At 40.2% G+C, this 42,560-nt stretch carries 42 protein-coding genes, 2 tRNA genes, 1 other RNA gene and 1 pseudogene; 26 read left to right on the top strand and 20 right to left on the bottom strand.

The genetic code is table 11. From position 1 onward, the window contains the following. Window positions 1-168: 168 nt before the first annotated feature. The 6 genes from miaB to HMPREF3279_RS08455 form a co-directional block, all read right to left on the bottom strand. Window positions 169-1,593 carry a tRNA (N6-isopentenyl adenosine(37)-C2)-methylthiotransferase MiaB gene (gene miaB, locus HMPREF3279_RS08480; RefSeq protein ID WP_049370138.1) on the bottom strand — a complete coding sequence of 475 codons (1,425 nt, stop codon included), beginning with the start codon at window positions 1,591-1,593 and terminating at the stop codon, window positions 169-171. Window positions 1,594-1,743: 150 nt separating this feature from the next. Further along, on the bottom strand, window positions 1,744-2,568 hold the full coding sequence (gene cpdA / locus HMPREF3279_RS08475; RefSeq protein ID WP_070868863.1) for a 3',5'-cyclic-AMP phosphodiesterase: 825 nt from the start codon (window positions 2,566-2,568) through the stop codon (window positions 1,744-1,746). A 7-nt stretch (window positions 2,569-2,575) separates the two neighbouring features. Then, window positions 2,576-3,199: an ADP-ribose diphosphatase gene (gene nudF, locus HMPREF3279_RS08470; RefSeq protein WP_070868862.1), complete on the bottom strand. Its 624-nt coding sequence runs from the start codon at window positions 3,197-3,199 to the stop codon at window positions 2,576-2,578. Window positions 3,200-3,359: 160 nt separating this feature from the next. Further along, on the bottom strand, window positions 3,360-4,679 hold the full coding sequence (xseA, locus tag HMPREF3279_RS08465; protein ID WP_070868861.1) for an exodeoxyribonuclease VII large subunit: 1,320 nt from the start codon (window positions 4,677-4,679) through the stop codon (window positions 3,360-3,362). Beyond that, window positions 4,679-5,890 carry a ribosomal protein uL16 3-hydroxylase gene (locus tag HMPREF3279_RS08460; protein ID WP_070868860.1) on the bottom strand — a complete coding sequence of 404 codons (1,212 nt, stop codon included), beginning with the start codon at window positions 5,888-5,890 and terminating at the stop codon, window positions 4,679-4,681. Before HMPREF3279_RS08460 ends, xseA begins: the two co-directional genes overlap by 1 nt. 3 nt (window positions 5,891-5,893) lie before the next feature. Beyond that, window positions 5,894-6,220 carry an RnfH family protein gene (locus HMPREF3279_RS08455; protein WP_070868859.1) on the bottom strand — a complete coding sequence of 109 codons (327 nt, stop codon included), beginning with the start codon at window positions 6,218-6,220 and terminating at the stop codon, window positions 5,894-5,896. Between the two features lie 80 nt (window positions 6,221-6,300). On the opposite strand from HMPREF3279_RS08455, the gene HMPREF3279_RS08450 reads away from it, so the two are divergent. The 4 genes from HMPREF3279_RS08450 (at window position 6,301) to tesB (ending at window position 9,436) form a co-directional block, all read left to right on the top strand. Next, window positions 6,301-6,717 (top strand): EamA family transporter, encoded by a 417-nt coding sequence (locus HMPREF3279_RS08450; protein WP_049381608.1) that lies wholly within the window; start codon window positions 6,301-6,303, stop codon window positions 6,715-6,717. A 60-nt stretch (window positions 6,718-6,777) separates the two neighbouring features. After that, complete coding sequence (gene pth, locus HMPREF3279_RS08445; protein ID WP_014065080.1) at window positions 6,778-7,362, top strand: aminoacyl-tRNA hydrolase; 585 nt, start codon at window positions 6,778-6,780, stop codon at window positions 7,360-7,362. A gap of 65 nt (window positions 7,363-7,427) precedes the next feature. Continuing rightward, the gene (ychF, locus tag HMPREF3279_RS08440) at window positions 7,428-8,519 is read left to right on the top strand and encodes a redox-regulated ATPase YchF (protein WP_049355809.1); all 1,092 of its coding nucleotides are present in this window, start codon (window positions 7,428-7,430) and stop codon (window positions 8,517-8,519) included. A 56-nt stretch (window positions 8,520-8,575) separates the two neighbouring features. Further along, window positions 8,576-9,436 carry an acyl-CoA thioesterase II gene (gene tesB / locus HMPREF3279_RS08435; protein ID WP_070868858.1) on the top strand — a complete coding sequence of 287 codons (861 nt, stop codon included), beginning with the start codon at window positions 8,576-8,578 and terminating at the stop codon, window positions 9,434-9,436. A gap of 24 nt (window positions 9,437-9,460) precedes the next feature. Here tesB and rnhA read toward each other — a convergent pair whose 3' ends face one another. After that, on the bottom strand, window positions 9,461-9,922 hold the full coding sequence (rnhA, locus tag HMPREF3279_RS08430; protein ID WP_070868857.1) for a ribonuclease HI: 462 nt from the start codon (window positions 9,920-9,922) through the stop codon (window positions 9,461-9,463). Between the two features lie 59 nt (window positions 9,923-9,981). Here rnhA and dnaQ point away from each other — a divergent pair, with 59 nt between their 5' ends. From dnaQ to der, 4 genes are all read left to right on the top strand, one after another. Then, a complete protein-coding gene (dnaQ, locus tag HMPREF3279_RS08425) occupies window positions 9,982-10,743 on the top strand; it encodes a DNA polymerase III subunit epsilon (protein WP_070868856.1) in 762 nt (253 codons plus the stop codon). 87 nt (window positions 10,744-10,830) lie between these two features. After that, window positions 10,831-10,907, top strand: a tRNA-Asp gene (locus HMPREF3279_RS08420). Between the two features lie 27 nt (window positions 10,908-10,934). Next, a tRNA-Asp gene (locus tag HMPREF3279_RS08415) sits at window positions 10,935-11,011 on the top strand. Window positions 11,012-11,123: 112 nt separating this feature from the next. Continuing rightward, the gene (gene der / locus HMPREF3279_RS08410) at window positions 11,124-12,644 is read left to right on the top strand and encodes a ribosome biogenesis GTPase Der (RefSeq protein WP_070868855.1); all 1,521 of its coding nucleotides are present in this window, start codon (window positions 11,124-11,126) and stop codon (window positions 12,642-12,644) included. Between the two features lie 67 nt (window positions 12,645-12,711). On the opposite strand, the gene hpt is transcribed toward der, so the two are convergent. Further along, the gene (hpt, locus tag HMPREF3279_RS08405) at window positions 12,712-13,251 is read right to left on the bottom strand and encodes a hypoxanthine phosphoribosyltransferase (RefSeq protein WP_005696465.1); all 540 of its coding nucleotides are present in this window, start codon (window positions 13,249-13,251) and stop codon (window positions 12,712-12,714) included. 202 nt (window positions 13,252-13,453) lie between these two features. Further along, complete coding sequence (gene pmbA, locus HMPREF3279_RS08400; RefSeq protein ID WP_070868854.1) at window positions 13,454-14,809, bottom strand: metalloprotease PmbA; 1,356 nt, start codon at window positions 14,807-14,809, stop codon at window positions 13,454-13,456. An 88-nt stretch (window positions 14,810-14,897) separates the two neighbouring features. On the opposite strand from pmbA, the gene yjgA reads away from it, so the two are divergent. The 6 genes from yjgA (at window position 14,898) to rapZ (ending at window position 18,763) form a co-directional block, all read left to right on the top strand. Continuing rightward, window positions 14,898-15,434 carry a ribosome biogenesis factor YjgA gene (gene yjgA, locus HMPREF3279_RS08395; RefSeq protein ID WP_070868853.1) on the top strand — a complete coding sequence of 179 codons (537 nt, stop codon included), beginning with the start codon at window positions 14,898-14,900 and terminating at the stop codon, window positions 15,432-15,434. 81 nt (window positions 15,435-15,515) lie between these two features. Beyond that, window positions 15,516-16,124, top strand: a complete 609-nt coding sequence (lptC, locus tag HMPREF3279_RS08390; protein WP_070868852.1) for an LPS export ABC transporter periplasmic protein LptC — start codon at window positions 15,516-15,518, stop codon at window positions 16,122-16,124. Then, complete coding sequence (lptA, locus tag HMPREF3279_RS08385) at window positions 16,105-16,623, top strand: lipopolysaccharide transport periplasmic protein LptA (protein ID WP_005696469.1); 519 nt, start codon at window positions 16,105-16,107, stop codon at window positions 16,621-16,623. The genes lptC and lptA overlap by 20 nt, the downstream gene beginning before the upstream one ends. Before the next feature lie 3 nt (window positions 16,624-16,626). Then, window positions 16,627-17,352: an LPS export ABC transporter ATP-binding protein gene (gene lptB, locus HMPREF3279_RS08380; protein WP_005696470.1), complete on the top strand. Its 726-nt coding sequence runs from the start codon at window positions 16,627-16,629 to the stop codon at window positions 17,350-17,352. A gap of 3 nt (window positions 17,353-17,355) precedes the next feature. Next, complete coding sequence (gene ptsN, locus HMPREF3279_RS08375) at window positions 17,356-17,874, top strand: PTS IIA-like nitrogen regulatory protein PtsN (RefSeq protein WP_070868851.1); 519 nt, start codon at window positions 17,356-17,358, stop codon at window positions 17,872-17,874. 31 nt (window positions 17,875-17,905) lie between these two features. Next, window positions 17,906-18,763, top strand: coding sequence for an RNase adapter RapZ (gene rapZ / locus HMPREF3279_RS08370; RefSeq protein WP_014065069.1), 858 nt, complete (start codon window positions 17,906-17,908; stop codon window positions 18,761-18,763). Window positions 18,764-18,802: 39 nt separating this feature from the next. Here the strand turns inward: rapZ and HMPREF3279_RS08365 are convergent, their stop codons facing one another. The 8 genes from HMPREF3279_RS08365 to HMPREF3279_RS08330 all read right to left on the bottom strand — a co-directional run bounded on the left by HMPREF3279_RS08365 (window position 18,803) and on the right by HMPREF3279_RS08330 (window position 26,264). Beyond that, entirely contained in the window at window positions 18,803-19,483 is a 681-nt protein-coding gene (locus HMPREF3279_RS08365) for a M15 family metallopeptidase (protein WP_070868850.1), read from the bottom strand. A gap of 1 nt (window position 19,484) precedes the next feature. Continuing rightward, complete coding sequence (dapE, locus tag HMPREF3279_RS08360) at window positions 19,485-20,618, bottom strand: succinyl-diaminopimelate desuccinylase (protein ID WP_070868849.1); 1,134 nt, start codon at window positions 20,616-20,618, stop codon at window positions 19,485-19,487. Window positions 20,619-20,644: 26 nt separating this feature from the next. Then, on the bottom strand, window positions 20,645-20,989 hold the full coding sequence (locus tag HMPREF3279_RS08355) for an ArsC family reductase (RefSeq protein ID WP_070868848.1): 345 nt from the start codon (window positions 20,987-20,989) through the stop codon (window positions 20,645-20,647). A gap of 154 nt (window positions 20,990-21,143) precedes the next feature. Further along, window positions 21,144-21,662 (bottom strand): opacity family porin, encoded by a 519-nt coding sequence (locus tag HMPREF3279_RS08350; protein WP_070868847.1) that lies wholly within the window; start codon window positions 21,660-21,662, stop codon window positions 21,144-21,146. 50 nt (window positions 21,663-21,712) lie between these two features. Then, the gene (locus HMPREF3279_RS08345) at window positions 21,713-22,228 is read right to left on the bottom strand and encodes a SprT family zinc-dependent metalloprotease (protein WP_070868846.1); all 516 of its coding nucleotides are present in this window, start codon (window positions 22,226-22,228) and stop codon (window positions 21,713-21,715) included. 56 nt (window positions 22,229-22,284) lie between these two features. Then, the gene (gene metK, locus HMPREF3279_RS08340) at window positions 22,285-23,439 is read right to left on the bottom strand and encodes a methionine adenosyltransferase (RefSeq protein WP_070868845.1); all 1,155 of its coding nucleotides are present in this window, start codon (window positions 23,437-23,439) and stop codon (window positions 22,285-22,287) included. 179 nt (window positions 23,440-23,618) lie between these two features. Continuing rightward, entirely contained in the window at window positions 23,619-25,295 is a 1,677-nt protein-coding gene (recN, locus tag HMPREF3279_RS08335; RefSeq protein WP_070868844.1) for a DNA repair protein RecN, read from the bottom strand. Between the two features lie 78 nt (window positions 25,296-25,373). Beyond that, a complete protein-coding gene (locus HMPREF3279_RS08330; protein WP_005696488.1) occupies window positions 25,374-26,264 on the bottom strand; it encodes an NAD(+) kinase in 891 nt (296 codons plus the stop codon). Window positions 26,265-26,394: 130 nt separating this feature from the next. On the opposite strand from HMPREF3279_RS08330, the gene grpE reads away from it, so the two are divergent. The 9 genes from grpE (at window position 26,395) to cydC (ending at window position 38,683) form a co-directional block, all read left to right on the top strand. Then, complete coding sequence (gene grpE, locus HMPREF3279_RS08325) at window positions 26,395-26,970, top strand: nucleotide exchange factor GrpE (RefSeq protein ID WP_143422665.1); 576 nt, start codon at window positions 26,395-26,397, stop codon at window positions 26,968-26,970. A gap of 270 nt (window positions 26,971-27,240) precedes the next feature. Further along, window positions 27,241-29,367: an anaerobic ribonucleoside-triphosphate reductase gene (nrdD, locus tag HMPREF3279_RS08320; protein ID WP_070868842.1), complete on the top strand. Its 2,127-nt coding sequence runs from the start codon at window positions 27,241-27,243 to the stop codon at window positions 29,365-29,367. A 74-nt stretch (window positions 29,368-29,441) separates the two neighbouring features. Next, window positions 29,442-30,023: a uracil-DNA glycosylase family protein gene (locus HMPREF3279_RS08315; protein ID WP_070868841.1), complete on the top strand. Its 582-nt coding sequence runs from the start codon at window positions 29,442-29,444 to the stop codon at window positions 30,021-30,023. 159 nt (window positions 30,024-30,182) lie between these two features. Next, window positions 30,183-31,580, top strand: coding sequence for a DASS family sodium-coupled anion symporter (locus HMPREF3279_RS08310; protein ID WP_070868840.1), 1,398 nt, complete (start codon window positions 30,183-30,185; stop codon window positions 31,578-31,580). A gap of 135 nt (window positions 31,581-31,715) precedes the next feature. Beyond that, entirely contained in the window at window positions 31,716-33,026 is a 1,311-nt protein-coding gene (locus HMPREF3279_RS08305) for a nucleobase:cation symporter-2 family protein (RefSeq protein ID WP_005696495.1), read from the top strand. Window positions 33,027-33,145: 119 nt separating this feature from the next. Further along, a complete protein-coding gene (locus tag HMPREF3279_RS08300; protein ID WP_070868839.1) occupies window positions 33,146-34,003 on the top strand; it encodes a co-chaperone YbbN in 858 nt (285 codons plus the stop codon). A gap of 89 nt (window positions 34,004-34,092) precedes the next feature. After that, window positions 34,093-35,046, top strand: coding sequence for a thioredoxin-disulfide reductase (gene trxB / locus HMPREF3279_RS08295; protein WP_070868838.1), 954 nt, complete (start codon window positions 34,093-34,095; stop codon window positions 35,044-35,046). Between the two features lie 146 nt (window positions 35,047-35,192). Further along, window positions 35,193-36,953 (top strand): heme ABC transporter permease/ATP-binding protein CydD, encoded by a 1,761-nt coding sequence (gene cydD, locus HMPREF3279_RS08290; RefSeq protein ID WP_070868837.1) that lies wholly within the window; start codon window positions 35,193-35,195, stop codon window positions 36,951-36,953. Then, on the top strand, window positions 36,953-38,683 hold the full coding sequence (gene cydC, locus HMPREF3279_RS08285; RefSeq protein ID WP_070868836.1) for a heme ABC transporter ATP-binding protein/permease CydC: 1,731 nt from the start codon (window positions 36,953-36,955) through the stop codon (window positions 38,681-38,683). Before cydD ends, cydC begins: the two co-directional genes overlap by 1 nt. A gap of 26 nt (window positions 38,684-38,709) precedes the next feature. On the opposite strand, the gene ffs is transcribed toward cydC, so the two are convergent. After that, an RNA gene (gene ffs, locus HMPREF3279_RS08280) (signal recognition particle sRNA small type) lies at window positions 38,710-38,808 on the bottom strand. A gap of 127 nt (window positions 38,809-38,935) precedes the next feature. On the opposite strand from ffs, the gene nrdG reads away from it, so the two are divergent. Further along, a complete protein-coding gene (nrdG, locus tag HMPREF3279_RS08275; protein WP_005696501.1) occupies window positions 38,936-39,403 on the top strand; it encodes an anaerobic ribonucleoside-triphosphate reductase-activating protein in 468 nt (155 codons plus the stop codon). On the opposite strand, the gene HMPREF3279_RS08270 is transcribed toward nrdG, so the two are convergent. Both HMPREF3279_RS08270 and HMPREF3279_RS08265 read right to left on the bottom strand, forming a co-directional pair. Further along, window positions 39,400-40,188 carry a TatD family hydrolase gene (locus HMPREF3279_RS08270; RefSeq protein ID WP_049366231.1) on the bottom strand — a complete coding sequence of 263 codons (789 nt, stop codon included), beginning with the start codon at window positions 40,186-40,188 and terminating at the stop codon, window positions 39,400-39,402. The two genes, nrdG and HMPREF3279_RS08270, sit on opposite strands and share 4 nt — an antisense overlap. A gap of 58 nt (window positions 40,189-40,246) precedes the next feature. Next, a complete protein-coding gene (locus tag HMPREF3279_RS08265) occupies window positions 40,247-40,756 on the bottom strand; it encodes a peptidylprolyl isomerase (protein WP_005699853.1) in 510 nt (169 codons plus the stop codon). A gap of 111 nt (window positions 40,757-40,867) precedes the next feature. On the opposite strand from HMPREF3279_RS08265, the gene cysS reads away from it, so the two are divergent. Both cysS and HMPREF3279_RS10240 read left to right on the top strand, forming a co-directional pair. Next, window positions 40,868-42,247, top strand: a complete 1,380-nt coding sequence (gene cysS, locus HMPREF3279_RS08260; RefSeq protein ID WP_065244317.1) for a cysteine--tRNA ligase — start codon at window positions 40,868-40,870, stop codon at window positions 42,245-42,247. A 71-nt stretch (window positions 42,248-42,318) separates the two neighbouring features. Further along, window positions 42,319-42,560, top strand: a pseudogene (locus HMPREF3279_RS10240) (DALR domain-containing protein); the annotation flags it as partial.

Here is a 42,560-nt window from a genome sequence, read left to right as displayed (position 1 = left end):
TCGAAGGTTCGAATCCTTCACGACCCACCACTTTAAATCAGCACCTTAACGGGTGTTTTTTTATGCCTAAAATTTAGGATAAACACTTTCCTACTCTCTTTTCTAAAAAACACATAAAAAAATAACCGCACTTTCGTACGGTTACTTATCCATATTCATTTTAAATGATTAGCCGTGATAACGTCCTACGCCTAATTCATCCTCTTTACGAGTGCGGTTCATCACTTCTTGCGGAGATTGTGCAATACGTAATCCCATTTGGTCTTCAGTACGCACCACTTCACCACGTAGAGAGTTAGTATAAACATCGGTAATCTTGATATCGACAAACTTACCGATCATATCTGGTGAGCCTTGGAAATTCACAATACGGTTGTTTTCAGTACGTCCTGTTAATTCCATAATATCTTTCTTAGATGGCCCTTCTACCAATACACGTTGCTCTGTGCCAAGCATACGACGGCTATATTGTGCTGCTTGTTGGTTAATACGCTCTTGTAAAAGATAGAGACGTTGTTTTTTCTCTTCTTCAGTGACATCATCTGGCATATCTGCTGCAGGTGTGCCTGGGCGCGCGGAATAGATAAAGCTGAAGCTCATATCAAAGTTCACTTGCGCGATGAGATTCATTGTTTGTTCAAACTCTTCCTTGGTTTCCCCCGGGAAGCCAACAATGAAATCTGAGCTGATTTGAATATTTGGACGAACTGCACGTAATTTACGAATGATCGATTTATATTCTAACGCGGTATGACCTCGTTTCATCATGGTTAAAATACGGTCAGAACCAGCTTGTACCGGCAAGTGTACGAAGTCCACCAACTCAGGCGTGTCGCGATACACGTCAATAATATCGTCAGTAAATTCGATGGGGTGGCTGGTGGTAAAACGTAAACGGTCGATACCGTCAATAGATGCCACTAAGCGCAATAATTCCGCAAATGTACAGATACCGCCATCAAATGTCGGACCACGATACGCATTTACATTTTGGCCTAATAAATTGATTTCACGTACACCTTGATCAGCCAACTGTGCAATTTCAAATAACACATCATCAACAGGACGGCTGACTTCTTCACCACGGGTATAAGGCACCACGCAGTAAGTACAATATTTATTACAGCCCTCCATAATAGACACAAATGCAGTTGGACCTTCTGCGCGAGGCTCTGGTAAGCGGTCAAATTTCTCAATTTCAGGGAAACTGACATCCACCACCGAACTTTTACCGCCACGAATTTGGTTAATCATTTCTGGTAGGCGATGTAAAGTTTGCGGACCAAATACGATATCCACGTAAGGTGCACGATGACGAATATGTTCACCTTCTTGTGAAGCCACACAACCGCCCACACCGATAACTAGGTTTGGATTTTGTTTTTTTAATTCTTTCCAACGACCTAACTGATGGAACACTTTTTCTTGTGCTTTTTCACGGATAGAACAGGTGTTAAGAAGTAACACATCTGCTTCTTCAGGAATATCTGTCAATTCCAAACCATGTGTATTTAAGAGAAGATCGGCCATTTTTGATGAATCGTATTCATTCATCTGACAGCCCCATGTTTTAATATGTAATTTTTGCGTCATATTGCTTAAAAATAAAGATTAGTAAAAAGATAAAATCGGTCGGCTATTGTACAGATTTGTGGGAATTCTGGCTAGTGTAAAATGGACTTTTACCCATTTCGGTATAGAAAAAGTGCGGTTAAAATCACCTGAATTTTAACCGCACTTTGTTTAGTATCCTTCTTCCTCCATATTCGGTAGGAATGTTTTTTGTTTGATTCGTTTTACTCTCGTTTCAATTCGTCCATCTGGGTGTAGTTCAATTTCACGCCAGCCTGGTTGTAAGGTATCTAACGCAAAATGATTGCTATCCGGCTTAAATTGAATACAAGTCGCTGGCGTTGCCATGGTTTGATAACCCTGCCAATAGCCATCAACCTGTTGATGAATATGCCCGTATAAAATCCCTTTTACATTGTTGAATTGAGCAAGAACGGCTGAGAAGCTATGTGCATTACGCAAGTTATGCTGATCAAGCCATGCTGAATTCGTTGGTAATAAATGATGATGCAATACGACTAAGCTATGACGCGCTGGATTTTCAGCTAATTTTGTTTTTAACCAATCTAACTGATAAGCGCTCAATTCACCATGAGGCACACCAGATACTTGGCTATCTAACAAAATCACTTGCCAATGTTTACCTAGAAGTAAATGTTTTGACGCGTTAATCGGCGGTTGGCTTAAATGTTCGACCATTTTGGGTTGGAAATCATGATTACCCGGAAGCCAAAATACCCATTTATTTAACGGTTTAACCATTTCAACAAATCGCAGATAGCCTTCGTCGCTACTATCTTGTACCAAATCCCCCGTTGCAAGCACGACATCATACTCAAAAGACTCCAACTGAATTTCTTTTAACACCTGAGAAAAACTTTCGTGCGTGTTGATACCTAATAATTCTTTGTTTGTATCTTTAAACAAATGAGGATCGGTAATTTGTAATAATTTGACGATTTCATTTGCGGGTTCGTATTCAAATCTATTGTTCATGGGACTCCTATTGCCAGCGTTGCTGCAATTTGGCGTAATTTAATTGAAGCCATTGCAAGCCCATTACTGCAATGCCATTATCAATTTTGCCATCACACATCCATTGATAGGCTTGCTCACGTTTCACCACATGAACACGAATGTCTTCATTCTCTTCAGCTAAACCATGAAGTCCCTTAGCTTGCGAGCTATCTACTCGACCGACAAACAAATGAATACGTTCGACGACACCGCCCGGGCTATCCCACACGCTTAAACAATGTGTGAGATCTTGAACGGATACGCCTGCTTCCTCTTCACTTTCACGCAAAGCGACTTCTTCAGGTTGTTCCCCCTCTTCTACCATCCCGGCGATCAATTCTAATAACCAAGGGGAACGAGCTGATTCAGGTTGATATGCACCAATACGTACTTGCTCAACTAAAACCACTGCATCTTCTTCCGGATCGTAAGCAATCACTGCAGAAGCGGCACCTTTGACCAATAATTCACGCGTCACTACACCACTTTCGCCACCGGCAAAAAGCTTATGTTTAAACTGTACTTTCTTAAGTGTAAAAAAACCTTTATAAACAGTTTCTTCATTAAGAACTTCTATATCATGCTGACTAAACTGTTGAATTTCTGACATCATTACTCTCCTAGTATCGAGGTCGCATAATACTCCCATAAAAAAATAAAAAAAACTGAACCCTCTATTTTTTTGTCGAAACTTTGAAGCCGGTCACAAAAAAAGAAAACCTATGATGATTTCTTATTCATCATAGGTTTACATTAAAAATTTATTTAAATTAACAAACGCGGCTGGTAATTTCCCCATCAGCCACCTTAGTTTTAATCGTATCGCCTGTTTTGACTTGTTTCACACTCACAATGGCATGTCCTTTGGCATCTTCCGCGATGGAATATCCTCGAGCTAATACTTTTAATGGGCTTAATCCATCTAACTTGCCACACAATGTCGCCAATTTATTTTGACGCTCCGTGACTTGACGATTCGCCCCTAAATTTAACCGCACTTGTAACTGAGCTAAATATTGGGATTGTTTTTGCAATCGATAAGGCAACGGATTTTGTTTTAAGCGCGCTGAAAGTGCGGTTAATTTTTGCTGCGTTTTATCCATTTGACGCTGCATCGCTAACAAGAGACGATGATGTAATTGCTCCGTTTTGGCTTTTTGCATCAATAATTGATTTTGCGGATGTTGGTTTTGCAGGCGTAAACGTAACTGTTGTAAGCGCTGTTGTTGATGACTAAAAATACGATCCAACGCCATCTCCAAGCGCTGTTGCTTATAAGCTAACTGTTGAAGTAACTCCTGCTGATTACGACTCACTAACTCCGCCGCCGCAGAGGGTGTCGGCGCACGTAAATCAGCCACAAAATCGGCGATAGTGACATCCGTTTCGTGACCGACTGCACTGATAATGGGTAAATTAGAACGAAAAATCGCACGTGCCACTTCTTCTTCATTAAAGCACCAAAGATCTTCTAAAGAACCACCACCACGGCCGACAATCAATACATCCACTTCTTGACGTGCATTAGCGAGTTCAATCATTTGGACGATTTCAGCCGTTGCTTCTTTGCCTTGCACTGCCGTTGGATAAATCACCACTTTTAAACTGGGATCTCGGCGAGCCAAAATATGCAGAATATCTTGTAAAGCAGCGCCAGTCGAAGAGGTAACAATGCCCACTGCTTTAGCAAAATCCGGCAAGCTTTTCTTCAAGTTTTGTGCAAACAACCCTTCAGCCGCCAATTTCATTTTTAGCGCTTCAAATTGCTGTTGCAACAATCCTTCGCCAGCAGGGTGCATGGATTCAATAATCAGCTGATAATCACCACGAGGCTCATATAAACTGACATTCGCCCGCACCAAGACCTGCATACCATTTTGCGGACGAAATCCCACCCGCAAATTTTTCATGCGGAACATCGCACCGCGAACTTGGGCATTTTCATCTTTCAGAGTTAAATACCAATGCCCAGACACTGGTTGAGTGAAATTAGAAATCTCCCCTGTAAGCCAAATCTGTGAAAAATTCCCTTCTAGCATTTGGCGGGCTGCGCTGTTAAGCTGGGAAACGGAGTAAATGTTTTCAGACATTATTCAATCAACACCCAACCGTCATCTAACCAGTTACAAATCGAATCGAGCAATAATTCGATTGTACTTTCAGGATCTTCTGTATCATTCACTAAATTATTTAAGAATGCCCAATCTAGCGCTTCACCATCGGAAAGACGTTTCAATACTTCTGCTTCAATAACATTCACTTCATCCAACCATTCGCCATTAGCATAAATGCGGAGCGGATTTTCGGTGTAAAGTAATTTGCAGTTATTGTCCTGCATTAACACACCTTGTTCCTCTTCTAAAATTGACCGCACCTCGTCAGGATCGGACATTTCATCGGATACCAACATTTCATAGCGACGTGAACTCACTGTACTGGCTACGGCTTGTTTGAACAAGGCATCAAAGGCTTCTGACTCAGCCAAATTCGCTAAGAATTGTTTTTTCATTGCCTGGATATTTTCATCTGCCAACTTGCCCGTGCTCTGCTCCGCTTGCGTTAAGCGTAACGGTAATTGGAATTCGCTTAAATTCAATTCAGGATCTTGATGACAAAACGCTTTATTCACGTTATCGAGAATGTCCGATAAATTCGGGTAGCGCAAACCAAAAGAGAAGGTCAAACAATCATCTTCAGCCACACCATAATGCGACATGCGAGCTGGAATATAAAGAATATCTCCCGGGTTCATCACTTCATCAATCACCAATTCACCCATATCGTCAAAAATACGAATCGGCTGATTCGGTTTAAATTCAGTGGATGAATCACACCATTTACCTAACTGCCAACGGCGATGACCATAGCCTTGTACCAAGAACACATCATATTCATCGTAATGTTTACCAACGGAACCGCCTTTAGGTGCATAGGACACCATAATATCGTCACGTTGCCATTGTGGAATAAAGCCAAACTTATTCCAAAGCTGACCGAGTTCTGTACTCCATTGTTCTAGATTTTGGACGAGCACCGACCATTTCTCGGGTACATCTGCAAAATCTTCTTCAGATAACGGACTAAAAAACACTTTCCAATTATCATCTGAAAAGGTTTTTACCAAACGTGCGGTCACATCTTCGCCTTGTGCTAATTCGATAATATCCTCAGGCTCGAATTGTCCAACAATTTCAGGCAAACCATTACGAATAATCAATGGCTTTTTCTGCCAATAATCACGCAGGAAAATTTCAGGGGTAATGCCATCTAGCAGACAATATTGGTTGGAAAGTGCGGTCATTTTTTACTCCTTTTCCTGTTTTTCTTGTTGGGCTTTTTCTTGTGCGGCTTTGGCTTGCTCTGCTGCACGTTTACGACGAATTTCTTTCGGATCCGCTAACAATGGACGGTAAATTTCAATACGATCACCATCTTTTAACTGATCCGTTAATTTGGCTAGACGGGAATAAATCCCCACTTTATTTTCACGCAAATCGATCTCGGTAAATTGTTGTAAAATGTCTGATTGTAAAATAGCCGTTTGGATCATCGTACCTTCATCCACTTTGAAGGACTTCAAATAATAGCGATCCGGCAAGGCATAAGCGATTTCAATATTAATTTGTTTCATGTCTTATTCTGTCTTAATGAGTTTTCCGTTATTATAGCGGAAAAGTGCGGTCAATATTAACGATAAAATAGGAGCACATCATGAATTGGGTATTTTTTGCTATTGGTTCAGCCTTTTTCGCTGGACTTACCGCTATTTTAGGCAAATTAGGGGTTGAAGGCATTAACAGTAATCTCGCGACCTTTATCCGTACAATTGTGGTGTTACTCGTTACAGCAGGTATCATTAGCGCACGTAACGAATGGCAACTGCCACAACATATTGCTGCAAAACCACTCACCTTTTTAATTCTTTCCGGTGTTGCTACAGGTCTATCTTGGCTTTGTTATTATCGTGCGTTGCAAATGGCGCCCGCCTCTTGGGTTGCTCCCATTGATAAACTCAGTGTCGTGATTGCCATTATTTTAGGCGTAGTATTGTTAGGCGAACCTTTAAGTATGAAATTAGTTATGGGCAGTCTATTAATTCTCTCAGGTGTTTTAGTCTTAGCCTTATAGATTGAGAAATTAGCCCTTTTTCGCTACAATACGCCACTATTTTTATTTAAGCAGAAAACTATGTCTGAAATTAAACTCATCGTGGGGCTGGGAAACCCCGGCGATAAATATGCGGAAACCCGCCACAATGCAGGTGAATGGTTGATTGAGCGTTTGGCTCGTCGCTTTAATGTTTCGCTTAATGCAGAAAATAAATTCTTCGGTTACGTAGGAAAAACGCTAATTAATGGCAAAGAAGTCCGTTTTTTAGTGCCAACGACATTTATGAATTTAAGTGGAAAAGCGGTAGGCGCACTTGCTAATTTTTATCGTATAAAACCAGAAGAAATTTTAGTGCTACACGATGAATTAGACTTACCGCCAGGCACCGTAAAATTAAAACAAGGTGGCGGACATGGCGGACATAATGGCTTAAAAGATATCGTAGCTCAACTTGGTAACAGCAACAATTTCTATCGTTTACGCATTGGTATTGGTCATCCTGGACACCGTGATTTAGTTTCAGGTTTTGTGCTTAACAAACCTGCGCCTGCAGAAAGAGAAGCACTCGATAAAGCGTTAGACGAAGCCACCGATTGCATTGAATTGCTTTTCAAAGAAGGCATGGTGAAAGCCACCAATCGCTTAAACAGTTTTAAAATTTAACTCAAAGTTCGGTAAAAAATACCATAAATTTTAACCGCACTTACGCTCACAATAAGGAAAACATCATGGGATTTAAATGTGGTATCGTTGGTTTGCCAAACGTCGGTAAATCTACCCTTTTTAATGCATTAACCAAAGCCGGTATCGAAGCGGCAAACTATCCGTTCTGTACAATCGAACCCAATACTGGCGTGGTACCAATGCCAGATCCGCGTTTAGATGCGTTAGCGGAAATTGTTAAACCTGAACGTGTGTTGCCAACCACCATGGAGTTTGTGGATATCGCTGGTTTGGTTGCGGGTGCAAGTAAAGGTGAAGGCTTAGGGAATAAATTCTTAGCTAACATCCGTGAAACTGATGCAATTGGTCATGTTGTTCGTTGTTTTGAAAATGATGACATCGTGCACGTTGCGGGTAAAATCGATCCATTAAGCGATATCGAAACCATCAATACCGAATTAGCCCTTGCTGACTTAGACAGCTGCGAACGTGCAATCCAACGTTTACAAAAACGTGCTAAAGGCGGTGATAAAGACGCGAAATTTGAGCTGTCTGTGATGGAAAAAATCCTTCCTGTACTTTCTGAAGCAGGCATGATTCGTTCTGTTGAATTGGATAAAGATGAATTATTGGCGATTAAAAGCTATAACTTCCTCACATTAAAACCAACTATGTACATTGCGAACGTAAATGAAGACGGTTTTGAAAACAACCCATATTTAGACAAAGTACGTGAGTTTGCAGAAAAAGAAGGCTCTGTTGTGGTGCCTGTATGTGCGGCGATTGAAGCAGAAATTGCTGAACTTGATGACGATGAAAAAATCGAATTCTTACAAGATCTTGGCATTGAAGAACCTGGCTTAAACCGTGTAATTCGTGCTGGTTATGCCTTATTAAATCTTCAAACCTACTTCACTGCGGGTGTGAAAGAAGTACGCGCATGGACGGTTTCTGTTGGTGCAACCGCCCCTAAAGCAGCAGCTGTCATCCACACAGACTTTGAAAAAGGCTTCATCCGTGCAGAAGTGATTGCTTACGATGACTTCATCCAATTCAAAGGTGAAAATGGTGCAAAAGAAGCAGGTAAATGGCGCTTAGAAGGCAAAGACTACATCGTCCAAGATGGTGATGTCATGCACTTCCGCTTTAACGTATAAAACACTTCAGACCGCATAACTATGCGGTCTTTTTGTATTTATAAAAGGAAAAAACAATGTCGGATAAATTAAATCAACTCATCGAATTGTTAAAACTAGAAAAAATTGATGATCTTATCTTTCGTGGTGCAAGTGAAGACTTAGGTTTTCGCCAAGTGTTTGGTGGCCAAGTCGTGGCGCAATCTCTTTCTGCAGCGATGCAAGTTGCACCACCGGAGCGCGTACTTCATTCCTGCCATGCTTACTTTTTAGCGCCGGGCGACAGCCAATACCCGATTATTTACGATGTGGAAACCTTACGTGAAGGTCGCAACTTCTCTGCATTACGCGTAAAAGCGATTCAGCATAAAAATGTGATTTGCCACGTCACCGCCTCATTTCAAATACCTGAAGAAGGTTTCGATCATCAATCCGCTATGCCACAAGTACCAGGCCCTGAGCAATGTATTGATGAACACGAAATCATGTTAAAAGTGGCGCAGACTTTACCTGAAAGCTTGAGTGAAAAATTTGCTCAAGAGCGACCATTTCAGATTCATAGCCGATATTTGAACAATCCATTTGATGGTCGTGAACTGCCACCTGAACAATATGCTTGGTTTAAAACCAATGGCGAAGCGCCATTAGATTTGCAGACACAACAATGTCTCTTAGCGTATTTTTCTGATTTCCACTGTATTTTGACCGCACTTCACCCACATGGGAAAGGCTTTTTACAGAAAGGGATGAAAGTGGCTACGATCGACCATAGTATTTGGTTCCACCGCCCTTTCAATTTAAATAATTGGCACTTACATGCTATTGAAAGTAACAATGCTTTTGCGGGACGAGGTTTAGCGAGAGGACAAATTTTTGCTGCAGATGGCACATTAATTGCCACCACACAGCAGGAAGGTTTAATTCGTTATCAAGAATAACCGCACGTTAAAACCAGGTGCAGACTAGCCTTCGTAACCAATATCTTCTAAAGTTGGGTTTTCTGCGCCTTGTTTGGCTAATTCATCACAAATTTCATTTTCACGATGGCCAGAATGGCCTTTCACCCACTGCCAATCAATGTTATGGGTTTGAATTGCCTGATCTAATGCAATCCATAAATCCTGATTTTTTACCGCTTTGCCCGTGCTGGCTTTCCAATTGTTTTTCTTCCAATTGTAAATCCATTGTGTAATGCCATTTCTCATATATTGGCTGTCGCTATAAAGCGTCACATGGCAAGGCTCTTTCAAGCTATTTAAGGCCTCAATCACTGCTCGTAATTCCATGCGATTATTGGTAGTTTTGAAATACCCTTTTGAAATATGTTTTTCATGCTGTTTATAGCGCAGGACAATCCCTATGCCACCGGCTCCCGGGTTGCCTAGGCAAGATCCATCCGTAAAAATTTCAATCTGTTTTTGCATAACTAATTCGAGCTTGTGTAAAATAGACTGTATTTTAAAGGAAACAAATAGGTAGAACAATGATAAATCCGGATCGCCAAATTGTACTGGATACTGAAACCACCGGTATGAACCAAATTGGTGCGCATTACGAAGGACATTGCATTATTGAAATTGGCGCGGTGGAAATGATCAACCGTAAATATACGGGCAATAATTTTCATATTTATATTAAACCGGATCGTTTGGTTGATCCTGATGCCATTAAAGTTCATGGTATTACAGATGAAATGCTGGCGGATAAACCGGATTTCAAAACGATTGCACAAGACTTTATTGAATACATTCGTGGTGCCGAACTACTGATTCACAACGCCCCCTTCGACGTGGGCTTTATGGACTATGAATTCCGTAAACTCGGGTTAGATATCAAAACAACCGACATTTGCCTCGTCACCGATACGTTGCAAATGGCGCGCCAAATGTACCCGGGGAAACGTAATAGCTTAGATGCCTTGTGTGATCGTTTAGGCATTGATAACAGCAAACGCACACTCCACGGCGCGTTACTGGATGCGGAGATTTTAGCCGACGTTTATTTATCCATGACAGGCGGGCAAACTAGCCTATTTGATGAAGACCATGCGGATAGCCCAATTATCCAAGCTGGTACCAATATGCAAGATCTTCAAAGTGCGGTCAATTTTTCGCAAAATTTAAAAGTGTTACAACCCACCGATGATGAACTCCAAGCTCATTTAGATTTCATTAAATTGGTCAATAAAAAAAGCGATGGCAAATGTTTTTGGTCGATTCGTACGGGTGATGAAACCTCACATTAATCGGTTATCTATTAATCAGATAAACATAAAAAAGAAAAAAAAGATTGACGGTTTTAACGTTCATCATTATTATACCCAGCACTTAGCGGAGTGGTAGTTCAGCTGGTTAGAATACCTGCCTGTCACGCAGGGGGTCGCGGGTTCGAGTCCCGTCCATTCCGCCAATTTAAAACTTGTCTTAATATACTCACGGAGTGGTAGTTCAGCTGGTTAGAATACCTGCCTGTCACGCAGGGGGTCGCGGGTTCGAGTCCCGTCCATTCCGCCAATTAAGCCGAGATAATAAAGCACCAGAAGGTGCTTTTTTTATGCCCGAATTTTACCTGCCAGCCAACATTCGCTATAATTAACCCAATTTACACTTTACAGAGATATTTTTTATGACAACTCCTGTCGTTGCCTTAGTGGGTCGCCCAAACGTAGGTAAATCCACCCTATTCAACCGTTTAACTCGTACTCGCGATGCGCTTGTCGCAGACTTCCCTGGTTTAACCCGAGATCGTAAATACGGTCATGCCAATATTTCTGGCTATGATTTCATAGTGATCGATACCGGCGGTATTGATGGCACAGAAGAAGGCGTTGAAGAAAAAATGGCAGAACAATCCTTATTAGCGATTGAAGAAGCCGATGTCGTGCTTTTCTTAGTGGATGCGCGCGCAGGTTTAACGGCAGCAGACATTGGTATTGCCAACTACTTACGCCAACGCACTAATAAAACAACCGTCGTGGTGGCAAATAAAACTGATGGTATTGATGCAGATTCACACTGTGCAGAATTCTATCAATTAGGCTTAGGTGAAATTGAACAAATTGCCGCATCACAAGGCCGTGGTGTGACCCAGTTGATGGAGCAAGTACTTGCCCCTTTAGCGGAAAAATTACAAGAAAATGAAGCTGAAAATGACCGCACTTCTGATGAAGAAGAAAAAGATGAATGGGATCACGAATTTGACTTCGATTCAGAAGAAGATACGTCATTAATTGATGAGGCATTAGACGAAGAGCTTGAAGACGAACAAGATAAAAATATCAAAATTGCGATTGTAGGCCGTCCAAACGTTGGTAAATCGACATTAACCAATCGTATTTTAGGTGAAGATCGCGTGGTGGTTTACGATATGCCAGGTACAACACGCGACAGTATCTATATTCCAATGGAACGCGATGGTCAGCAATACACCTTGATTGATACAGCAGGTGTGCGTAAACGTGGCAAAGTGCATTTAGCCGTTGAGAAATTCTCTGTCATCAAAACATTACAAGCGATTCAAGATGCAAACGTGGTATTACTCACAATTGATGCGCGCGAAAATATTTCAGACCAAGATCTCTCTCTGCTTGGCTTTATCTTAAATGCTGGTCGTTCGCTCGTGATCGTCGTAAATAAATGGGATGGCTTAGATCAAAATGTGAAAGATCGCGTCAAATCCGAATTAGATCGCCGTCTTGATTTCATCGACTTTGCTCGTGTGCATTTTATTTCTGCTTTACACGGCAGTGGCGTGGGTAATCTTTTTGATTCGATTAAAGAAGCTTATGCTTGTGCGACACAAAAAATGACGACTTCCCTTCTCACCCGTATTTTACAAATGGCAACGGATGAGCATCAACCACCAATGATTGGCGGACGTCGCATTAAATTAAAATACGCTCACCCAGGCGGCTATAATCCACCGATTATTGTGGTGCATGGTAACCAAATGGATAAATTACCGGATTCATACAAACGTTATTTATCTAATTATTATCGTAAGAGTTTGAAAATTATTGGTTCGCCAATTCGCTTGCTATTCCAAGAAGGTTCAAACCCATTCGCGGGTAGAAAAAATAAACTCACACCAAACCAATTACGTAAACGTAAACGCTTGATGAAGTTTATCAAAAAAGCAAAACGCTAATCTTAACAAACAAAGAGCGGTCAAAAATCTCTGTGAATTTTGACCGCTCTTTTTATTGAAAAATAAATTATTCGTCTATAACCACTTTACCAATATAGCCTAGATTACGATAACGTTGAGCGTAATCAATACCATAGCCGACAACAAATTCATCCGGAATAGAAAAACCAATCCATTCAACAGGTACTTCAACTTCTCGACGAGAAGGTTTATCTAACAAGGTACAAATCGCCAAGCTTGCAGGATCACGTAAATTTAAAATACCACGCACTTTTTCAAGGGTGTACCCCGTATCAATAATATCCTCAACAATCAGCACATGTTCATTACGAATATCACCTTCAAGATCTTTCGTAATTTTCACATCGTGATTACTTGTCATTCCGCTCCCATAGCTTGAAGTGGTCATAAACTCCACTTCTACCGGTAATTTTAATTCACGCACAAGATCGGCCATGAACATAAATGAACCACGTAAAAGCCCGACAACAATCAGTTTATCAATGGCTTTTTGTTGATAAAAATGCGTAATTTCCGCGCCAAGTTCAGCTATGCGACTACGGACATCCGCTTCTGAAATCATAATATCGACGTGGTGTTTTTTCATGGTCTTTCCTTTTTAATTTAATCGTTTGCGTATTCTACAATAAAAAAGGCCGAAGTTTAAACCTTCAGCCTTTTTAACCCTAACGAATTTACTTTCTACTCTACCTGTTGAAGCAACCTGCAATCGCTACGAAACAGATGTGTGTATAGTAGCAGAAAGAAAATATCTGTCAATAAGAATTATTATCATTTTTATAAATTTATTAATTCCCTGAGATTTTCATCTTGTCGAGTAAGATTGAACCAGTTTGGATATTGGATCGATGCTCAACATCATCTGCTACTGCCACAATATTTTTCAACATATCTTGTAATTGACCGGCAATGGTAATTTCAGCAACTGGATATTGGATTTCGCCATTTTCCACCCAGAAACCGGCTGCACCACGGGAATAATCCCCGGTCACAATATTTACGCCTTGCCCCATGACATCAGTAACCAATAAACCAGTGTCCATTTGACGTAAAAGTGCGGTCAATCCCCCCGTTAAATTTGGTTTTACAAGCCAGTTGTGAATACCACCTGCATGACCAGTACTTTGCATGCCCATTTTTCTACCGCTGTAACTGGTGAGCAAATAGGTTTGCAACACGCCATCTTGAATAATTTCAAGATCTTGTGTTCGCACTCCTTCGCTGTCAAAAGGCGTGGAGGCTAAACGTTTTAACAAATGCGGACGCTCACTAATTTGGAACCAATCTGGCAATACTTGTTTTCCAAGATGATCGAGCAAGAAACTGGATTTACGATATAAGCTGCCGCCACTAATCGCCCCCGTTAAATGAGAGATTAATCCAGTTGCCACATCATTTAAGAAAATCACGGGCTCTTCACGTGTTGTTAATTTTTGTGGATTTAAACGCGCGATCACTTTTTTCGCACAATTCTGCCCCACCCAATCCGCTGAAGAAAGCGCATCAAACTCACGTGAAACCGTATATTCGTAGTCATTTTCAAGCTGATCTAACTCGCCGCCAATCACCGAACAAGATAAAGAATAACGGCTAGATAAGTAACTTTGTAGCATGCCGTGTGTATTGCCATAAACACGCACGCCTGTATGCGAATTAAAGCTTGCTCCATTACTATTCACAATTTTAGCATCGTATTCCAACGCTGATTTTTCAGCCTCTAAAGCTAATTTTGTAGCCTGTTCAACATCAACATTTGCGCCATGATAAAGTGCTAAATCGGGCGCTTCAAAAGCGATTAGTTCTTTATCTGCTAGCCCTGTGCAATCATCTGGCGAGGTATATTTTGCAATGGCAAGTGCTGCTTCAACGGTGTTTTTAATCGCTTCTTCACTTAAATCTGAAGTAGAGGCATTACCTTTTTGTTGGCCTAAATAAACGGAAATACCTAATGCCCCATCGTTAGTAAATTCAACATTTTCAATCTCTTGCAGACGGGTGGAAACCGATAAACCACTCACTTTTGTCACGCCAACTTCAGCGGTGGCGCCCGCTTTCTTTGCGGTTTCAATCGCAAAACTGACTGCATCACGCAATGTTTGCTCTTGAGATTTTAAAAGTGCGGTTAAATTTTCTGCTGTTTTCATGGTGATAATCCTATTAAAAATTTGCGCCATTTTATCTTATTTTGAAAGTTTATGCTAAAATGCACCAAATTTTTCATAAGGTAACAGAATGGCAAAACGTAAGAAAAAAGAAGCCTTTGATTGGGAAGATGAAGACCAAGAAGAGATTATTTGGGTAAGCAAAAGTGAAATCAAACGTGACGCTGAGGATTTAAAACAGCTCGGCGAGAAATTGGTGAACTTAACCAAAGCAAATCTGACTAAGGTTCCACTAGACGATAGCTTAAAAGATGCCATTGAATTAGCGCAACGTCTGCAAAAAGAGGCACGTCGTCGCCAATTACAATATATTGGTAAGCTCTTACGCTCAATTGATGCAGAGCCTATTCGTGAAGCTTTAGAAAAAATTGAAAATAAACATAATCAGCAGCAAGCGATGTTGCATAAATTGGAAATCTTACGTGATGAATTGGTTGCGAAAGGTGATGCAGCACTGACTGATTTGTTAAATGAACATCCTTCTGCGGATCGCCAACAATTACGTAATTTGATTCGTGTAGCACAAAAAGAGAAGGAACAAAATAAGCCGTCAAAAGCTTATAGAGAGATTTATCAGATCTTAAAAACACTTATTTTAGAAGACTAAAATACAGCTATTTTTGACCGCACTTTGTGTCAAAAAAGTGCTATGATTAGCTACCCTTTTAATAAGGAAAAAACGTTATTTATGAATATTCGTTGGAATATTATTTTAGGTGTCATCGCTCTTGCTTTATTGGGCTGGTATTATTCGCTTAATCAAGATCATAGCGATTTACAAAGCCTCATTAAAAAGCCTGATAGCCCAGAATACGTCGGTAATAAAATGGAAACCACTGTATTCTCGCCTGAAGGCAAAAAACAATATCTCGCGATTTCCGACAAAGTGGAATATTACACACAAGACGGTCATACGGATTTTATTTCGCCGTTAGTCTATCTTTTTGATGTCTCTTTGGACAATAAAGATAAAGAAGCAAAAACCGATAAAATTCAATCAGGAAAACAAAATTGGAAACTTAGCGCGAAAAAGGCAAAATTAACGAAAGATCAAATGCTCTATCTTGAAGGTGGTGTGGTTGCCGAGAGCCTTGATCCTTTATCTCGCCTACAACGTGTTGAGACTGAAGCCGCAGTGATTAATTTAAAAACACAAGACATTACTTCCGATACACAAGTAAAAATTAACGGATTAAACTTTAACTCTAGCGGATTGAAGCTCGTCGGAAATTTACGTCAGCAAGTTGCAACTCTAAAGGAACAGGTAAAAACATATTATGAAATCAACAAACAATAAAATTCTGCTTTTAACGGCTTTAATGATGACTTCTTTGTCTGCTTTTGCGTTAAAAGATGATACCAATAAACCGATTAATATCGTCTCAGATAATCAATCTTTAGATATGGAAAACAGCGTCGTAACCTTTACGGATAACGTTGTAATTACGCAAGGTTCCATTTTGATTAAAGCCAATAAAGTGGTTATTACTCGCCCACCAGAAAATTCAGGTAAAAAAGAAACTGTTGAAGCATTTGGTAGCCCTGTTACCTTCCACCAACAACTTGATGATGGTAAGCCTGTTGACGGTAGAGCGAATAAAGTTCACTACGATTTAGGTACTGAATTCTTAACATTGACCGGTAATGCAGAATTAAAACAATTAGATAGCAAAATTAACGGTGAACGCATCACTTATGATGTGAAAAAACAACAGTTAAAAGCCAATGGTAATGGAAAATCACGCGTGCAAACCGTCTTAATTCCAACCCAATTACAACAAAAAGGTAAAAAATAACCGATGTCTGTATTACAAGCTGAATTCCTCGCAAAAAGCTATAAAAGCCGAAAAGTGGTTTCTGATGTGAGTTTAACCGTAAACTCCAATGAAATTGTTGGCCTACTTGGTCCAAATGGTGCAGGTAAAACCACTACTTTCTACATGGTCGTCGGTTTAGTACGTCATGATCAGGGAAAAATCACCATTGATGGCGATGATATTAGCGTATTACCTATGCATGAACGTGCTCGTCGAGGAATTGGCTATTTACCACAAGAAGCCTCTATTTTCCGTCGTTTAACGGTGTATGAAAATCTTATGGCGGTATTAGAAATTCGCAAAGATCTCACTGCAGAACAACGCAGAGAGAGAGCGGATGAGTTAATTGATGAGTTCAATATTGGCCATATTCGTGATAGCCTGGGACAATCGCTTTCTGGTGGTGAACGTCGTCGTGTGGAAATTGCACGCGCCTTAGCAGCAAATCCAAAATTTATTTTATTAGATGAACCTTTTGCAGGTGTAGACCCAATTTCAGTGACGGATATTAAGAAAATCATCACAGATCTCCGCAATCGTGGTTTAGGCGTGTTAATTACCGACCATAACGTACGCGAAACCCTTGATGTCTGTGAACGCGCTTACATTGTTGGTGAAGGGAAAATTATCGCGACGGGCACGCCAGAAGAAGTCATGAATGATGAGCACGTTAAACGTGTCTATTTAGGCGAACAATTTAAACTATAACCTATGAAATTTACGACATTGCTCTCCCCTGATGATATTCGTCAGGGGGTTGCTTTTTCTAGCAAGAAACGATTATTTGAATCCATTGCCGCTTTCGTTGTGGAAAAACTTCACTGCGAAAATGGTGAACAGGCTTGTTTTGAATGTTTATTTGAACGAGAAAAATTAGGTAATTCAGGATTAGGCAATGGTGTCGCTATGCCTAAAGCCAAGTTACCTGCTACTGTATCAGATAAGATCCTAACGGTATTTATGCAATTAGAAACGCCTGTCGAATATGATGCCGCCGATAATAAACCGGTAGATATCATTTTTGCTGTGCTCGTACCCGAAAATCACTGCCAAGAATATATTCCTGTTCTGGCAGAACTCAATGAAAAATTAACTGATAAAAACTTAATTAAACAACTTCGTTCAGCACAAAGTGCGGATGAAATTTGGCAAATTTTTGAATGTGCCGATCATTCAGAGGAATCTGAGGACGACACAAATTTAGATAATATTGAACCTCAAGAGGTATAACCTAACCAACTAACCATAAGGAATCACGCAGATGGAAATTATTATTATCAGCGGTCGCTCCGGCGCGGGGAAATCTGTCGCATTACGAGCTTTGGAAGATATGGGCTATTATTGCGTGGATAATCTCCCTCTCGATTTACTTCCTCAACTCACCAATATTCTCGCCAAAACTCAAACGGCTGTTGCCATCAGCCTCGATATTCGAAATCTCCCTCATTCAAGTGCTGATTTAGACAAGATTCTGACAGATATTCAAGCCACTTATTCCGTCAAAATCATCTTTCTGGACAGCGATCGTAGTACACTTATTCGTCGTTACAGCGATTCACGTCGTCTTCATCCACTTTCAGCACAAGATCTCCCACTTGAATCAGCGATTGATCTAGAATATCAACAGCTTGAGCCTTTAATTCAACATGCTAATTTTATTATTGATACCGCTCCACTTTCTACTCATTCGTTATCTGAACGATTAAGAGAAGTTTTACGCGGTAATACGGATAAAGAACTTAAAATCGTGGTTGAGTCGTTTGGCTTTAAATATGGTATTCCGCTTGATGCCGATTATGTCTTCGATGTGCGTTTTCTACCTAATCCACACTGGAACCCAGAACTTCGTCCAATGACGGGGCTTGATGAACCTGTTGCACAATTTTTACTTGCACATGATGAAGTAAATAATTTTATCTACCAAACGCGTAATTACATTGAAACGTGGTTACCGATGTTAGAGCAAAATAATCGAAGCTATCTCACCATTGCCATTGGTTGTACGGGTGGTAAACATCGTTCTGTTTATATCGCTCAACAAATTGGAGAATATTTCCAAGCCAAAGGCAAGAATGTGAAAATTCAACATAAATCCTTGGAAAAGAATAAAAAGAATTAATCAAACCATAAAAAACGCAGCGACTTGCTACGTTTTTTGTTAAACCACATATTGCTCAAAAATCTCGGGCAAATGCATAATTAATGTTTCTTTTCCTGCCACGGTTTCATGCTGCCAAACTTGCAATAGCACATCTGGCGTAAATAATTGTGAGGCCTGTTCAGCTAAAGGTAAATAGCTAATATGCCAAGGCTCTCGACCCACTTTTTTACCTTCAGGTTGGCTGATAAACGGCAAAGCAAACTCAAAGTGCGGTAGATTTTCAGTGAGAAATTCACTTAATTCAAAGAAATAGCCACCGCTTTCATATTCCCAAGGTTCAAGTTGTAATGATTGGCCTTGGGGCAAAAGATCAGGATCAAAAATATCGATTTCTGTTCCCCAATGATGACGACTTCCCCCAGGAAGCGCTGACCAACGTAAAATGGCTTGTGCTTTTTGCCAATCATCGAACGACGCTAAATCTAATGGATTTCCCGCATCATCATGCACTTTGCGTTCGCCGTTAAATTTACCGTTCCAAATGAGTTGTTGACGTTCAAAATCACGAAAGCTACTCGCGGGCTGCAAATTAAAGCCATTTTTGATCGCACTTTGCTGCAATCCTTGAAACGCTTTCATTGCCTCTGCTTGCAAAAAATGATTTGGAGAATGAGGTGTAGGCAAATTGATCAAATGTTCACGAGATTTGCCAGTTAACATTTCAGGCGTTAATTTCATCTTACTTGTCCAATAAATTCACTAACATTTGATGATAAATCTGACCGCACTTGGCAAGATCATCTACACTGACACATTCATTCACTTTATGAATCGTTGCATTAAGCGGCCCAAATTCCACCACTTCAGTGCCCATTAATGCAATAAAACGCCCATCAGAGGTGCCACCGCCTGTTTCTGCTTGCGGTGTAATAGCGGTTGTTTGCTCAATAGCCGTCGTTAATGCATCTAATAATTTACCCGGTTTCGTTAAAAATGGTTTACCCGATAAATTCCAATCAATACGGTATTTCAAACCATGTTTTTCAAGCATTTCCGCCACTTTCTGCTTAATAATTTCGTCTGTCACTTCCGTACAATAACGTAAATTGAATTGCACATAAAGCTCACCAGGGATGACATTATTACTCCCTGTGCCGGCATGAATATTCGCAATTTGCAAACTGGTCGGCGGGAAAAATTCGTTGCCGTTATCCCATTGATATGTGGTTAATTCCTGTAAGAACGGCGCTGCTTTGTGAATGGGGTTTTCCGCTAAATGAGGATAAGCTACATGACCTTGAATACCTTGAATGTATAGGTTGCCCGTAATCGAACCACGACGACCATTCTTGACTACATCGCCTAATGTTTTTGAACTAGACGGCTCGCCTACCATGCAATAAGTAATTTTCTCACCGCGCGCCATTAACGTTTCGACAACACGTACTGTGCCATCTTTCGCGGCAGCCTCTTCGTCAGAAGTAATCAACAAAGCAATCGTTCCTTTATGATTCGGATTAGCTTTCACATATTCTTCTGCCGCCACAATCATTGCTGCCAATGAGCCTTTCATATCTGCCGCACCACGACCATAAAGCATATCATCCACAATTTCGGCAGAAAATGGCGGATAAGTCCATTGCGTTTCATCTCCCGTCGGCACCACATCGGTATGCCCTGCAAAAGCGATAACGGGCTCGCCACTACCATGCTTTGCCCATAAATTTAACGTATCGTTGAAAGGCATCCATTCAATGTGAAAGCCGAGTTTTTCTAAACGCTCAGCAATCAATTGCTGAGAGCCCTCATCATTTGGGCTAATAGAGGGGCGACGAATGAGGTCTTGTGCCAAAGAAATCACTTTTTCTTTCATAAAAACTCCTAAGAAATACTACTCTTTTAAGCAAATGCTGCACTATATTCTTTTTCGTTGAAGCCAATCAATGCTTTACCATCTTGCAAAATAATCGGACGTTTAATTAACGTTGGATTTTCAGCTAATACCGAAAATACGGTGGATTTTGAGAGTGTATTTTTCACATTTTCATCAAGATTACGCCACGTTGTACTACGTTTATTGACTAAATTTTCCCAACCAAATTGTGCTTCTGCTTGTTGTAAGAATTGAGTATCTAATCCATCTACACGGTAATCATACAATTTATGTTCAATATTATGTTCAGTTAGCCACTTCAATGCTTTTTTTACTGTATCGCAGTTTTTAATACCATAAACGATAATCATATTCTCACCTCTAGAAATAAAAAATCCTCGATTTCATTTAGAACGAGGATTTTAACTGCTACATGAATTAATCACAAATAGATTAACCTATACAAACTTATACATCCAAAAGAAAAAGTGCGGTGAAAATCAACCGCACTTTTCAAAAGGGAAATTAGAATTCGTAACCTACGCCCACTTTAGCGCCATAGTTATTCACTTTAGTATCGTCAAAGCTACCTAAACGGTTATATTCTAAACCACCATTTGCATACACTTTGTCTGCTAATTTATATTTAGCACCCGCAACTACACCATAACCCACTTTGGTTTCAGAAGAGCTTTTATAACGTTGGTCTGCGCGGTCTTCAAATTTGAAACGGTTAGCTGCAAGACGGGCACCAACATAAGGTTCAATTTGAGAGTTGGTATCGAAGTCATAGAATACTGTCGCACCTAAACCTTGAACTTTAGTGCCTTGGAAGTTACCGTGATGTGTATAATCACCTGCTACACGTACATTACCTAATTTGTAACCTACTGCAACACGTGGCTCAATTTTAGTTTTGCTTGAACCACCATTGGTTAATTTAGTTCTTGAAAGACCAAGATCACCTTCTGCATATAAACCTGCATTTGCAGTTGAAGCAACCGCTAATGCACCAACAACGATAGCTAATAATGATTTTTTCATTGGATAACCCCTGTTATTTGATTGAAAACACTAGAAATATACCACACTGCTTATGAATTTTCACTATGAAAAACCAATTTTCCCTGACATTTTCGACATAAATAGGCAATTTTATCTCGTTGAATGCGATTATGCCGACGAATCGTTAAATAATGGGTCTGACATTCGCATTGATAAGCAAACATTTTACCCTGTACACTTTCCACATCGAATTTATGGCAAGTATCAGCCGGAAGATTAAATAACTGTGTCATCACCGCTTGCCATTCCTGTCCATGCGGTTTCACTCGACCAAATACTTGATACACAATAAGATGGGCTAATTCATGGGGAACAACCTGATGAATAAATTCATCTGAGTTCTCGAGTAGCAAAGTGCGGTTAAATTTAATCTCATTTTTCTGCAAGTATGCAACGCCGGCCTTTACACCTCGCAAATCATAACTGATTGTCGGAATAGGAAATTTCTGTTGAAAGTGACGTTCAGCCAGTTGTAATGTTTCTGCAAGCTTGCGTTGCACCTGCATTTTTAAATGCCGAAACTGAGTTTGAGATGACATCATCATACTAAGTAAACAAAAACCGCTAAATTAGCGGTTTTTATCATATACATTTAATTTACTTATTTTAGACCTGCTGCCGCACGTAATTCTTCAGCGCGATCTACTTTTTCCCATGGGAACTGTTCACGACCAAAGTGTCCATACGCCGCAGTTTGGCGATAGATTGGTTGAATTAAATTTAACATTTTAATTAAACCATAAGGACGTAAATCAAAGAATTCACGCACTAACTTAACCAATACTTCATTTGATACTTTTCCTGTACCAAAGGTTTCTACCATGATAGAAGTTGGCTCTGCCACACCAATTGCATAAGAAAGTTGAATTTCACAACGATCTGCAAGACCTGCTGCAACGATATTTTTTGCCACATAACGTGCTGCATAAGCCGCTGAACGGTCTACTTTTGATGGATCTTTACCAGAAAATGCACCACCACCATGACGAGCTGCGCCGCCGTATGTATCAACAATGATTTTACGACCCGTTAAGCCACAATCGCCCATTGGGCCGCCAATTACAAAACGACCGGTTGGGTTGATGAAATATTTTGTTTGTTGAGATAACCATTCGCTTGGCAAAATTGGCTTGATGATTTCTTCCATCACACCTTCGTAAATTTCTTTTTGTGACACTTCTTCACTGTGTTGTGTAGAAAGAACGACCGCATCCACGCCCACGATTTTGTTATCTTCGTATTTTAAGGTCACTTGACTTTTCGCATCAGGGCGTAACCAGGATAATTTTCCGCTTTTACGCACTTCTGCTTGTTTTTCCATTAAACGATGCGCATAAGTAATCGCCGCAGGCATCAAGACTTCGGTTTCATTTGTCGCATAACCAAACATAATCCCTTGGTCACCCGCACCTTGATCTAATGGATTCCCACGATCCACACCTTGGTTAATATCAGATGATTGCTTACCAATCGCATTTAATACCGCACAAGAATTGCCATCAAAACCCATCTCTGAGTGTTTGTAACCAATATCACAAATGACTTGTCGAGTGAGATTTTCAATATCAACCCATGCTGATGTAGTAATTTCACCACCAACTAACGCCATCCCTGTTTTTACATAGGTTTCGCAAGCCACACGAGCTTTAGGATCTTGTTTTAAAATTTCATCAAGTACCGCATCAGAAATTTGATCGGCAATCTTATCTGGATGTCCTTCTGAAACGGATTCAGAAGTAAATAAATAGCTAGACATAAGTTCTCTTCTTTTGGATGTATTGACGTATAGACGTCTATAATACGCTTTTTTGACTAATAAGCAAGCATTCCTATCAAGTATTTTTGAAATGTGACAAGAAGAACCTAAGCTTTACGACAGAATTCAGCTCATTAATGCATAAAATGAGCGACAAACGCCCATTTATTTACCTGATTTTAGTTCACTAAATCCAACATTTCTTGCGCATTCGCCAAAGCAAGCTCTGTAATTTCACTGCCCCCCAGTAATCTTGCAAGAGCTGCAACTCTCTCTTCTTGAGAAAGTGCAGTCATTTTGGTTTCAGTTTTATCACCAACGGTAAATTTCTCTACATTAAATTGATGATGTCCATGACATGCGACTTGTGGTAAATGGGTCACACAAAGCACTTGGCATTTATCGCCTAATTGACGTAATAATTTACCCACTACACTCGCCGTTTTTCCGCTAATGCCAACATCAACTTCATCAAAAATTAACGTCGGAATCGCCGATTGATCGGACGTTAAGACTTGAATCGCTAATGAAATACGAGAAAGCTCACCACCAGATGCCACTTTTGCTAGCGGTTGTGCCTGCTGTCCTAGATTACTGCGTAAAGTAAAGACGATATTATCTGCCCCATTTGCCGTCACTTTAGTTAAATCTGAATCCACTTCAATGAAAAACTCGGCATTCTCCATTGCAAGCCCTTTGATAGAATGTGTAACCTGCTGTGCTAATTTTCCTGCAGCTTGGCAACGGCTTTCATGCAATTGTTTTGCCGTATGTTGCATTTTCTCAAAGGCTGCTTTTTCTTCTAGAAGAAGACGCTCTTCACTTTCTGAAAAATCTAAAAGTGCGGTCAATTCTGCTTTTAATTTTTGATGCCATTCCACCAACTCTTCAGGTTTCACATTGTGCTTGCGAGCGAGTTGTAAAGCTTGACCTAAACGCTTCTCAATCTCTTGTAACAAGATTGGATCTTGCTCAATATGAGATGCAAGATGTTGGACTTCACTTGTCGCCTCTTGCACTTGGATAAGTGCATCATTCAACATTGTTTGAACGGAAGCATAGCGAGGATCTAATTCGCTTAATTCATCAATGTACTGCATCGCACGATAAAGCATAGAATCGATACTCACAGTCTCATTTTCACTGAGTAGCTGTAAGGCTGATTGTGATAACTGTGTCAGCTGTTCGCTATTTGATAGACGACGTTGATCCTCTTCCAATTCCAAATATTCATTTGGACGAAGCGCAAACTCCTCCAACTCTTCTACCTGATATTGTAAAAGTTGTTTCTTCGCTTCATTTTCAGCAACTTTTTGTTGGAAGGTTTTAACTTGCGTTTGAAGATTTTTCCACGCACGATAATCTTCTCGCATTTGTGCGAGCAAATCATGGTGATGTGCAAATGTATCCACCAACTGAAGCTGATAATCATTTTTCAATAATAACTGTGAAGCGTGCTGCCCATTAATATGAATAAGATATTGACCAATTTCTTTTAATTGAGAAGCTGATACAGGCGTGCTATTAATAAAGGCTTTAGAACGCCCATCTGCATTAATGACACGGCGTAAAATACAATCAGAGGGATTATCAGGATCTTGCAATTCTTGCTCTTGCAACCATTGATAAGCGGGGTTCGTTGGTTCAATAAAAAAGGTGGCGCAGATTTCGGCTCTTTCCTGCCCTTCTCGAACCATAGACGTTTCAATACGTTGCCCTAAGCATAACCCCAATGCATCAATAGCAATGGATTTTCCTGCGCCAGTTTCCCCCGTGATCACAGACATTCCTTTCGCCAATTCAATCTCTAATTGACGAACAATTGCAAAATTATTGATGGTAAGTTGGGTTAGCATAAAAAAATCTCCTTAACTGTATATCCATATATTATAACTGTTACAATATACAGTAAAGAGATTTTTAAACTTTTGGGATTAGAAATTTTTAAGCCAGCCTAATTTTGTGCTTAATACATTGTAATAATTATAATTTTTTAGGTGTAATAGGCGCAGTTTATGCGGGCTTTTTTCAATGTGAACGATATCATCAGGAGAAAAATCTAGCGCAATTTGACTATCACAGCCTAATTCCAACTGTGAAGTATTATGTTCCGCAAAACGAATTGAAATTTTGCTATCGCCATCAATTACTAATGGTCGAGAAGAAAGTGTATGTGGGAACATCGGCACAAGGGCAATCGCATTTAAATTTGGCGTTAAAATTGGGCCGCCTGCGGAAAGCGAATAAGCGGTTGAACCTGTGGGAGTGGAAACAATCAAGCCATCTGAACGCTGAGAAAACGCGAATTTATCATTGATGTAAACATGGAAATCAATCATGTGCGCAATTTTAGCTGGGTGAATCACCGCCTCATTTACGGCATTACTACTGGAGATAATTTCTCCGTTTCGTTCAATTTTAGCTTCCAATAAAAAACGCTCTTCTACAAAAAATTCACCATGTTCTAAACACGCTTCGAGCTGTGCATAAGCATTTTTCGGGTCAATATCGGTCAAAAAGCCTAAGTTGCCTCGGTTAATACCAATCATTGGAATATTATATTTAGCCAAAATGCGAGCACGCCCTAGCATATTGCCATCACCACCGATTACAATCACGAGTTGAGCTTGCTCTCCAATTTCTTCAACCGTTGCTAACACCTCTTCCGGTAAACCGAATTTTTCCCCCACTTCTTTTTCAACTAAAACTTGATATCCTCGCTCTTTCAGCCATTGATACAAGTTTTTATGCATTTGCAAATTAATATCGCGACGTGGTTTTCCCATCAAGGCGATGGTTTTAAATGATTTGACTAATTCATCCATAACTATGATTGCTCCCAAGTACAGACTTACTGATTTTTGACCGCACTTGAATTTAAAATTTTAGCCATTATATTACATAGCAATTCAGTTTTGCTAAAATAGCACTAATTTTTGATAAATGGAGAAAAAGATGTCAGAACAAGCACAAAACTTAAATGAAAATGAAGAACTTGTTGAAGAAGTTCAGCAAGAAACCACCTCAACGGAAGATCCGTTAGAAGAAGCGATTGCCCGTGTACAAGAACTTGAAGAACAATTAAAAGCACAAGTAGAAGAAACCTCTAAAAAAGAGCAAGATTTATTGCTTCGTACGCGTGCTGAAATTGACAATATGCGTCGTCGCAGTGAACAAGACATCGAAAAAGCACATAAATTTGCGCTCGAAAAATTCTCAAAAGACATTTTAAATACCATTGATAACTTAGAGCGTGCGCTTGCTACACCAGCCAATAAGGAAGATGAAAACATCAAAGCACTATTCGATGGTGTCGAGCTGACTTTAAAAGAGTTACTCTCAACGGTTTCTCGCTTTGGTATCGAGCCTGTTGGTGCAGTAGGTGATACCTTTAATCCGGATCTTCACCAAGCTATCTCTATGCAACCAGCAGAAGGCTTTGCAACGAATCAAATCACTACCGTTTTACAAAAAGGTTATACCTTAAATGGTCGAGTGATTCGCCCAGCCATGGTAATGGTTGCAGCTTAATTTCTTTTCTATGACTTAAAGAGCGGACGATTCTTCGTCCGTTTTTTTTATTGTCAAAAATCTTGACATAGATCAAATTTATTAAAAAATAATTTGAGAATAATTCTCAATAAAAAACTCTCTTGATTTCCAGATTTAGCAAGGTTCCTCCACAATTTTAAGCATCAAAAAACATAAAATAACACTACATATTGTGTGTTGATCTATTAAATAAAACTATATATAGTGCTTTCGTTTTTTTTTAAAGTTAGCCTATATAGGAGTCATAAAATGAATGCTTTCTTCGTGATTAAGCGTGATGGTTCACGAATTGGGTTTGACCTACAACGTATTACTAATGCAATCAGAAAAGCGGCAAGTGCGGTCAATATTGTTGATGAAATTTATATCCATGATCTGAGCCAGCGAATTAATACCGAGATTTTTAGTCACTATCAGCATGAAATTGATATCAACCAGATTCAAAAAATCGTTGAAGATCACTTAATGACAAGCAAGTATCCACAAATTGCACGTGCTTATATTGAATATCGTCACGATCGTGATCTTGCTCGTGAAAAACGCAGCCAATTAACCAAAGAAATTGAAGGGCTGATTGAACAAAGCAACGTGGAATTACTCAATGAAAACGCAAATAAAGATGCGAAAGTGATCCCTACCCAACGTGATTTACTAGCAGGTATTGTGGCAAAACATTATGCCAAACGTCACATTCTGCCAAGAGATGTTGTTGAAGCTCATGAAAAAGGCGAAATCCATTATCACGACTTAGACTACGCGCCATTTTTCCCAATGTTTAACTGCATGCTGGTTGATCTAAAAGGTATGCTTTCACATGGTTTTAAAATGGGTAATGCCGAAATTGAACCGCCTAAATCTATCGGCACAGCAACAGCGGTTACTGCACAAATTATTGCTCAAGTAGCCAGCCATATTTATGGCGGTACAACCATTAATCGCATTGATGAAGTGCTTGCGCCGTATGTTCAACTCAGTTTTGAAAAACATTTAAAAAATGCTGCACAATGGCAAATTCCAGATGCTGAAGGTTATGCAAAAGCACTAATTGAAAAAGAATGTTTTGATGCGTTTCAATCCCTTGAATATGAAGTTAATACGCTCCATACGTCAAATGGCCAAACGCCATTTGTCACCTTTGGTTTTGGCTTAGGCACAAGTTGGCAAGAACGTTTAATTCAACAGTCGATTTTGAAAAACCGTATTCGTGGTTTGGGTAAAAATCATAAAACACCGGTCTTCCCTAAACTGGTCTTTACCATTAAAAAAGGCATTAACCAAAACGAACAAGATCCGAACTATGATATTAAAAAACTGGCATTAGAATGCGCATCAAAACGCATGTATCCGGATATTTTAAACTATGATCAAGTGGTTAAAGTCACTGGCTCATTCAAAGCCCCAATGGGTTGTCGTAGCTTCTTGGGAGCCTATGAAGAAAACGGTCATGAAGTGCATGATGGGCGCAATAATTTAGGCGTAGTGAGTTTGAATCTACCTCGTATTGCTCTTGAAGCACAAGGAAATGAAGAAAAATTCTACCGCACTTTAGATGAACGCCTAGCCCTTGCGAAGAAAGCCTTACTTACCCGTATTGCTCGCTTAGAAAATACCAAAGCTCGTGTCGCACCAATTCTCTATATGGAAGGCGCTTGTGGCGTTCGCTTAAAAGCTGATGATAATGTTGCCGATATTTTCAAAAATGGACGAGCATCAATTTCTTTAGGCTATATTGGTATTCATGAAACCATCAATGCGCTGTATAAAAAAGGACATATTTTTGACGATGAACAACTGCGTGAAAAAGGCATCGCGATTGTGCGTCGTTTAAATGAAGCGGTAAAACAATGGCAGAAAGAAACGGGTTATGCATTTAGCCTTTATTCCACACCAAGTGAAAACTTGTGCGATCGTTTCTGTCGTTTAGATACCAAACAATTTGGTGTGATTGAAGGCGTTACCGATAAAGGCTACTACACTAACAGCTATCACTTAGATGTAGAGAAAAAAGTGAATCCATACGATAAATTAGACTTTGAGATGCCTTATCCTAAATTAGCGAGTGGCGGCTTTATCTGTTATGGCGAATACCCTAACATTCAACATAACCTGAAAGCACTCGAAGATGTGTGGGATTATAGCTATGATCGCGTACCTTATTACGGCACCAACACGCCAATTGATGAATGTTACGAATGTGGTTTCACCGGAGAATTTAATTGCACAAGTAAAGGCTTTGTTTGCCCGAAATGCGGTAATCATGACAGTGCAAAAGTCTCTGTAACCCGACGGGTTTGTGGTTATCTCGGCAGCCCTGATGCTCGTCCATTCAATGCGGGCAAGCAGGAAGAAGTAAAACGTCGAGTAAAACACCTATAATGTCACGACATTGATTATGATAAAATAGCTCATCAAAAGTGAGCTATTTTTATTTCAATAAAGAAGGAAATACCATGCCAACACTTGCTCAGATTACCCAATCCATCATGCAAGATCCCGATAATCAATCCTTTACCGCAAAGAGTATCGAACCGCTTTTTGCCGCGCCAACTACCGCTCGTATTAATATTGTCGGACAAGCACCTGGAGTTAAAGCCCAAGAAAGTCGTTTATACTGGAATGATAAAAGCGGTGATCGACTACGTGAATGGCTGGATGTGGATCGTGATACCTTTTATCACTCTGGTATGTTTGCTGTCATTCCGATGGATTTTTATTACCCAGGCAAAGGAAAATCGGGTGATTTACCGCCACGAAAAGGCTTTGCAGAGAAATGGCATGCACCAATTTTAGCAAACTTACCCAATATCGAGCTCACCATTCTTATCGGGCAATATGCACAAAAATATTATTTACCAGAAAACGAGCTTAATGTGACTGAAACGGTTCGCCATTTCCGTGATTTTCTCCCTCACTTTCTCCCGCTCGTTCACCCTTCTCCACGGAACCAAATTTGGCTCAAGAAAAATCCATGGTTTGAACAAGAGATTATCCCAGTATTACAAAAGCAAATTAAAGTGATTTTATCTCGTTAATTTATCTCGCTAAATTGATATTCAACTATGAAGTGCGGTCAAAAAGCATCCGGTTTTGACTGCACTTTTCTTTTATTATAATCAATTTTTAGTATGCATTATTTCCTGACTGAGGCCTGTTATGCTAAAATCGCCGGCCTTAAAAATATAGGAAAAAATATGCAAGTAATATCTGTCACAAACTCTCAACGAAAAGCATGGAATAAACAAACTATTATATTCCTTTCTGATGTAGCTCTATTTTTTATTCTACTCAATACACTTCCTTTTGCCCCTGCTGCGAATAAAGGATTATCTTTACTCGCATTTGTGGCCATTCTATGGCTCACCGAAGCAGTTAGTGTAACCATCACTGCATTATTCGTTCCAATTCTATCTGTTCTATTAGGGTTAGCTGATAGTCGCGAAGCCCTCGTAGCCTTTGCAGATCCAACTATCTTTTTATTCTTCGGTGGTTTTGCACTTGCAACAGCATTAAATGTGCAAAAGATCGACCAAATGATCGCTAATAAAATCATGCAGTTAGCGCGGGGTCGGTTATCTGTTGCTGTCCTCTATTTATTCATCGCAACAGCATTTTTGTCCATGTGGATGAGCAATACCGCTACTGCTGCAATGATGATCCCACTTTCAATGACTATTTTAAGTCAGTTAGACCGTAATAAAGATCACAATACTTATGTATTCGTATTATTAGGCATTGCTTATAGTGCTACCATCGGTGGTATGGGAACCCTTGTAGGTAGCCCACCGAATGCCATTGCAGCATCTCAACTTCATTTAGGTTTTGCAGACTGGTTAATGTATGGCACGCCAGTCATGTTAATTTTATTCCCGCTTATTATTGGTTGGTTATATCTTGTATTTAAACCTAAATTAGGCCTTCGTTTTGCTGCTGAATTTGAAAAAATTCACATGACCAAACAACGTGTTTTAACGTTGGTTATTTTTATCACAGTGGCGATTCTTTGGATTTTTGGTGGCTACATTAACCCTATTCTTTCTCAATTATTAGGCTTACCAAAACCAATTGGTAGTTTTGACAGTATGGTTGCACTCTCCGCAGCAATTGTCATTTGTGTAACGGGGATCGCAAGTTGGAAACAAGTACAAGAAAATACAGAATGGGGCGTGCTGTTCCTCTTCGGTGGCGGTTTAACCTTAAGCTCGGTATTGACTCAGTCTGGTGCAAGTAAAATCATGGCTGATGGTATTGTCTTCATCATTGAAGGCGGTCACTACTATGTGATGGCATTAATTGTTGCAGCCTTTATTGTCTGCTTGACTGAATTTACGTCAAACACTGCAAGTGCGGCTTTACTGGTTCCAATCTTTATTTCCATCGCACAAGCACTGAATATGCCACCGCTTGGTTTTGCGATGATTATCGGTCTAGGTGCATCTTGTGCCTTTATGATGCCAGTTGGTACCCCACCAAATGCGATTGTATACTCAACAGGTTTTGTTAAACAATCCGAAATGATCCGCGTGGGTAAATTTATTGATTTAACATGTATGCTAATTATCGGGACAATCGCTTATATTTTCTGGATGTAACCTTTAAAATCGAATAAGTGCGGTTAAAAACAAGATGATTTTTAACCGCACTTTTTTTATTTTATTTACGCAAACGTTTGCCTGAAATAAAAATTAACGTATAATTCGCACAATTTTTTTACTTAGGGAAACCAAATGAATAACAACCTGCTTTATACGGTGGAAGACAAACCACCTTTCGGATTGAGTTTACTCCTTGCCGCACAACATTTACTTGCTGCACTAGGGGGAATTATTGCCGTACCATTAGTCATTGGTAACGTCTTAAAATTACCTACCGAAGACACCATTACGCTAGTGAATGCTGCACTTTTGATTTCTGGTGTGGTAACGGTTATCCAATGTAAAGGCTTAGGACCTGTGGGTATTCGTTTGCCAAGTGTAATGGGGACCAGTTTTACTTTCGTTGCTGCTGCTCTTGCCATTGGTTTCAGTGAATATGGCATCGCTGGTATATTAGGCTCTTCTCTTATTGGTTCCTTAGTGATGATTATCGGCAGCTTTTTCATGCCGTATATTCGTAAATTATTCCCACCACTTGTGACGGGAACTGTCGTTATGATGATCGGCTTAAGCCTTATTCCAGTTGCCGTTGACTGGTTTGCAGGTGGTCAACGTGGTGATGCAAATTATGCGACGCCAGAAAATTTAATGATGGCGAGCTTTGTATTAGTGATCGTGGTAGCCCTCGTACAATGGGGAAAAGGAATTTTCTCTGCAGCTGCGATCGTTATTGGGATGATGACTGGTTATATCGTTTGTTTAGCCATGGGCTGGGTAAGCTTTGAAGGCGTAAAACAAGCACAAACTTTCGCGATTCCCCAACCTCTACACTTTGGTTTAGCCTTCCCAATTTCAGGGATTATCGGCATGTCCATTGCCTATTTAGTGACAATCGTTGAATCAAGCGGTAACTTCTTAGCACTAGGTAATGCCACCAAAACCGAAATTACTGGCAGACATTTACGAGGCGGGGTTTTAGCCGATGGTTTAGGATCAGCCTTAGCCGCCATTATGTCCACCACGCCATTCTCATCATTCTCACAAAACATTGGTGTCATTTCTCTAACTGGCGTGGCAAGCCGTCACGTGGTTGCGCTAACCGGTGTACTTCTTGCTTTAGCGGGTTTATTCCCTGTATTCGGTGCATTAATTGTTTCAATTCCATTACCGGTATTGGGCGGTGCGGGCTTAATGATGTTTGCGATGATTATCGCCGCGGGTATCCAAATGTTGGATAAAGTCGCACGTAGTAAACGCAATGGTTTAATCATCGCCATTTCTATTGGCTGTGGCTTAGCGGTGACGACTCGTCCAGAATTGCTTGATAAATTACCGCACTTTTTCAAAGAAGTACTCGGTTCAGGCATTACCGTAGGCTCATTACTTGCCTTAATTCTTAACCTCGTGCTTCCAGAAGATAAAGTGGAAGAAACAAAAGAATAAAAATAGATAGCGAATAAGGGCAGATTAACACTGCCCTTTTCTTTTCCTGTAAAACATTTCTAAAACGAACCGCACTTTGTTAAAATCAGGCATCATTTTCCATTTATGAAGGAATAAAAATGGCAGATTTACCTTTCTTAGTTGAGCTTAACGAACAAAATCTTACCGAAACGTTGCAACGTTCCGTTGAAACCCCGCTTGTCATTAACTTTTATGCGCCAAGCCATAAAGAATCAGCTGATTTTGCAACAGTCCTACAACGTGTTGCAGAACAACATCAAGGACAATTTATTCTCGGCTTAGTCAATTGTGAAACAGAGCAAATGATTGCTGCTCAATTTCGTATTCAAGCGTTACCAACGACCTATCTTTTCAAAGAGGCTCAAGCAATAGATGCGTTCCCTGGAGCATTAGATGAAACCAGCTTATTACAACGTTTGAGTGCGATTTTGCCAAAAGAAGAAGATTTAAAATTCCAAAAAGCCTTAGATTTTTTACAAGTGGAAGATTACAACTCCGCCCTTCCATTACTGAAAGAGGCTTGGGAGCTTTCAGATAAGAAAAATAGCGATGTGGCATTACTTTATGCGGAAACTTACATTGCCATGAAGAAAACGGAGCCTGCGGCAGATATTTTAGCGCAAATTCCTATTCAGGATCGCGACAGCCGTTGGCATGGCTTACAAGCACAGATCGAACTTTTAATTAAAGCGGCTGATACCCCAGAAATTCAGCAATTACAAGCGGATTATGCGAAAAATCCAACGGCTGAAATTGCGTTGAAATTGGCAGTTCAGCTACATCAAGCCAATCGAAACGAAGAAGCATTGGACTTATTATTTAGCATTCTTAAACAAGATCTTTCTGCGGAAAATGGTGAAGTGAAACAACAGTTTTTATCTATTTTATCAGCCATTGGAAATGCGGATCCTATCACCAATAAATATCGCCGATTGCTGTATTCATTGCTTTACTAATACGATCAACTATTTTTTTATGCATGAAGGCTTTATAATGAACGAACTCCAAAAGCCTCATGCTTTATTTTATAAACAAAGGATTCTTTATGTCAGACGTTAAACACAGCAAATTATTAATTTTAGGTTCAGGCCCTGCAGGTTATACCGCGGCCATTTATGCCGCTCGTGCAAACTTAAAACCTGTTCTAGTGACTGGTCTTCAACAAGGTGGCCAACTTACTACCACGGATGAAATTGAAAACTGGCCAGGTGATTTTGAAATGACCACTGGTCCAGGTTTAATGCAACGTATGTTGCAACATGCTGAAAAATTTGAAACGGAAATCGTGTTTGATCACATTAATAAAGTCGATTTATCTTCTCGCCCGTTCAAACTTTATGGCGATATGCAAACCTTCACATGTGATGCATTAATCATCGCAACAGGCGCATCAGCACGTTATATCGGATTAGAATCTGAAACCGCTTATAAAGGCCGCGGCGTTTCAGCTTGTGCAACCTGTGATGGTTTCTTCTATCGTAATAAACCCGTTGCCGTTGTCGGTGGCGGAAATACCGCCGTTGAAGAAGCACTTTACTTAGCGAATATTGCTTCGGAAGTACATTTAATCCACCGTCGCGATAGCTTCCGTGCGGAAAAAATCTTAATCGATCGCTTATACAAAAAAGTCGAAGAAGGCAAAATCGTGCTTCATACTGACCGCACTTTAAATGAAGTGTTAGGCGATAACATGGGCGTAACAGGTGTACGTTTAGAAAACGTGAAAACTGGCGAAAAAAAAGACGTGAAATTAGACGGTTTATTTATTGCTATCGGTCATGCACCAAATACTGAAATCTTCCAAGGTCAGCTTGAACTTAACAACGGTTATATCGTCGTTAAATCTGGTCTTGAAGGCAATGCAACAGCGACCTCTGTAGAAGGCGTATTTGCGGCAGGTGATGTGATGGATCACAACTATCGCCAAGCCATTACTTCAGCGGGTACAGGCTGTATGGCTGCATTAGATGCGGAACGTTATTTAGATGCACAAGAATAAATAAATGTCCTTATTTATTTTCCCCCTCGTTAGCCAAGAGGGGTTAAGGGAGATTTTAAAGAATCAATTTTGTATCAATAAACTCGCCCTTCAAGCTCCCTCTCAATAGAGAGGGAGAACTTTTTAAATACTAACTCTACAAATCTATGGACAAACTTCGCCAAAAATATTTACAAAAATGGCTTCGTGCGCAGCAACAACCTGTTAAAAAATTAATGCGCACCAATATTGCCCTTGCCACACTTTCCTCCTTAATTCTTGTGGCTCAAACCTATTTTCTTGCGACATTGCTCGACAAGCTCATTATGCAACATGTCGATCGTGCGGAACTGGCTCCCTATTTTATTGCATTAATCATTACTTTTGCTTTGCGTGCAGTTATTTTATGGCTGCGCGAAAAAATTGGCTTTAAAGCAGGTCGATTACTACGCAATCATATGCGCCAAAAGATCTTAGATAAAATCCATCAAGTTGGGCCGGCCACCATCAATAACAAACCAGCTGGTAGCTGGGCAAGTATTATGCTTGAACAAGTGGAAAATCTACATAATTTCTATGCGCGTTTCTTACCACAACAAAGTTTGTCTGCCATTGTACCAATGGTGATTTTAATTGCTGTATTCCCACTCAACTGGGCGGCTGGACTGATTTTGATGATCACCGCACCACTTGTACCCATTTTTATGATTCTGGTGGGGATTGCAGCAGCAGATAGCAGCCAAAAAAATATGGCTACCCTTTCTCGCTTAAGTGCACAATTCTTGGATCGCTTACGTGGTTTAGAAACCTTACGTCTTTTCAACCGCACTTCAGAACAAACTCAACATATTGAAAGCACAACGGAAGACTTCCGTGAAACGACCATGGCTGTACTTAAAATGGCGTTTCTCTCTTCTGCCGTGTTAGAGTTTTTCACCTCCATTTCCATTGCTTTAATGGCGGTGTACTTTGGTTTTAGCTATTTAGGCCAAGTCGAATTTGGTACTTATGGCACCACGCTAACCTTATTTACCGGCTTTTTCTGCTTAATTCTTGCGCCAGAGTTTTATCAACCATTGCGAGATCTCGGGACTTACTATCACGATCGTGCAGCTGGTATTGGTGCTGCTGATGCCATTGTCGATTTCTTAGAAGCAGACTATTTAATTGCACATCAAGGTAATAAACAAATTCCAGCACAAAGTGCGGTCGAGATTCAGGCTGAAAATTTAGTGGCGCTTTCGCCACAAGGTCAACCATTAACGAAGCCGCTTTCATTCCATATTCCGAAAGAAAGTCATATTGCCCTTGTGGGCCAAAGTGGTGCAGGAAAAACCTCTTTAATCAATGTATTACTGGGTTTCTTACCTTATGAAGGCAGCTTAAAAATTAATGGTGTAGAACTTAATCAAAGCCGTTTAAGCGACTGGCGCAAACAAATTGCGTGGGTAGGTCAAAACCCATTACTACTACAAGGTAGCATCAAAGAAAATCTACTTTTAGGTGATATTCAAGCAACTGAAGAGCAAATTGAGCAAGCCTTGATTTCTGCGCAAGCGAAAGAGTTTACCGATAAATTAGGCTTAGATAGTGAAATTAAAGATGGTGGGATAGGGGTATCCGTAGGCCAAGCGCAACGCTTAGCTATCGCTCGCGCTTTACTACGCAAAGGCAATTTATTATTACTCGATGAGCCAACGGCTAGCCTCGATGCTCAATCTGAAAATCTGGTACTTGCTGCCCTTGCAGAAATGAGCCATAACCAAACCACCTTAATGATCACACACCGCATTGAAGATCTGAAACAATGTGACAACATTTTAGTGATGCAAGAAGGTGAAATTGTTCAACAAGGCCATTTCAACCAATTAAAAGATCAAGGCTTCTTTGCCGAATTATTGGCTCAACGAAAAGAGGATATTCAATAATGCGGGCTTTACTTCCCTTTTTACGTTTATTTAAATTCGCCAAGTTGCCTTTATTTTTAGGCTTGGTTTTAATGATCACAGGTCTTGCATCTAGCATAGGCTTGCTGACCACATCGGGTTGGTTTTTAGCCGCAACAGCAATTGCGGGTCTTGGCACGTTATTTAATTTCTTCTACCCTTCTGCCTCTGTGCGTGGACTTGCCATCAGTCGCACCCTTTTCCGCTATTTCGAAAAGTTGGTGACTCACGATGCGACTTTCCGCATTTTAGCTAAATTACGGGTACAAGTTTTTGAGAAGATTATTCCCTTAAGTCCAGCTGTGTTAAATCGCTACCGTAACAGCGATTTATTAAACCGCTTAGTGTCAGATGTGGATACCCTCGATAGCCTTTACCTTCGCTTAATTGCGCCATTTATTACGGCTATTTTTGTGATTCTAGCTATGTGTATTGGCCTAAGTTTTGTCAATGCACCTTTAGCCTTAGGTTTAGGCATTAGCCTACTTTTATTGGTATTGGTTATTCCAACCATTTTCTATCAACTTGGTAAAAAATTTGGTGACAAACTCGTGCATTCACGCGCACTTTATCGCACGCAATTCTTAGAGTTTATTCAAGCTCAAGCGGAATTATTGCTCTTTAATGCCGAAGATAAATTGAAAGATAACATGGCTAAAACTGAAGCTAACTGGCAAGCAGACCAACAAAAAGAAGCAAATTTAAGCGGATTTTCAACCGCCCTTTCACTCTTTTTAAATAGTTTGATTATTGCCGCAATGTTATGGTTTAGCTCACAAGCGGAATTTGGCAACGATGAATATCGTATGGCGTTTATTGCGCTCTTCACTTTTGCCGCCCTTGCATCGTTTGAAATCTTAATGCCATTAGGTTCAGCTTTCTTACATATCGGGCAAGTAATTGCTTCAGCTGAACGCGTGACAGATATTATCGATCAGCAACCATTAGTGACTTTTAATGGCAAAGCGGAGTTCGATCAAAATGCGACTACATTAATTGAAGCGAAAGCTCTTTCTTTTGCTTATCCTGAACGTCAAAATCGTGCTTTAGAAAACCTGAATTTAACCATTCAAAAAGGCCAAAAAGTTGCGATTCTAGGTAAAACAGGTAGCGGAAAATCCACGTTATTACAGCTTTTAGTGCGTAATTATGATGCTAATCAAGGAGATTTATTCCTTGCTGGCAAGCCAATTGCTGATTATGCAGAAGACACATTACGCAGCCAATTCTGCTTTTTAACACAACGTGTTCATGTATTTAGCGATACACTTCGTCAAAATCTGCAATTTGCAAGTGCGGTCAATATTTCAGATGAAAAAATGATCGAGGTGTTAAATCAAGTGGGTTTAGGAAAGTTGTTGGAACAAGAACAAGGTTTAGATATTTGGCTAGGTGATGGTGGTCGTCCACTTTCTGGTGGAGAACAACGTCGTTTGGGCTTAGCGCGTATTTTGCTTAATGATGCGCCAATTTTATTATTAGATGAGCCAACTGAAGGTTTAGATCGCGAAACTGAACGACAAATTCTGCGTTTAATTCTTGCCCATGCTGAAAATAAAACCTTAATTATGGTAACTCACCGCTTAACGGCGATTGAGCAATTTGATGAGCTTTGTGTGATTGATGAAGCGAAGCTAATTGAAAAAGGCACTTATTCAGAATTATTGCAATTAGAAAAAGGGTTCTTCAAACAATTAGTGGAGCGTGTGTAAAACAAGGAAGGATAAGTTGGGTGGAAATCTTCCCAGCTTATTCTCGGCACACAGAAATTCCGACTTTGGCTGCTTTCTTCCGAACCTGACCGAGTAAACCGGACACCGTTGCGAGAGACCGAGAAGATTTCCATTGATATCGCAATGCGATTAGGTGGGCTATTATGCAAGAATTGCCCCTGTATTGCAAAGGTTAATTTATCAATTCAGTGAATTTGACGAGAAAATCAACCGCACTTTTAAGGTAAAACCATGAACTATCTCCAATACTACCCTACCGATGTTGTAAATGGCGAAGGTACACGTTGTACCCTTTTCGTTAGCGGTTGTACGCATGGTTGCCGTGGTTGCTACAACCAAAAGAGTTGGTCTTTTGATAATGGCGTATTATTTGATGAAGCGATGGAACAACAAATCATCAATGATTTAAAAGATACGCGCATTAAACGTCAAGGGCTCACGCTTTCTGGTGGGGATCCGATGCATCCTCGTAATGTTGAAGCCCTACTTCCTTTTGTACAACGTGTAAAAAAAGAATGTCCAGATAAGGATATTTGGGTATGGACGGGATATAAACTGGATGAACTTGATGATTATCAACGTCAAATGTTGCCTTATATTGACGTGCTCATTGATGGAAAATTTATACAAGAACAGGCTGACCCAAGCTTGGTTTGGCGTGGTTCAGCCAATCAAGTGATTTATCGTTTTAAGGTTTAACCAAATAAGGTTAAGCTATTCTGCCAAGCCGTTTCTTTGATCACTTCAGCATTTTCACTTCTTAAACTACATAAAGCGTCAAAGGTGTGAACAATCCGCTCTGGTCGGTTAGGTTGCCCTTGAAAGCCAAATACGGGCATATCTGGTGTATCCGTTTCTAACACCAATGCCTCTAATGGTAACTTGGCAATCGCTTGACGCGTTTTATTCGCGCGTTCATAAGTAATTGTGCCGCCTACGCCAATTTTATAGCCTAAATCCACAAATCTTTTTGCTTGCTCATAACTTCCTGAAAAACCATGCACGACACCACATTTTGGCAAATTGGCTTGTTTTAAAAAGCGGAATAATTGCTCGTGGGATTTTCGACTATGTAAATTAACCGACAGATTGTACTTCTTCGCTAAATAAAGCTGGCTCTCCAAAAAGAGCTGTTGCTTTTGCCATAATTCATCCATCAATAACTCTGGAATCGCACACTCTAAACCAATTTCTGCTACGGCTGTACAATTTTGATCACGTACAGATAACGCCGCATCCAATTTCTCTAAATCATGCTCTTGATGTTCTTTGATATAAAGAGGGTGTAACCCAAGTCCACAATAAAGATGCTCAGGGAAAAGTGCGGTCATATTTTGGATTGTTTTAAAATCCGATTCTTTTACCGCCACAATCAAGATTTTCTGCACATCAGCTTGCTTAGCGTTCTCTACGAGCTGAGCTAATGGCTCTCCCGTGTCATGATGAAGATAATCGAGGTGGGTATGAGTATCGAAGAAAGGCATAACGTTATTTCACTTAAGAAAAAAGGTGTGTAGATTACGCATCCACACACCGAATTAATTATTCAACAGAAACGGATGTAATCACCACATCTTCGGTCGGAACATCTTGGTGGAAGCCTTTATTACCGGTTTTTACTTTTTTGATTTTATCAACCACATCCATGCCTTCAACCACTTCACCGAATACGGCATAGCCCCATTCTTGTACCACTTCACGGCCAAACATCTCTTTTGAACGGTAGTTTAAGAAGTCATTATCTGCCACGTTAATGAAGAATTGTGCCGTTGCAGAATGTGGATCAGAGGTACGCGCCATGGCGATTGTGCCACGTTTGTTACTTAAACGATTGTTAGCTTCATTTTGGATCGGTGCGTTTGTTGCTTTTTCACGCATTCCGCTTTCCATACCACCGCCTTGAATCATAAATCCATCAATAACACGATGAAAAATTGTGTTATTATAGAAACCGTTTTTACAATAGTTTAAAAAGTTTTCTGCAGTGATTGGCGCTTTATCAAAATCAAGTTTAATTTTAATATCGCCAAAATTTGTGTGTAATGTAACCATTTTGTTTTCCTCTTGAAAATTAAGGCATTCATTATTCCACAAATGGCGAGAAAGTGCCACAAGGAGCAGAAAAAGTACGGTCGTTTTCCAACTAGTTTTAAGAGAAAAAATATGTTAAAGATTTTTAATACCCTCACTCGTGAAAAAGAAGTGTTCAAACCTATCCATAAAGGAAAAGTGGGTATGTATGTGTGCGGCGTGACCGTTTACGATTTATGCCATATTGGCCATGGTCGTACCTTTGTATGTTTTGATGTGATTGCCCGCTATTTACGTTCTTTAGGTTACGATTTAACTTATGTGCGTAATATCACTGATGTGGACGATAAAATCATTAAACGTGCATTAGAAAACAAAGAAACCTGCGATCAACTTGTAGATCGCATGGTGCAAGAAATGTATAAAGATTTTGATGCGTTAAACGTACTACGTCCAGATTTTGAGCCTCGTGCGACGCATCATATCCCTGAAATTATTGAGATTGTGGAAAAACTGATTGCACGTGGTCATGCTTATGTTGCAGACAATGGTGATGTCATGTTTGACGTGGAAAGCTTTAAAGAATACGGCAAATTATCGCGCCAAGATCTTGACCAATTACAAGCCGGTGCACGTATTGAAATTAATGAAATCAAGAAAAATCCAATGGATTTCGTGCTTTGGAAAATGTCGAAAGAAAACGAACCAAGCTGGCCATCGCCATGGGGTGCTGGTCGTCCAGGTTGGCACATTGAATGTTCAGCGATGAACTGTAAACAACTTGGTGAACATTTTGATATTCACGGCGGTGGTTCTGATTTAATGTTCCCGCACCACGAAAATGAAATTGCGCAATCTTGCTGTGCTCATGGTGGTCAATATGTGAATTATTGGATCCATTCTGGCATGATCATGGTAGATAAAGAAAAAATGTCGAAATCCCTCGGCAACTTCTTCACTATTCGTGATGTATTAAACCACTACAATGCAGAAGCGGTGCGTTATTTCTTACTAACAGCACACTATCGCAGCCAGCTCAACTACAGTGAAGAAAACCTGAATTTAGCACAAGGTGCATTAGAACGTTTGTACACCGCTTTACGTGGCACCGATCAAAGTGCGGTTGCTTTTGGTGGTGAAAATTTTGTGGAAGCCTTCCGTGAGGCAATGGATGATGATTTCAATACACCGAATGCCCTTTCTGTCTTATTTGAAATGGCGCGTGAAATCAATAAATTGAAAACTGAAGATGCAGAAAAAGCCAATGGTCTTGCTGCTCGTTTACGTGAATTAGCGGGTATCTTAGGTTTACTTCAACAAGATCCAGAAAAATTCTTACAAGCGGGCTCTGACGATGATGAAGTCGCAAAAATTGAAGCGCTTATCAAACAACGAAACGAAGCCCGTGCCGCTAAAGATTGGACTGCAGCAGATGCGGCACGTAATGAACTTACGGCAATGGGTATCGTGTTAGAAGATGGCGCCAACGGCACGACGTGGCGTAAACAATAATCTCGCAATTTTTCACATCAATTTTCCATTTTTTCAAACTCAAGGTGTAGCTATTCCGCTCAACCTTCATTCAGGTAACTCAAAGTATGAGTCGCCTAGGTAACTGTTGGGATAATGCTCCAATGGAGCGTTGGTTCCGCAGCTTTAAATATGAATGGATGCAAGAGGGCGACTATATAACCTTGGGGCAAGCGATGGACGATGATTTCAATACGCCGAACGCTCTTTCTGTCTTATTTGAAATGGCTCGTGAAATCAATAAATTGAAAACTGAAGATACAGAAAAAGCCAATGGTCTTGCTGCTCGTTTACG

The sequence above is a fragment of the Haemophilus sp. HMSC71H05 genome, from assembly GCF_001838635.1.
Classification (GTDB): domain Bacteria; phylum Pseudomonadota; class Gammaproteobacteria; order Enterobacterales; family Pasteurellaceae; genus Haemophilus_D; species Haemophilus_D parainfluenzae_R.
This window is presented reverse-complemented; position numbering and strand designations above follow the sequence as displayed.

Bases quoted from the DNA above. Each gene is read 5' to 3' on its own strand.
- miaB (WP_049370138.1), bottom strand. From the start codon at position 1,593: ATGACGCAAAAATTACATATTAAAACATGGGGCTGTCAGATGAATGAA.
- cpdA (WP_070868863.1), bottom strand. From the start codon at position 2,568: ATGAACAATAGATTTGAATACGAACCCGCAAATGAAATCGTCAAATTA.
- nudF (WP_070868862.1), bottom strand. From the start codon at position 3,199: ATGTCAGAAATTCAACAGTTTAGTCAGCATGATATAGAAGTTCTTAAT.
- xseA (WP_070868861.1), bottom strand. From the start codon at position 4,679: ATGTCTGAAAACATTTACTCCGTTTCCCAGCTTAACAGCGCAGCCCGC.
- HMPREF3279_RS08460 (WP_070868860.1), bottom strand. From the start codon at position 5,890: ATGACCGCACTTTCCAACCAATATTGTCTGCTAGATGGCATTACCCCT.
- HMPREF3279_RS08455 (WP_070868859.1), bottom strand. From the start codon at position 6,220: ATGAAACAAATTAATATTGAAATCGCTTATGCCTTGCCGGATCGCTAT.
- HMPREF3279_RS08450 (WP_049381608.1), top strand. From the start codon at position 6,301: ATGAATTGGGTATTTTTTGCTATTGGTTCAGCCTTTTTCGCTGGACTT.
- pth (WP_014065080.1), top strand. From the start codon at position 6,778: ATGTCTGAAATTAAACTCATCGTGGGGCTGGGAAACCCCGGCGATAAA.
- ychF (WP_049355809.1), top strand. From the start codon at position 7,428: ATGGGATTTAAATGTGGTATCGTTGGTTTGCCAAACGTCGGTAAATCT.
- tesB (WP_070868858.1), top strand. From the start codon at position 8,576: ATGTCGGATAAATTAAATCAACTCATCGAATTGTTAAAACTAGAAAAA.
- rnhA (WP_070868857.1), bottom strand. From the start codon at position 9,922: ATGCAAAAACAGATTGAAATTTTTACGGATGGATCTTGCCTAGGCAAC.
- dnaQ (WP_070868856.1), top strand. From the start codon at position 9,982: ATGATAAATCCGGATCGCCAAATTGTACTGGATACTGAAACCACCGGT.
- der (WP_070868855.1), top strand. From the start codon at position 11,124: ATGACAACTCCTGTCGTTGCCTTAGTGGGTCGCCCAAACGTAGGTAAA.
- hpt (WP_005696465.1), bottom strand. From the start codon at position 13,251: ATGAAAAAACACCACGTCGATATTATGATTTCAGAAGCGGATGTCCGT.
- pmbA (WP_070868854.1), bottom strand. From the start codon at position 14,809: ATGAAAACAGCAGAAAATTTAACCGCACTTTTAAAATCTCAAGAGCAA.
- yjgA (WP_070868853.1), top strand. From the start codon at position 14,898: ATGGCAAAACGTAAGAAAAAAGAAGCCTTTGATTGGGAAGATGAAGAC.
- lptC (WP_070868852.1), top strand. From the start codon at position 15,516: ATGAATATTCGTTGGAATATTATTTTAGGTGTCATCGCTCTTGCTTTA.
- lptA (WP_005696469.1), top strand. From the start codon at position 16,105: ATGAAATCAACAAACAATAAAATTCTGCTTTTAACGGCTTTAATGATG.
- lptB (WP_005696470.1), top strand. From the start codon at position 16,627: ATGTCTGTATTACAAGCTGAATTCCTCGCAAAAAGCTATAAAAGCCGA.
- ptsN (WP_070868851.1), top strand. From the start codon at position 17,356: ATGAAATTTACGACATTGCTCTCCCCTGATGATATTCGTCAGGGGGTT.
- rapZ (WP_014065069.1), top strand. From the start codon at position 17,906: ATGGAAATTATTATTATCAGCGGTCGCTCCGGCGCGGGGAAATCTGTC.
- HMPREF3279_RS08365 (WP_070868850.1), bottom strand. From the start codon at position 19,483: ATGAAATTAACGCCTGAAATGTTAACTGGCAAATCTCGTGAACATTTG.
- dapE (WP_070868849.1), bottom strand. From the start codon at position 20,618: ATGAAAGAAAAAGTGATTTCTTTGGCACAAGACCTCATTCGTCGCCCC.
- HMPREF3279_RS08355 (WP_070868848.1), bottom strand. From the start codon at position 20,989: ATGATTATCGTTTATGGTATTAAAAACTGCGATACAGTAAAAAAAGCA.
- HMPREF3279_RS08350 (WP_070868847.1), bottom strand. From the start codon at position 21,662: ATGAAAAAATCATTATTAGCTATCGTTGTTGGTGCATTAGCGGTTGCT.
- HMPREF3279_RS08345 (WP_070868846.1), bottom strand. From the start codon at position 22,228: ATGATGATGTCATCTCAAACTCAGTTTCGGCATTTAAAAATGCAGGTG.
- metK (WP_070868845.1), bottom strand. From the start codon at position 23,439: ATGTCTAGCTATTTATTTACTTCTGAATCCGTTTCAGAAGGACATCCA.
- recN (WP_070868844.1), bottom strand. From the start codon at position 25,295: ATGCTAACCCAACTTACCATCAATAATTTTGCAATTGTTCGTCAATTA.
- HMPREF3279_RS08330 (WP_005696488.1), bottom strand. From the start codon at position 26,264: ATGGATGAATTAGTCAAATCATTTAAAACCATCGCCTTGATGGGAAAA.
- grpE (WP_143422665.1), top strand. From the start codon at position 26,395: ATGTCAGAACAAGCACAAAACTTAAATGAAAATGAAGAACTTGTTGAA.
- nrdD (WP_070868842.1), top strand. From the start codon at position 27,241: ATGAATGCTTTCTTCGTGATTAAGCGTGATGGTTCACGAATTGGGTTT.
- HMPREF3279_RS08315 (WP_070868841.1), top strand. From the start codon at position 29,442: ATGCCAACACTTGCTCAGATTACCCAATCCATCATGCAAGATCCCGAT.
- HMPREF3279_RS08310 (WP_070868840.1), top strand. From the start codon at position 30,183: ATGCAAGTAATATCTGTCACAAACTCTCAACGAAAAGCATGGAATAAA.
- HMPREF3279_RS08305 (WP_005696495.1), top strand. From the start codon at position 31,716: ATGAATAACAACCTGCTTTATACGGTGGAAGACAAACCACCTTTCGGA.
- HMPREF3279_RS08300 (WP_070868839.1), top strand. From the start codon at position 33,146: ATGGCAGATTTACCTTTCTTAGTTGAGCTTAACGAACAAAATCTTACC.
- trxB (WP_070868838.1), top strand. From the start codon at position 34,093: ATGTCAGACGTTAAACACAGCAAATTATTAATTTTAGGTTCAGGCCCT.
- cydD (WP_070868837.1), top strand. From the start codon at position 35,193: ATGGACAAACTTCGCCAAAAATATTTACAAAAATGGCTTCGTGCGCAG.
- cydC (WP_070868836.1), top strand. From the start codon at position 36,953: ATGCGGGCTTTACTTCCCTTTTTACGTTTATTTAAATTCGCCAAGTTG.
- nrdG (WP_005696501.1), top strand. From the start codon at position 38,936: ATGAACTATCTCCAATACTACCCTACCGATGTTGTAAATGGCGAAGGT.
- HMPREF3279_RS08270 (WP_049366231.1), bottom strand. From the start codon at position 40,188: ATGCCTTTCTTCGATACTCATACCCACCTCGATTATCTTCATCATGAC.
- HMPREF3279_RS08265 (WP_005699853.1), bottom strand. From the start codon at position 40,756: ATGGTTACATTACACACAAATTTTGGCGATATTAAAATTAAACTTGAT.
- cysS (WP_065244317.1), top strand. From the start codon at position 40,868: ATGTTAAAGATTTTTAATACCCTCACTCGTGAAAAAGAAGTGTTCAAA.